Source organism: Pseudomonas migulae, from assembly GCF_024169315.1.
Classification (GTDB): domain Bacteria; phylum Pseudomonadota; class Gammaproteobacteria; order Pseudomonadales; family Pseudomonadaceae; genus Aquipseudomonas; species Aquipseudomonas migulae_B.
The window spans coordinates 6333029-6388536 of record NZ_JALJWR010000001.1 but is presented as its reverse complement, the minus strand read 5'-3'; the positions used below and the strand labels follow the sequence as shown (position 1 = coordinate 6388536).

Here is a 55508-nt window from a genome sequence, read left to right as displayed (position 1 = left end):
CGTCGGCGTGATAAAGCGATAACCGTCCGCCTGCAAACGGCGTCCTAATTGCAGCAAGGCCAGGTCCGCAGCACCCAGTTGTTCTTCCTGATTCATGCCGTGCTCCCTAGCGAAGGCTGGATTTGAGTTCGATGAATCGCCGCGTGGCCATCAGGCCGGCAGGATGGGCATGTCGATGGGCAGACAGCCAGGGAATCAACACCGACATCTGTTCGGCGGCGGGCAATCCTTCCAGCGCGGTTTGCAGGCTCTGGATATCCGGGTCGGCGGCCAACGTCGGTTCGACCGCGCCACTGCTTTCGCGGCGAACCGCGGGAGTTGAACGCTCCGCTGTCCAGTCACCCGAAATCCAGTCGTGCAACAGTTGCTTTTCATAAGGGCTGAACACACCGAACATGGCCGCGCCGTCACCCTCGATCAATTGCCAGAAGCGGCTTTCCTGCGGATTCTGATGACGCTTGATCCAGCCTTTGTTTTCCATGGCAGCGAGAAAACCTGGCAGCTGCTCCGGAGATGACAGCCATTGATTGACCGTTTTGCCCTCGAACCGGCAGTAGTCGGAATGCATGTGCTGGCCGAACGGGCGCTTGCGTTCCAGCATGTTCAACACTTCAGCGTACAGGTCGAAAGACTCGATGATCGCGCGACTGCCCTGCCCCAGGTCATTGAGCCGATAGCCCAGCGCGACCCTGCGCAAAAAGTCCTCGCGATCGCCTTCGATCGGCAGCAGTTGCAACACCGATTGCACGGCTTTTTGCGCGTGCCCGGTGCTGGCGTTGTCGATGGTGACGTGCAGGGTGAAGTAATACGGATCGATGCCCAGTTCGCTTAGCTCGTAGGCGCTGATCAGCAAGTGCAGCGGCAGTTGTTCGTAGCCGAGGTTGTAGCCGATCACCTCTGGCAAAAAGTCGTCGGCGCATTCGCCCAGCGCCAACTGAATCGCGCCTTGCAGGTAATGCTCGTCGGCGATGACCCCGGTGTCCTGCAAACCGAGTTCGCCCAGGAGTTTGCGGTAGATCACCACATGATTCTGCGCCGGGTTGCCGTCGCCCAGCTCTTCCAGATAGGTGCAGATCAACCCTTCGAAACGCGGGTCACGCCAGTGCTGCAACAGGCCGTACAGCCAGGCGCCGTCAACCAGTTTGGTCGGGCTGACGGCTTGCAGGAAAAACAGCGCATGCGCCTTGTTGCTGAAGAACTGGCGCGGCCCGCCTTCCTTGCGGGCGCTCAGGTAGTCAGCGTATTGGCGCGCGACATCGGTGCTGTGTTGCTCGACGAAAGATTGCAGCGCCGACACCTCCTCCGGCATCTCTTCCGGCAGGTCCGTTGCCCGTTGCAATTGCGCTTGCAGGAACGCTTTGCCGAGGGCGCGGCGTTGCCCGGCATCGTCGCCCAGCAGCAGTTGTTCATAGCACTGCTTCAGGCTGCCGGCAGTCGGGATGGCGTGCTCGTGGGCAGGCTTGTCTTCAAGTCGTGTCAAGGCAGTCATGGGCGCATCTCTCGGTCTGTGGCCAGTGGCAGGACGCTGAATCAACACGTCTCTACATCAGCAGAGCGATTTGCCCGGAGAAAAATTCAATCAGGGTTGAAATTGCGCTGACAGACGGCCTTGCGCCGCCGCACCCGACGCGGGCTCGAGTGAATATACTCAACCGGGTGTGGACTCATCCCCAGGAGAGCAATCATGCGAACGGTTCACGTCATCGGGTCTGGAGAAACCCCCAGACCGGTCAATGTCGTGGGTGAGGCGATCACGATTCTCGCGGGCGGTGATCTGAGCAAACCCTTTGAGGTGCACCTTCAGGAAGGCGTGCAGGGAGGCGGCCCGCCACCGCACTTTCATCCCTGGGATGAGGCGTTCTACGTGATTGACGGGCAGGTGCAAGTCACGGTCGAGGGCACCTCCACCACCGTCTCGGCGGGCGGTTACGTACACATACCCGCCGGGTCCATCCATGCCTACAAGAACATCAGCGCCACGGCGAAGATGATCGGTGTGGTGTCTGACCCACGGGGCGGCCAGTTCTTTGCGGCAATGGACCGGCTCAGGGTGCCGGAGGATTTGCCGCAAATACTGGAGGTTGCCGAAGCGCATGGGGTGACGTTTTTGCTGCCGAAATGACCGCCCCACCTGTAGGAGCCAGGCTTGCCGGCGAAGGCGTGCTGACATGCGCTTTCGCCGGCAAGCCTGGCTCCTACGAAAAGCAGGTCAGGCCGTGCCGCCCTTGGCCTGCTGTTCCAGGTGGACCTGCAAATCCGGATCAATCTGCAACGCCGCCGCCAGTTCATCGAGGTAGCTGCGTTCGGCGTCTTGCTGATCGTCCACCAGCATCACGCTGGCCAGGTACATTTCCGCGGCTATCGCAGGATCCGTCGCCGACTGCGCCACATCGGCGGCATCGAGCGGGCGGGCGACTTCATCGTCCAGCCATTGCTGGAGTTCCGGGTCATCGGTGTGGCGGCCGATTTCGGTGCTGATCATGTGTTTTTCGGCGTCATCGATTCGGCCGTCGGCCTTTGCCGCTGCTATTAATGCTCGAAGGACGGCGTGGCTGTGATCTTCGACTTCCGGGCCGGATAGCAGGTCCACGGTGCGCGGTGCCTGTTGCGGCGCGGCTGCCTGGCTGCGTTGCCAGGCCTGATACGCTTGAAAAGCCATCATGCCGAGGGAGGCCAGCGCCGCGTAGTTGGTGCCGCCACCCGGGCGTCGCTGGGTCGAGCCGCCCATGGCTGAGCCACCGCCGAGCAATCCTCCCAGCAAACCGCCCAAGCCGCTGTTGGCACCGGCACCGCCGCCCAGCAGGCCGCCGAGCAATCCGCCAAGACCGCCACCCATGCCGCCCTGGCTGGGTACGCCGGCACCTTGCTGTGTCATTGAGCCCTGGCCGGCTCGCAGGAGTTGTTCGAGCAAATCGCTGGTGTTCATGACGACGTCCTCATGGGTTGAGTCTGGCAACGATAGTCCTCGCAGGGTATTGCGCCAGCACCGTTTGGCTGACTTCGCGGTTGCCTTTTTTTAATACGGGAGGTGTTTGGGTGTTCGGGTGTTCGGGTGTATATCCATTTTTTCGGTAACGGCGGCTATTGGTTCCGCTCTTACAGCGGGTTACTTGGAAAAGCGCCAAGTAACCAAGCGCTTTTGCCCCTTTCGTTCGGTGGCTCGCTAAGGCTCGCCATGCCCTCCTTCCGGTCCTGCTCCGTGGGCCCGCCGCCATCGGCCATCCATGGCCGGGGGCGGCTAACCCGGCATCCATGCCGGGTTGCCCACTGCGCAGAACCTCCACTCGGCCTCACGAGGGGGCGACCACCGCAACAGCACCGCGAGGCGGCCTTCGGGCCGACCTGGCTCTTAAGTGTGCGCATTCCCCTGTGGGAGCTGGCTTGCCAGCGATGGTCGTTAACGATGACGCCTGACTGTCTGAATGACCACAGTGTCTGGGCGTCAATCGCTGGCAAGCCAGCTCCCACAGGGTTTTGCTGGGGGACGTTACATCGGTGTTCACCCCCGATGATCCTGACGAACTTCAGGCCGGCTATCAGGCCGCCTCGCTTTGTTTTTGATCTTGATCTGCCCCGTCGGAAGGCTGAGCGCAGGTTCTGCGCAGTGGGCAACCCGGCATGGATGCCGGGTTAGCCGCCCCCGGCCATGGATGGCCGATGGCGGCGGGCCCACGGAGCAGGACCGGAGTGAGGGAATGGCGAGCCCAGGCGAGCCACCGTACGTCAGGGGCCAAAGCGTTTTGGTTACTTTGGCGCTTTTCCAAAGTGACCCGCCGTCAGGGCGGAACCAATATCAGCCGCGACCGCAGGAATGGATATGTACACCCTCAAAACCCCACCACCTGACACACCGCTATCGCTGGCAAGCCAGCTCCCACAGGGATTCGGGTACATCCGCCAGAACAGGTCGTCTGTCAGGCCGTCTTCGCGGGCAAGCCCGCTCCCACAGGGTTTCGGGTACATCCACCAGAACAGGTCGTCTGTCAGGCCGTCTTCGCTGGCAAGCCAGCTCCCACAGGGTTTCGGGTACATCCGCGAGAACAGGTCGTCTGTCAGGCCGTCTTCGCGGGCAAGCCCGCTCCCACAGGGGTTCCGGGTACATCCGCAAGACCAGGTCAACCACACCCGAGATGGCTGGCAGCGCAGTCCGACGGGGACGTTCCCCCTTAGTCAAGGACTTCAACCCCACTCAAGAACTTCAAGTGAACAACATCAGGATTAATCCGCAGTATTTTTTGGCGACCCAGCTAAGATTTACAGACGGTGAACCTTATTCCCGGATTTCCGGTCGATACCTGCAACCCGACCAGGTTTGCCGCCGCCCTCGATCAACGAGGGTGATGACTGGCTTGCTTCACTTTCTGGAGAACGCCCCCGTGATTTCGACTCTACACATCGCCAGGCTCAAAGCATGGGGTGCCCATGGTTTTACCGCTACAGGCGTGGTCACTGCCTTCCTCGCGACCCTCGCCCTGCTGGAAAACCAGCCCACCAACTGCCTGCTGTGGCTGGGCGTCGCCCTGATCGTCGACGGGCTGGATGGTGCCTTGGCGCGCAAGGTCAATGTCCAGTCGGTACTGCCGAGTTTCGACGGCTCGATCCTCGATCTGGTCATCGATTACCTGACGTATGTGTTCATCCCGGCACTGTTCATCTATCGCTACATTCCATTGCCGGACTACACGCTGCTGCTGACCGTGTCGCTGATCCTGGTCTCGTCGCTGTTTTGCTTCTGCAACGTCAACATGAAAAGCAAGGACAACTACTTCCAGGGCTTCCCCGCCGCATGGAACGTCGTTGCGCTGTGCCTGTACATCATCGCCCCGTCGCCATGGATCACCCTGCTCACCGTCATCGGCCTGGCATTGCTGACCGTGACGCGGATGAAGTTCCTGCACCCGTTCCGCGTGCGCAAGTTCATGCCGATCAACATTGCCGTGACCGCCATCTGGTTGCTGTGCAGCCTGTCGCTGGTGATCAACCACCCGGTGATCAACCCGATGGTCATGGGGCTTTGGCTGCTGATGTCGGCTTACTTCCTGGGGATCTGCATCTGGCGTACGGCGATGGAATGGTTTGACGGGTCGCGGCACCGGTAAGTCGCCATGCCCATTCATATTGTACGACTCGGTTCACCCCGCCTGTCCGATGAAGGCCTGCGGGTAGGCACGGTGCGCCGGCCGCCTCGCGGCGTGTCGAAAGCCGAGTTTGCCAGCCGGGATTTTTATGATGTGTGGCAGCCGCTGCTATCGCCCAGCGCAGAGCTGGTTGCAGAAGCAAAAGCCGCGGAGGACGAAAAAGCCTGGGAGGTTTTTCGGCGCAAGTTCAAGGCCGAGATGAATCATCCTGCCGCCAGCCAGCTGCTCGATTTGTTGGCGGCCCTCTCCCATCAGACCTCGATGGCCGTCGGGTGCTATTGCGAGGTTGAAGCGCACTGCCATCGCTCCGTATTACGCGAACTGCTGACGGCACGCGGCGCCAAAGTGGTATAGGCCGCGCGAACACCCAAAATCCCATTGTGGGAGCGGGCTTGCTCGCGAAAGCGGTGTGTCAGTCATGCAGATTGCGACTGACACTCCGCTTTCGCGAGCAAGCCCGCTCCCACATTTGATCGAGTAATCGCCATTGCGTCCACCTGACGGACGGGACGTTGATCATGGTCAATACTTTAAGGATTGAATGCCTGTCGAATGACCGCGCACCGGGCGGCAATGTCCAGGCTGTTGCAACGGGACCGTCACCTGCTCGTTAACCCACGGGAGGTTTGTCATGTCTGAGCAATCACGTTTCATGCTGGTCGCCTCGCCCCTGATGGAACACAGCCCCGCCTTCGACCGGGCCGCGGCGCTAGCCAAGGCCGAAGACGCGGCGCTGCACATTGTGGCGTTCGATTATCTGGAAGGCCTGGCGACCGCCAGCCTGGTCAACGAAAAAGCGATGGAGCAAATGCGCCTGGGCTATGTCGATCGACACCGGCAATGGCTTGAGGAACAGGCCCGGCCGTTGCGCAAGATCGGCGTGCAGGTCACCACCGAGGTGACGTGGGTCGAACGTCCGCTGGAAGAAATCCTGATCCACCTCAAAGAACAGCCGATGGACGTGCTGATCAAGGCGCTGGAGCCGCATTCGATGCTCTCACGGCTGATGTTCACGCCGCTCGATGTGCATCTGCTGCGTGAATGCCCGGTGCCGCTGCATTTCGTCAACCATGCCGTGCATGCCCTGCCCCGCAGGATTGTCGCGGCGGTCGATCCGTTTCATCGGGATGACCAGTACAAGTCCTTTAACGACCGGATCCTTCACGAAGCGTCGAAACTGGCGAGCGCCTGCAATGCCGAGCTGGACATGGTCTACGCCTACGACTTGTCATCCATCAGCGCCGACGAATTCGGCTTCGACAATGGTTCTGCGTTTTTCTCTTCGGCCAAGGCCAGGACCCTGTTCGACTATCAGGAGGATGCCTTCCACGAACTGGCCGAACGCAACGGCATCGCGCCAGAGCAACGGCACATGATCATGGGCAACCCGGCCAAGGTGCTGACTCGCTATGCCGATGCCTTTGACGTCGACGTGCTCGTCATGGGCCGGATCGGCCATCGCGGCCTGGGGCGGCTGATCGGCAGCACGGTGGAGCACCTGCTGTACAAGATGCCGTGCAGTGTCTGGGTGGTGTACACCGAGCGGCTGGATGAGTAACTGATCGAGCAAACACCGCATATCCCTTGTGGGAGCGGGCTTGCTCGCGAAGGCGTTGTCTCAGTCACCAAAAATGTCGACTGTCACGCCGCCTTCGCGAGCAAGCCCGCTCCCACATTAGTATCGCGTTGCCGGTTCAACGCCTTGTAATTACCACTTCAAGGTATTCACTCGGCACCACCAGCGACTTGTCTCCCGCCCGGTTCATGCGGTTTATCAGCTCGGTCAAGTCATCCTCCAGCCCCTTGGCGCCTTCCGGTGGCAGCGCTGCGAACGCCTTGTGCACCGGGCCGTACCAGGTGCGGAACGTGTCGATGAAATGCGCCGCCGAGCGGTAACGAAAGTTGAAGAACCGCCGGGTCACCTGGAGCAGGAAATCCCGCTCATCGAAGTGCGAATGCAACCAGGCCTCGGTACCCCAGTTCGACGGCGGTTGAGCCCCCGGTGGTGGCGGCAGATGGCGGCCCAGGGTTTTGAACATCTGGCCGACAAAGCCTTCGGGTGTCCAGTTGGCCAGGCCGATCCGTCCGCCAGGGCGACAAACCCGCGCCAGCTCCGCAGCCGCTTTTGCCTGGTCCGGGGTAAACATCACGCCGAAGGTCGACACTACGGCGTCGAAACTGGCGTCCTCGAAAGGCAGCGCCTCGGCGTCGGCCACTTGAAAAGTGACCTCCAGGCGCTCCGCCCGGGCCCGGTCTTCGCCACGCTCCAGCAGTGCAGCGACATAGTCGGTTGAGGTGACGTGAGTGCCGCGACGTGCCGCCGCCAGCGTCGCATTGCCGTTACCGGCGGCGACGTCCAGCACGCGTTCATCGCAAAGCAGGTCGCAGGCTTCGGCGAGCTGCTCGCCGACAATCTGCAAGGTGGTGCCGATCACGGCATAGTCGCCGCTGGCCCAGGAGGCCATCTGGCGGTTTTTCAGGGCAGTGAGATCAATGGGTGTACTCATTAAATCCGCTCCGTTACAGGGTGGAACATCCCCGGCTTATTCTGCCGTGGTGGGATCGATGATGGATGTGACCCGGGAAATGCTGTTGGCCGGGAAACCGCTCAGCCTGGCGTGTTCCCTGATCAACTCTTCGCTGGGCGAGATGTACACGCAGTAGAGCTTGTCGCCGGTGACATAACTCTGCTGCCACTGCACCTCCGGCAAATCGCGCAACGCCCTGCAGGACTTTTGCGAAGCCGCTTTCAAATCCCTTTCTGACAGTGTTCCAGCACCCGGAATCTCGCGTTCAATGACGAACTTCGGCATGGCAACCTCTCATTCTTGTTATTGATGACAGGGTCGGCAGACCCTGTGTGACAACTATCGCGCTGCTGGCCGGGGGCGTCCTGCCCGATCGTCGGCCAACCCTGTCCGATCGTCCGGAGGTTTCGCATTGCGCCGCGACAGGCTCACAATCAAAAGCTGTCCGCCCACAGGGGAAAACCACCATGGACGCCCTGTCCCAGACCCTGCGCGTCGTCCGCCTGGTCGGCGCGATTTTCATCAACGCCAGGTTCACCGCGCCCTGGTGCTACCAGTCGCCGAGCGCCGACACCGCCGCACCGTTCCTGGAGCCCGGCGCCGAACGCGTGGTGATCTTTCACCTGATCACCGAAGGCGAGTGTTATGTCGAACTCGGCGATGACCCGCCCCTTCTTCTAACGGCCGGCGATGTGGTGGTGTTCCCTCAGGGCGACGCGCACCGCATGGGCTCGGCGCCCGGCCTCAAACCGGCAACCGGTGCGCGGCTGGACGTGGTGCTGTCACGGCGTCCGCGGCAGTTGAGCTACGGCGGTGGCGGCGCGGTGACGCGACTGGTGTGCGGCTATCTGGCGTGCGACACGCGGTTGGCGGGCATGTTGCTGACCGGCTTGCCGGCCGTGGTGCGGGTCAACGTGCGCGGCTCGAATGCGGGTATGTGGCTGGAATCGTCGGTTCGTTATGCGCTGGCCGAAGCGCGCTCGCCAAGGCCCGGTGGCGAAGGAGTCCTGGCCAAACTGGCCGAGGTGCTGTTCATCGAGGTGCTGCGCCTGTACATGCACGAACAGGGCGAAGGACGCACCGGATGGCTGGCAGGCGTAGGCGACCGGATCGTCGGCGCCGCGCTCAACGCGCTGCACAAAAAACCCTGTCATGCCTGGACACTGGATGAGCTGGCGCGTACCGCTGGCACCTCACGATCGGTGTTGGCCGAACGCTTTCAACAACTGGTGGGGATTTCGCCGATGCAGTACCTGACGCAATGGCGAATGCTGCTGGCGGCGAACCTGTTACGCAGCAGTAACAGCTCGTTGTTGCGGATCGCCGAAGAGGTCGGCTATCAAACCGACACGGCGTTCAGTCGGGCGTTTCGCCGTGAATTCGGCGCGCCGCCTGCGGCATGGCGACGAGGTCAGGAGAAAAAGACAATGGCCCACGGCGCGGAGCCTGTGAGCCATTGATCTTTCGGTTTACGCCGCTGGCGTGGCGGCCTTGGCGTCTGCCTTGGCCTCTTCCAGCAGCTGCTGGATCATCTTCTCTTGCGTTTCGTAGCGACCTTCACCGAAGTGGGTGAAACGCACCTGACCCTTGGCATCGATCAGGTAGTGAGCGGGCCAGTACTGGTTGTCGAAGTTGCGCCAGATCGCGTAGTTGTTGTCTATGGCCACCGGGTAGGTGATGCCGAGCTTCTTCACCTGATCCTTGACGTTGGCAATGATGCGTTCGAAGCCGTATTCCGGGGTGTGGACGCCGATCACCACCAGGCCATCCTTCTCGTATTTCTTCGCCCAGTCCTTCACGTAAGGCAGGGTGTGCTGGCAGTTGATGCAGTCGTAGGTCCAGAAGTCCACCAGCACCACTTTGCCTTTGAGCGAGTCATTGGTCAGGGCTGGCGAGTTGATCCATTCGACGGCACCGGACAGCGACGGCATGGCGCCTTGGGCGTTGTCCATGGTCGTGTCGGCCTTGACCTTGCTGACCAGGTAATCCACCACTTTCGGTACGCTTTCCAGCACGCCTTTCTCGAGGGTACTGACGCCTTCGGACGAGGTGCCGGCCAGCAGGGTCTTGTCCGCACCGGTGGAAATCACTACTGCGGCGGCCAGTACCGCGAACCCGGCGCCCTTGCGCAGCCAACCGGTGACCGGAATCGACGCTTTCAAGCGATTGACCAGGCCGCGGCCGGCGAAAATCAAGGTGCCCAGGGACAACGCGCTGCCCAGGCCGTACGCCACCAGCAACAGACTGGTTTGTGGATTGGCGCCTTGCAGCATCGCACCGGTGAGGATCACCCCGAGGATCGGCCCGGCGCACGGTGCCCAGAGCAGACCGGTGGCGACGCCGATCATGACCGAACCCAATGGGCCGGACATTTTCCGGGTTTCCGGGTCGAGGCGGTTGCCCAGCAGTACGAATGGGCGAGCGAGCCAGCCACCGATCCGTGCGGAAATCAGCGACAAGGCGAACAACCCCATCACGACCAGGGCCACGTGGCGACCGGTGTTGTTGGCTTGAACCACCCATTCGCTGCTGACCACGGCCAGGCTGGAGATCAGGGCGAAGGTCAGGACCATGCCGCCGAGGGTCAGCAGGATCGACGAACGAGTGCGGTCAACGCCGGCGAACAAAAACGGCACGACCGGGAGGATGCAGGGGCTGAGGACGGTCAATATGCCGCCCAGGAAAGCGATGAGAAACATGAGGATCACCTATAAATACGAGGGTGGCGGTTAACACACGTCCCCTGTGGGAGCGGGCTTGCTCGCGAAGGGGCCAGTACATTCAACATTGATGGCGACTGACACTCCGCCTTCGCGAGCAAGCCCGCTCCCACACTGGAATGTGGTGGATTCAGCAACACTGTCCGGCCTCAGGCCGTCTGCTCATCCAGCAACTGGCCTTGTGGCGTACGGCTGGAGCCGTCCTGTGCCAGGAAGGCGTTGGCGCCCTGCTCGTTCACCGGGGTCAGCTGGAAGCAGGTGCTGCTGCCGCAGGTGTTTTTTTCAACGGCGGCGTTGGCATGAGCGGCGGCGCCGGCAAGGGCGAAGGCGGCGGCGGTCAAGTAGCGGGTTACGTTTTTCATGATGTTCTTCCTGTATCAAAGGGGATTGGCAATCGGTCAGCGAAGGACTCAGTTGTCCGAGTTGCAGTCAGCAAATTTGCGGTAGTCCAGGACCTGGGTTTTGTTTTGCGAATCCAGGTAAGTCAGCTGGGCGTCCACAATCCCGCAGGAATCCGAGGCGTCCTGTTTCAGCGACACCACTTTCTTGATGTCCAGGTGCGTGCCGTAGGAGTAGGTTTTGGCGCTGACGTCTGCTTCGGCGCGGGCCGACAGGGTGCAGATGTTCAGGGCGGCAAACAGGCAAGCGGCGTAGATGGCTTTGGTGTTCATGGCGGTTTCCTCAAGGCTTCAATAAGTAGGTCGTTCAATTGAGCCGAGGCGGTTGGGTTTGCCTCGATGGAACCTATTAGAAGCCTGCGAGGTATCTCGTCTGTGTCGAAAACCGGCGACTGTAAATCGGTACGTATCAAAGGGGCCTGCGGATACACAGCGATACAAAACCCCGGAAATCCGGCGTTTTTGCGTCCGTGTGTATCCGCCGATACACCAGATACACTGCAATACAAAGGGTGGCGGGCGAACGTGCAAAGGCTCGATAGACTGTGCGTCATCCCCCATCTTCAGAGGCTTGGCCCCATGGAACACGTCGATCACATTCTCATCGTGGACGATGACCGCGAGATTCGAGAGCTGGTAGGCAACTACCTGAAGAAGAATGGCCTGCGCACCACCGTCGTCGCTGACGGACGCCAGATGCGCGCCTTCCTCGAGTCCACGCCAGTGGACCTGATCGTGCTCGACATCATGATGCCGGGCGACGATGGCCTGATGCTGTGCCGCGAGATCCGCGCCGGCAAACACAAGGCCACGCCGGTATTGATGCTCACCGCCCGCAACGATGAAACCGACCGCATCATCGGCCTGGAAATGGGCGCCGACGATTACCTGGTCAAGCCGTTCGCCGCCCGTGAACTGCTGGCGCGGATCAACGCGGTGTTGCGCCGCACACGCATGCTGCCGCCGAACCTGGTGGTCACCGAAAGCGGACGCCTGCTGGCCTTCGGTCGCTGGCGCCTCGACACCTCGGCCCGCCACTTGCTCGATGACGACGGCACCATGGTCGCCCTCAGCGGCGCGGAATATCGGTTGCTGCGGGTGTTCCTCGACCATCCGCAGCGCGTGCTTAACCGCGACCAGCTGCTGAACCTGACCCAGGGACGCGACGCCGACCTGTTCGACCGGTCCATCGACCTGCTGGTCAGCCGCTTGCGCCAGCGCTTGCTCGACGATGCGCGGGAACCGGCCTACATCAAGACCGTGCGCAGTGAGGGCTATGTGTTTTCCCTTCCGGTGGAAGTCCTCGGTGCTCCGTCATGAAACGCTCATTGCACTGGCCTCGTACCCTCGCCTCGCGGTTGTCGCTGATCTTCCTGATCGGTTTGATTCTGGCGCAGGCGTTGTCTTTCGGCGCGCAGTATTACGAGCGTTACGAAAGCGCGAAAAACACCATGCTGGGCAATCTGGAAACCGACGTTTCGACCTCCATTGCCATCCTCGACCGCTTGCCGGCCGAAGAGCGCATGAGTTGGTTGAAACAGCTGGATCGCCGCAACTACCGCTACTTGCTGAATGAAGGCTCGCCGGGCACGGCCATGAGCGATACGCCGATTGCGATGACCTCGATCAAGGACGCCATCGGCAAGGACTACCCGATGACCATGACCGACATTCCCGGTCCGGTAAAACACTTCCAGGTCCATCTGAAACTGGCCGATGGCAGCCCGGTGACCATCGACGTGCGCCCCTCGATGGTGCCGCTGTCGCCCTGGTTGCCCACCGTTCTGCTGGGCCAACTATTGCTGATGATCCTCTGCACCTGGCTGGCCGTGCGAATCGCCATCCGTCCCCTCACCCGCCTCGCGCAGGCGGTGGAAACCCTGGACCCCAACACCCACGCCGTGCTCCTGGATGAAAAAGGCCCGACCGAAGTCGCCCATGCCGCCATGGCATTCAACGCCATGCAGGCGCGCATCGCGGCCTATCTGAAAGAACGCATGCAACTGCTGGCGGCGATTTCCCACGATCTGCAAACGCCGATCACGCGCATGAAACTGCGCGCCGAACTGATGGACGATTGCAGCGAAAAAGACAAACTGTGGAACGACCTCGGCGAAATGGAGCACCTGGTCCGTGAAGGCGTGGCCTACGCCCGCAGCGTCCATGGTGCCACCGAAGAGAACCGCCGCACCGATCTGGATTCGTTCCTCGACAGCCTGGTGTTCGACTATCAGGACGTGGGTAAAGACGTACAGCTCAGCGGGAAAAGTGAAGCCGTCATCGATATCCGGCCGCACGCCTTGCGACGTGTGCTGGTGAACCTGACGGACAACGCGCTCAAATTCGCCGGCGCGGCGGAGTTGCAGGTGCAATCGAAGCCCGGCGGCAGTTTGTCGTTGAAGGTGATGGACCGCGGCCCCGGGATTGCCGAAGAAGAACTGGCCCACGTGATGGAGCCGTTCTACCGCGTGGAAAATTCACGTAACCGCAGCACCGGCGGAACCGGCCTGGGCCTGGCGATTGCCCAGCAACTGGCGCTGGCCATCGGCGGCTCCCTGACGTTGAGCAACCGTGAGGGCGGCGGTTTGTGTGCAGAGTTGAAGTTACCGACCCGACCTCTGTAGGAGCGAGCGGTGCGGCGATCCGACAGAAAGTAAACTGGCAGGCATTAGGCCAAGGAAAGCCTTATATTGCTGAAGGAGCAATCGACGCTCCACAGCAGTACCTCATCATTGATATGGACATTGGCTAATGGATGAAAACAGAAGACCCATCAAGACGCGTTCTGCGGGATGGGCCAAACGCATCACCGACCAGTTGGTGAAAAGCGACCTCTCCCCCAATCAGATCTCCGTGGCCAGCATCGCCTTCGCACTCGTTGGCATCGTGGCGCTCAACATCGATAACGGCATTGCCGGGTCAATCCTCTGCGCGATCGGCATTCAGTTGCGCCTGCTGTGCAACCTCTTCGACGGCATGGTCGCGATCGAAGGCGGCAAGAAATCCGACATCGGCAGTCTCTACAACGAATTCCCCGACCGGATTGCCGACAGCCTGCTGATTGTCGGGCTGGGGTATGCCATCGGTTATCCGGACCTTGGCTGGTTTGCCGCGCTGGCCGCGGCACTGACCGCGTATGTCAGGGTGTTTGGCGGTTCGATCGGTCTCAAGCAGAGCTTCATCGGCCCGATGGCCAAGCAGCACCGGATGGCGGTGATGACGGTCGGTCTTGTGCTGAACGCTGTCGAAGCGAGCGTTTATGGCAGTCATTACGTGCTGTTGATCGCGCTGGCCATCATCGCCATCGGCTCCGTCGCCACTTGCGTCACGCGAACGCTGGACATTTCCAAGCAGCTCAAAGGTGCCGCCCATGTGGATCAGTAATGCGTTGATTTCGGTTCTGCGCTTCCTCATTGGCGTCACGGCGAGGTGGGAAAGCCCACCGGATCTTTCGCGCCAGCGCATCTATTTCGCCAATCACACCAGCCACATGGACACCCTGGCAATCATCGCCGCCCTGCCACCGGAAGCCCGAGTGAACGTGAAACCGGTTGCGGCCGCTGACTACTGGGGAAAGAACAAATTCCTGTCATACATCTCGCAGAAAGGCCTGAATGCGGTACTTATCGATCGTAACCCCGCGCCCGGCGTAAACGTACTAGAGCCGATTTTCGATGTGGTGCGCGCCGGCCATTCGATCATCATCTTTCCGGAAGGCACGCGCGGCAGCGAGGCGTTGCCCGGTCCTTTCAAATCAGGTCTTTACCGCTTGGCCGAAACATTCCCCGAGGTTGACTTGGTGCCTATCTACCTGGAAAACCTGCATCGCTCCATGCCAAAAGGCAAACACGTCCCGCTGCCCATCATCTGCACTATCCGTATCGGCGACCCGCTGCAACGGATCAGTGGCGAGGAAAAACAGGTGTTTCTGGATCGGGCGCGTGACGCGATTGTGAGGTTGTCGGAATGAATCTTGATGAAAAGTTTTTGTGGTTCTTCGGCGCCATTGCCGCCCTGTTGGCGATCGCTTCGATCATCGGTCGGATACTGGCCAAGCGGGCTACGACAGAGGGCTCGATCTCAACCATCGAAAACCTCAATCAGCGCGTGAATGCCTGGTGGGGGATGGTGATCATTTTCTTCGTGTCCTACCTGCTGGGCGGGAACGCGACGGTCATTCTGTTCGGCTTCATTTCCCTGTTCGCACTCCGGGAATTCATCACCCTGACACCGACCCGGCTTGGCGACCATAACGCGCTGTTTTCGGCGTTTTTCATTCTGATCCCCCTGCAATACATACTGATCGGCACCCACTGGTATTCGCTGTTCACGCTGTTGATTCCGGTGTACGCCTTCCTGCTGTTGCCGGCGATTGCAGTGCTGAGCCAGGACACCGACGCCTTCCTGGAACGGGCGGCCAAAATTCAGTGGGGCGTGATGATTTGCATCTACTGCATCAGCCACGCACCTGCGTTATTGCTGCTGGACCTGGAAGGCTTCCAGGGTCAGAACGCGCTACTGCTGTTCTATCTGGTGTTCGTCGTTCAGTTGAGTGATGTCTTGCAGTACGTGTTCGGCAAGCTCTTCGGCAAGCACAAGGTTGCGCCGCTGGTGAGTCCGTCGAAAACCGTGGAAGGCCTGGTGGGTGGCGGTCTGTCTGCCACGCTGATTGGCGGTTGCATGTTCTGGATGACGCCGTTCAGTTTCTGGCAGTCGCTGATGATGTCGTTCGTCATCGTGGTGATGGGTTTCCTCGGCGGGCTGGTGATGTCGGCGATCAAGCGCAGCCTCAGCGCCAAGGACTGGGGCACCATGATCAAGGGCCACGGCGGCATGCTCGACCGGATGGACTCGATCTGTTTTGCGGCGCCGATCTTCTTTCACCTGACGCGGTATTTCTTCTCCGCGCAGTAAAGAACGGGCACCCCCATTCCCTGTGGGAGCGGGCTTGCCCGCGAAAGCGATTTAACATTCAGCATTGATGTTGGCTGACACTCCGCTTTCGCGAGCAAGCCCGCTCCCACAGGGTTATTGGGTGTTTGGGAGATTGTGTTTGGTCAGGCAATAACACCAACCACCCCTTCCCCGTGCATCTGCCGCAACAACGCCGTCCCGCTGTCGATGAAATCCTGCGACCCGGCTGTTCCTGCCTCGACCGCCAATCCCTCCAACTGCTCGCGCCCGTTCAGCTCGGGGAACTCGCCGATTCGCTGCAACAAGCGCCACGCCAACGGGCTCAATTCGGAAAACTTCACACTCCAGTCCTCGACCCGTCGTACCAGCAGCAAAGTCGGCTGGGCCGGCACAACGTCCGGCTGATAATCCGGGCCGACCAGGTGCATCGGCCACGCGTACGCCAACGGCCAGGCCAGCGGCGCAATCTGCAACGGCTGATCCAGCAACAACCCGGCATCACTCACCGGCAACGGCTCGGCCTCGGACTGCTGCAACGCCATCTCGACCCACTCGTAATGCGCCAGCTCCACCATGAAGGGCGGCCATGGTCCGTCATTCAACGCCGGTGGCTGTGCGGCGAGAAACTCGACGAACTCCTGGGCGATCTCACCGAATTTCGGCGTGTGCGCGCGGTAGTCCCGCAGGAAGATCCGTACCAGCGAACGCCAGTGCTCATCCCCCAGAATCTTGATCAGCACCGGAAAAGTGCCGCTGAGCAACATCGACAGGTTGTTGAAAATCAGCTCGCGGTAAACCTGTGCCCTCTTCACATCCATCCCGGCCGGCGGTGCGCAATGATCGGGGTCGCGCAGGTAAAGGCCGAGGGTGTTCTGTTGTTGAAACAGGGTGGATTTATCCACGGTTCACCCCCTTGGCCTGCAAGCGGCGGATGGTCTGCAGTTCGGCGACCAATTCAGAGAACGCAGGGAAATTGAAATCCCGCTCCAGCAACGTCGGTTGCGCACCGAACCGGGCATAGGCCTCGGCCAGCAACGACCAGACCACCGGTTTCACCGAGGCGCCGTGGGTGTCGATTTTCAAGGTGTCGGACTCATCGAAATGCCCGGCTACGTGCATCGCCACCACCCGCCCCGAATCGATGCCGGCCAGAAAGGACTGAGGATCAAAACCGTGGTTGATCGAGTTGACGTACACATTGTTGACGTCCAGCAACAGGTCGCAATCGGCTTCGCGCAGCACCGCATTAGTGAACGTCAACTCGTCCATGTCTTGCTGAGGCGCGGCGTAGTAAGAGACGTTTTCCACCGCCAGGCGCCGACCGAGGATGTCCTGGGACTGACGAATACGTGCGGCGACGTGATGCACCGCTTCTTCGGTAAAGGGCAGCGGCAACAGGTCGTAAAGGTGACCGTCATCGCTGCAGTAGCTCAGGTGCTCGCTGTACAGCGGCACGTTGTATTGATCGAGAAAACCCCGGACCTCCTGTAAAAACCCGACGTCCAGCGGCGCCGGCCCGCCCAGTGACAGCGACAGACCGTGACACGACAGCGGATACCGCTCGGCCAGGGCCCGCAGCGCCGCGCCATGGGCGCCGCCGATGCCGATCCAGTTCTCCGGCGCGACTTCCAGGAAGTCGAAATCGCCCAGCGGGGCAGCCTGGAGGTCCTTCATTAAACCGCGACGCAGGCCCAGTCCGACGGTGGCCTTCGTTGATGTGAGGGAAGTCTGCATGATGTCGATCTCAAGGGTTGCCAGAACAGAATCACAGTTAACCGAAGCGGTGTATCGAGCCTGTGTTCCGTTCCGGCAGAAAATCGCAGCGGTTGTATCACCGGCGGGTCTGTACACACTTCGGTACAGACCCGCCGGTAGGCGTTACGCCAGGTCGTATTTCTCGCGAACCAGATGGCCGATGCCGATGCGATCCAGAACTGGCATCGGGCACAGGAACGTCACGCGCACGGTGCCCGGCAAGCGGCTGATGTCGATGGAACCGGTGATGGTTGCGCGGTTGAGCACTTCGTCATATGGCAGGCCGGTGACCGCGGCGGCGCGTTTCAGGCCGTTTTCCACCGCCACGTTGAGGTTTTCGCCACTGCCGATGAAGGTGATCGGGCCGCTCTCCTCGATTTCATGCTGACCCCAGCGCTCGCCCAGTTCACGGACTTTCTGCCGCTGCAGGGCATTCATTGGCCGGGCCATTGGCGGCAGATCGTCGAGGTTCTGCAGGAGGATCGGCCCTTCCAGCGTCAGGTTTTTGATCACTTCGACCTGCACTTCGGTTTCCCCGGAGCAGTCGGTCGCATGCCCGGCGATTTCGCCGTTGCCCTGCTGGGCATGCATGTCGCCCATGTACACACCGGCCCCCGGCACTTTCACCGGGCAGATCAGCACGCAGCCTTCGCGGATCGAGTTGGTGTCCATGTGGCCGTCGGTCTTGGCCGCGTGCAGCTCTTCGCGGGTCATGCCGAAACGGTGCGGTGCGCCGATCAGGTATTGGCCGAAATCGGCGCAGTTGTGCGAGTCCGGCAAGTCACGGGACGGCGTGGTGCCGATGTTGCCGAGGAACGGCCGCATGTGTGCAGCGACGCCGGGGATGTCGGCGCGGGCCAGGGACAGGATCGAGTGCTGGGTGGCGAATTCCGGCAGCGCCGACATCTCGGAGGCATTCCCGGCCAGTTGATTGGCCACGTCCTGATTGACGGTCAGGCTGACCTGGTTCTGCGCATCGAACACGATCACGTAACCATGGCTGAATCGGAACGCGCTGACCTCGGCGCCACAGTTGTTGCAGCGAATCGAATCCTCGCCGATGCCTTCGACGTGACTGGCCGGGTGTTCGGTGCCGCATTTACTGCAGAATTTCGAAACGAACGGGTCGCCGTTGTAGCGGCCTTCGACAAAACTCATCACGCCAGACGAAGTGGCCAGAGAGGTGACGCGCATGCTTTTGATCTTGATCGCCACGGCATCGCCGATTTCGGCACCGGCGATGGCCACCGGTTGAGTGACTTCATGGCCGCCTTCGAAGGCCGGCGTAATCATCGGCCCCCAACAGCCCGGCGGCGTGCCGGTGATCAGGGTGCCGCCGTCGGCCAATGGGCCGAGCATCGGCTGGCTCGGGCCGATGAGGCCGTTGGTGTACTGGTCGACGCGCAGACGATCGACGGGTGTGGAGTTCAGGTCGGATTCAGGCAGAAGCGTGGTCATTGTTGTCCCCTTCACGGTGTATAGGGTGCCAAACGGCCTGTGCAGTTCATCGCAGGTTTGTATCTGGGCTGTGTTCGACGGTGGCGGGGAATGAACTGGAATGTGTCGGGGTGGTGTTTAGATACAGTGAGATACACACGATTCTTGCAGCCACTGCGCAACCCTGTGGGAGCGGGCTTGCACGCGATGAGGCCGGCACATCCCACATATTTGTCGCCTGACACACCGCCATCACGGGCAAGCCCGCTCCCACAGGGTTTGGTGTAAAATCAGAAACTTCAGCCACACGCGCTTTCGTCGCTACAGGCAGCGGCCCACAGCCACCGGACTAAACTTAGTGCACCCAGGACGCGGTTATTGTCCTGTTCATTCCAACGACCACCGCCCAGAGCTGAAAGCCTCGAAAAACAACGCTTCTGGACCGTGATCCTGCTGAAGGAGCACACATGATGGACGAGGCCAGACTCAACGATTTCATGGGCAAACTGGTGAACGACATGGGCGGCGCGGCCATGCTCGCCAACGTCATCCTCGGCGAAGAGCTCGGCCTGTACCGGGCCATGGCCGACAGCCAACCCATCACCCCTGAAGCACTCGCCGACAAGACCGGCTGCAACCCCCGCCTGCTGCGCGAATGGCTCAGCGCCCACGCCGCTTCCGGCTACATGGAACACACCGACGGCCAGTTCCGCCTGCCCGAAGAACAAGCTCTGGCCCTGGCCATCGAGGACTCACCGGTCTACATCGCCGGCGGTATCGGGGTGGTCGCGTCGTTTTTCCATGACAAGGACAAACTGGTCAACGCCATGCGCGGCAACGGCGCCCTGGCCTGGGGCGATCACCATCCGTGCATGTTCAGCGGCACAGAGCGATTCTTCCGCCCCGGCTACAAAGCGCACCTGATCGCCGAGTGGCTACCGGCCCTCGACGGCGTCGTCGCCAAACTGGAAGCCGGTGCCAAAGTCGCCGACATCGGCTGCGGCCATGGCGCCTCGACGGTGATCATGGCCCAGGCGTTTCCGGATTCGCGGTTCGTCGGCTTCGACTACCACGCCCCGTCCGTCACCGTCGCCACCCAGCGCGCGGAAGAAGGTGGCGTGGGCGGCCGGGCCCGGTTCTTCCAGGGCACGGCAAAAAGCTATCCCGGCGATGACTACGATCTGGTCTGCTATTTCGACTGCCTGCATGACATGGGCGATCCGGTGGGCGCGGCGAAGCACGCGTATGACTCGTTGAAACCGGACGGTACGGTGCTGCTGGTGGAACCGTTCGCCAATGACAAGCTCGACGACAACGTCACCCCGGTCGGCCGGCTGTTCTACGCGGCCTCGACCTTTATCTGCACGCCGAACTCCCTGTCCCAGGAAGTCGGTCTCGGGCTCGGCGCCCAGGCGGGTGAGGCGCGGTTGCGCAAAGTGTTTACCGAGGCCGGTTTCAAGACATTCCGTCGAGCCACGGAAACGCCGTTCAACCTGATTCTGGAAGCCCGCAAGTAAACCCCGCACTGGCAGGAGCGTGGCTTGCCCGCGAAGGCGGTGTGTCAGTCGACAAAGAGCTGCCTGACAGACCGCCTTCGCGGGCAAGTCGGATCGCCGCACCGCTCGCTCCTACAGGGGAGTCGGCAAATGCTACCCTGCAAACACCCCAGGCCCACCGGAGTGTTGAACATGCTCGACAGCCGCACCCGCGAACAACTCGACCGGCTCCAGCAGCTCATGGCCGACCAACCGTTTGTGGTCCTGACCGGTGCCGGCATCAGCACCCCGTCGGGCATTCCGGATTACCGCGACAATCAAGGCGTGCGGCGTGGCCGACAGCCGATGATGTATCAGGAATTTCTCTCCGCCCCGGAATCCCGGCGCCGCTATTGGGCGCGGGCGATGCTCGGCTGGCCGCGGGTGCGCCTGGCCCAACCGAATGTGGCGCATGAAGCGCTGGCCAGCCTGCAAAGCACCCGGCGGATCGGCGGATTGATTACCCAGAACGTCGACACCTTGCACGACCAGGCCGGCAGTCACGATGTGATCGAACTGCACGGCAGCCTGCACCGGGTGTTGTGCCTGGACTGCGGGCAACGCAGCGAGCGCGATTCGATCCAGCAGTTGATGGAAGCGCAGAACCCTTACCTGGCCGGTGTCGACGCGGTGCAGGCACCGGATGGCGATACTCTGCTCGATTCGGCGTTCGAGGCGCGGTTCCAGGTGCCGCAATGCCCGCATTGCGCGGGTGAACGGATGAAACCGGATGTGGTGTTTTTTGGCGAGAACGTGGCGCAGGTGACAGCGGCCAAAGCAATGGCGGCGGTCGAAAAAGCCGCGGGGCTGCTGGTGGTCGGGTCGTCGTTGATGGCGTATTCGGCGTTCCGCTTGTGTCGGGCCGTGGCGGATCAGGGCAAACCGTTGCTGGCGATCAATCTGGGGAAGACGCGGGCGGATGATCTTCTCGACCTGAAGATCGAAGCCTCCTGCGAGCAGCTGTTGCCCTTACTGGCTCAGCGCCTCTCTACCTGACGCCACTACCCCCCTGTGGGAGCGGGCTTGCCCGCGATAGCGGTGTGTCAGTCGATAAATATTCTGGATGTGCCGGCCTCATCGCGGGCAAGCCCGCTCCCACAGGGGGTAGTGGCGTCAGGAAGACAGGCGCTGGCCCAGGTTTTCCTCCTTCAAAATATCGAACAACGCCTGCGCCGCCGCCGACAATTCAACCCCCGGTTTGGTCAACACGCCAATCGCTCTTTCCACGACCGGGTCACGCAACGTGATGCACCGCGCGCCCAACTCGCGCATCTGCCCGGCGCACAACGCCGGCACCGCACTCACCCCAAGCCCGCTGGCAACCATCCTTCCGACGGTCGCCAACTGATGGCTTTCGAACTCCACCGGCAACTTCATCCCTCGCGCCTGCAAGTGCTCTTCCAGCATCACCCGCACCGTCGACGGTCGCTGCAAGGTAATGAACGGTTCTTCAAGCAACGTCTGCCAGTCGATATCGTCCCGTTCAGCGAACGCGGAATCAAACGGCACCACCGCCACGAAACGGTCGATGTACAGCGGAGTGAACGCCAGCGACGAACTCTGCGTCGGCTCGAACGCCACCCCCAGTTCGACCTGCCGATCACGTACCATTTCCAGCACCTGTTCGTTGATCACGTCGTTCACCGTGACGTTGACCTTCGGGTAGCGCGCCCGAAAGGTTTTCAGGATGGGCGGCAACAGGTTGCCGGCAAACGACGGCATCGCCGCCAGCGTCACCCGCCCGCGTTGCAGGGTAAAACGCTGGCGCAGTTCGTCTTCGGCATTGTCCCAGTCGGCGATCAGTCGACGGGCCAATGGCACCAGCGACTCACCTTCAGCGGTCAGCGCCACATTGCGCGTGTTGCGCGTAAACAGTCGCCCGCCCAGGCCCTCTTCCAGCGCCTTGATGGTCAGGCTCAGCGCCGATTGCGACAGGTGCAAGCGCTCGCAGGCGACGGCAAAGCTCAGGCTCTGGGCAACGGCCAGAAAGGCGCGGATCTGCTTGACTGTCATGGGCGTATTGCTCCAGTAATGGGTGCAGGTACTTTCTGCAGGAGCAAGGCTTGCCCGCGATAGCGTCCTGAAGATCGCCATCGCGGGCAAGCCACGCTCCCACAGGGTTTATTGGTGAGTTTTATCTATCAATCAACCTTAAAAATCAACTTAACAAATGAATTCTTCGGCGAGACACTCCATCCCATACGGCTAGCCAGCCGCCCACAAAGAATAAAAGAGGTGCATATGGCAGGTTTCGACAAGCGCGTGAGTTCCTACGAGGAAGCTCTGGCAGGTCTTGAAGACGGCATGACCGTGATCGCGGGTGGCTTTGGCCTCTGCGGCATCCCGGAAAACCTGATCGCCGAGATCAAGCGTAAAGGCACCCGTGACCTCACCGTGGTGTCCAACAACTGCGGCGTCGACGGTTTCGGTCTCGGTGTGCTGCTGGTAGACCGGCAGATCAGCAAAGTAGTGGCCTCCTACGTCGGTGAGAACAAACTGTTCGAAGACCAACTGCTCAAAGGCGAAATCGAAGTCGTCCTGACCCCTCAAGGCACCCTCGCCGAAAAAATGCGCGCGGGTGGCGCCGGCATCCCGGCCTTCTTCACCGCCACCGGCGTCGGCACCCCGGTCGCCGAAGGCAAGGAAGTGCGCGAATTCCACGGTCGCAAGTACCTGATGGAAGAATCCATCACCGGTGACTTCGCCATCGTCAAAGGCTGGAAAGCCGACCATTTCGGCAACGTCATCTATCGCCACACCGCCCAGAACTTCAACCCGCTGGCCGCCACCGCCGGCAAGATCACCGTGGTCGAAGTCGAAGAAATCGTCGAACCCGGCGAGCTGGACCCGGCGCAGATCCACACCCCTGGCATCTACGTCGACCGGGTCATTTGCGGCACGTTCGAGAAGCGCATCGAACAGCGCACCGTGCGTAAGTGATCCCCTGCCCCCGGACCGAATGAAGGAATAACAACAATGGCACTTTCCCGCGAACAAATGGCTCAACGCGTCGCCCGCGAAATGCAGGACGGCTTCTACGTGAACCTGGGCATCGGCATTCCGACCCTGGTCGCCAACTACATTCCTGAAGGCATGGAAGTCATGCTGCAGTCGGAAAACGGCCTGCTCGGCATGGGTCCGTTTCCTACTGAAGAAACCATCGATGCCGACATGATCAACGCCGGCAAACAGACCGTGACCGCACGTATCGGCGCGTCGATCTTTTCCTCGGCCGAGTCCTTCGCGATGATTCGCGGTGGCCATGTCGACCTGACCGTGCTGGGTGCCTTTGAAGTCGACGTGCAAGGCAACATCGCCTCGTGGATGATCCCCGGCAAGCTGGTCAAGGGCATGGGCGGTGCGATGGACCTGGTGGCCGGCGCCGACAACATCATAGTCATCATGACCCATGCGTCCAAGGACGGTGAGTCCAAGCTCTTGTCCCAATGCAGCCTGCCGCTGACCGGCGCCGGTTGCATCAAGCGCGTCCTGACCGACCTGGCGTATCTTGAAATCGAAAACGGCGCGTTCATTCTCAAGGAACGTGCACCGGGCGTCAGCGTTGAAGAGATTGTCGCCAAGACCGCCGGTAAACTGATCGTGCCGGACCACGTTCCGGAAATGCAGTTCGCTGCCCAGTGAGGAATCATTCCATGCAAGAAGTCGTCATTGTCGCCGCCACCCGTACTGCCATCGGCAGCTTCCAGGGCTCGCTGGCCAATGTGTCCGCCGTTGACCTCGGCGCCGCGGTGATCCGTCAGTTGCTGGCGCAGACCGGACTGGACGTTGCTGAAGTCGATGAAGTGATCATGGGCCAGGTGCTGACCGCCGGCGCCGGGCAAAACCCTGCGCGCCAGGCATCAATCAAGGCAGGCCTGCCTTTCGCAGTACCGGCGATGACCCTGAACAAGGTCTGCGGCTCGGGCCTCAAGGCCCTGCACCTCGGCGCCCAGGCGATTCGCTGCGGCGACGCCGACGTGATCATCGCGGGCGGTCAGGAAAACATGAGCCTGTCCAACTACGTCATGCCCGGTGCGCGCACCGGCCTGCGCATGGGTCACGCGCAAATCATCGACACCATGATCAGCGACGGCCTGTGGGATGCATTCAACGATTACCACATGGGCATCACCGCCGAGAACCTGGCTGAAAAGTACAACCTGACTCGCGAGCAGCAGGACGCCTTCGCGGCAGCCTCGCAGCAGAAAGCCGTGGCCGCCATCGAAGCCGGGCGTTTTGTCGATGAGATCACGCCGATCCTGATTCCGCAGCGCAAGGGCGATCCGCTGTCCTTCGCCTCCGACGAACAGCCACGCGCCGGCACCACCGCCGAATCCCTGGGCAAATTGAAAGCCGCCTTCAAGAAGGACGGTTCGGTGACCGCCGGTAACGCTTCGTCCCTGAACGATGGCGCCGCCGCTGTGATCCTGATGAGCGCGGAAAAAGCCAAGGCCCTGGGTTTGCCAGTGCTGGCAAAAATCGCCGCTTACGCCAACGCGGGCGTGGACCCGGCGATCATGGGCATTGGTCCGGTGTCGGCCACTCGTCGTTGCCTGGACAAGGCCGGCTGGACCATCGACCAGCTTGAGCTGGTTGAAGCCAACGAAGCCTTCGCCGCGCAATCCCTTGCGGTAGCCAAGGACCTGGAATGGGACTTGAACAAGGTCAACGTCAACGGCGGAGCCATCGCGCTGGGCCACCCGATCGGTGCGTCGGGTTGCCGGGTGCTGGTGACCCTGCTGCACGAAATGATCAAGCGTGACGCCAAGAAAGGTCTCGCCACCCTGTGCATCGGTGGCGGCCAGGGCGTTGCACTCGCGCTCGAACGAGCGTAACGCGTTCAACAGACGGCGCGGGGACCCACGAAGATCCGCTGCTGTCTGGCAACACCCCGGTGCGCCTGAGTTGATCAGATGCTTGTGTGGCGAGGGGATTTATCCCCGTTGGGTTGCGTAGCAGCCCTAAAAATCTCGGCAATAGTCGAAGATTCTTTGGGAGCGCTTCGCACTCCAACGGGGATAAATCCCCTCACCACAAAAAGCTCTCTCGTCACAGGTGTACCGGTTTTTTATCCGAGCCTTCAGGCAAATTTCACCAGGTTCAACGCCGGCAGCGGCCCACCTGGAAACTGCACCAGCCGCGCCCCGACACTCAGTTCACCGAGATCAATCCCGAAAAAGCCCAATCGCTCGATCAACGCGCCCACTTGAGCTTTCGCCTCGGCATCATCGCCCGAGAAGAACAACACCCGGCGTCCTCCCTCCGCTGCCGGATCGCCATCAACAAGATGCGCCTGAAGGTGATTGAACGCCTTCACCACCCGCGCCCCCGGCACCCATTCGGCAAACACTTCGCTGGACGGACGGCCCTGCAAATCCACAGCCTTGAACGACGGTGCCTCGATCGAGTTGTTGGCGTCGATCACAATCCGCCCGCCGAAGTCCGGCAAACCGGCCAATGCTGTCGGCAATTTCGACCAATTGACTGCGACCAGAACAATCGGCTGGGCCGCCGCTTCTTCACGGGTTCCGGCGCGCGCCGTCGGGCCGAGTTCTGCCACCAGCGAGGCCAGGGTTTCAGGCCCGCGGCTGTTGGCGATGACCACTTCAATGCCTTTGCGCGACAGTGCCCGGGCAAACGCTGCGCCGATGGCGCCGGCGCCGATGATTCCGATAGTGCTCATGATGGTTCACTCCGAGGTGTTGTCGTTGGAGTGAATACTGCACTTGCCAATGCGGCTTTATTAGACGGTAATGCTTTGAATGATTTTCAAGCATCGTTTGAAGGTGTCAGCCATGGAAACCCTCGCCAACCTCGAATCCTTTGTGCGCAGCGCCGAAACCGGCAGCTTTTCTGCCGCCGCACGTTTGCTTGCGCTAACGCCTGCTGCAGTCAGTCGCAACGTGGCGATGCTTGAGCGCAACATCGGTGTGCGGCTGTTTCAGCGTTCGACCCGCAAGTTGTCGCTGACCGAAGCCGGTGAAAGTTTTCTGGCCAGCATCGGTGGCAACCTGGAGGCGTTGCAGGTGGCGATCAGCGCCGTGAGCAGCGATCGCGGGGAGCCGGCAGGTGTGCTCAAGGTCAGCCTCGCGCCGACGTTTGGCATCGGTCATGTGTTGCCGTTATTGCCGGCATTCCTGGCGCAGTATCCGTTGATCCGACCGGAATGGCATTTCGAAAATCGTCAGGTGAACCTGATTGCCGAAGGCTACGACGCGGCAATTGGTGGCGGGTTCGAGTTGACGCCGGGCGTGGTGTCCCGGACGTTGGCGGCAGCGGATATCGTCGCCGTTGCCTCACCGGCCTACTTGAAGGGACGCACCCCGCCACGCACCCCTGCGGACCTGCTTGGACACACCGGCATTGTGATGCGCGGCATTCGGACCGGGCGGATCAGGCAGTGGGTGATGCACGATCGGGCGGGCCATGAAGAAAGCGCCACCCTGAACGAAAACATTGTGCTGAATGATCCGGCGGCCATGCGTGAGGCGGCACTGCTGGGCCTCGGTGTGACGCTGCTGGTATTGCCTGATGTGGTCACGCACATCCAGCACGGTGAGTTGGTGCGCTTGCTGCCGGACTGGTATGCGGACGCGGGACCGATCTCGTTGTATTACCCGAGCCGAACGTTGATGCCGGCCAAGACGCGGGTGTTTATCGATTTCGTGGTTGAGGCGTTTCAGCGGTAGACCGCGTCATCGTTCATCGCGGGCAAGCCCGCTCCCACAGGGATTCTGTAAACACAGGATCTACTGTGGGAGCGGCCTTGCCCGCGATGAGGCCCGAACAGTCACCCCAAAAACTGCAGAATCAACCAGCTATTCGCCCCACTGATCACCACAAACAACCCCCACGCCAACACCCGCGTCGGTAGCCGGTTCACAAACGGCCCCATCAGTTTCTGGTCGTTGGTCATCCGAATTAGCGGATACAACGCAAACGGCAACTGCAGACTCAACACCACCTGACTCAACACCAGCAGCTTGCCGATCGCGTTGTCCCCCATCAGCCACACGCCGATAAACGCCGGGATCAGCGCCAGCCCTCGCGTGATCAACCGCCGCTGCCAGCAGGGAATCCGCAGGTTCAGGTAACCCTCCATGATCACCTGCCCCGCGATGGTGCCGGTAAACGTCGAACTCTGACCGGACGCCAGCAGCGCAACGCCAAACAACACGCTGGCCAATGCCCCGCCCACCAATGGATCAAGCAAGTGATAGGCGTCCTGGATGTCCACCACGTCGGTGTGCCCGGTCTTGTGAAAGGCCGCCGCCGCGAGGATCAGGATCGCGGCGTTGACCAGCAACGCCAGCGCCAGGGAACCAATGGTGTCGATGCGCGCCAGCTTCACCGCATCCTGCTTGCTGGCCAGGTCCTTGCCGATCATCCGCGTCTGTACGATCGAGGTGTGCAGGTACAGGTTGTGCGGCATCACCGTGGCCCCGAGAATCCCGATGGCCAGGTACAGCGGCGCGGCATCGCCAAGGGCGGACAACGACGGCGTGAAACCCCGTGCGACGTCCGGCCAGTAAGGCTTGATCAACAACAATTCAACGAAGAAACACACACCGATGGTGCTCACCAGCACCAGCATGATCGCTTCCAGTCGGCGGAAGCCACGGTTCTGCAGGGCCAGCACCAACAGCGTGTCGAACGCCGTGAGGGCGATGCCGACAGTCAGCGAGCAACCCAACAGCAGGTGGAACGCCAGCGCACAGCCGAGCACTTCGGCAAGATCGGTGGCGATGATCGAGATTTCCGCCAGTACCCATTGGGTGCGCGCGGTCCGCGTGCTGTAGCGTTCGCGGGACAACTGCGCCAGATCGCGCCCGGTGGCGATGCCCAGGCGCGAGCACAAGCACTGCACCACCATGCCCGCCAGACTGGCCAGCAGCACCACGAACAACAGACTGTAGCCAAACCGCGAACCGGCCTCGATGGCGGTGGCCCAGTTACCCGGGTCCATGTAGCCGATGGACACCAGCAACCCCGGGCCGGCGAAACGCAGGACACGCTTGAAGAATGACGCGCGAGGGTCAACGGCGACACTGCCCGCCACTTCCGGAGGGCAAAACGGCGCAGTGGCAACTTTGGGCAAACTGAATTTCACGCACTCATTCCAAAAAACAGGCGGGAGAGGCAGCTTAGACGTTTCGCCCCCCGGGCCCAAGGGGCAAATGCCAAGATCCAGCCGCTGGCGACTTGTATACAAAAAATGGCTTTTCCTAGAGCAATCTGCCACCCGCAATGCTAACGTTGCCCGTTCACACAGGTCGGAGGCGCAGGCGTGCTGCTGCTCAAACTGCTGGTTATTCCCGGATTTCTCTTGCTGATCTCCCTGGCCGGCAAACGCTGGGGTCCTAGTGTTGCCGGTTGGCTGTCGGGGTTGCCGGTGGTGGTCGGGCCGATTCTGTTTTTCCTCGCTATCGAGCAGGGCGAAGTGTTTGCCGCGCAATCGGCGACCGCGGCGTTATCGGCGATGTTTGCGATGATTGCCTTTTGCGTCACCTACGCCCAGGTCGCACAACGGACCGGATGGCCATGGGCACTGACGGTTTCGTTGCTGGTCTGGGCGACGGCAGCCGTTGTGCTGTCGGTGATCCCGCCGTCACTGGTGTTCTCCGTTATCGCCGCCGCGACGGCGCTGCTGGCGGCGCCGTATCTGTTCCCGGCCGTGCAGCCCATCGTTTCCGGCCCGGCACCGAAGTCCGATAAATTGTTGCTACGCATGATCGCGGGCGCCCTGCTCACCCTCGCCGTGACCTTGTTGGCGAGCACCGTCGGCGAACGCTGGAGCGGCCTGCTCGCGGTGTTCCCGGTATTGGGCAGCGTGATGGCAGTGTTTTCCCAGCAAACCCGTGGGCCGGCGTTCACCGCAGCCTTGTTGCGAGCCACAGCGACGGGCATGTATTCATTCGCAGCGTTCTGCCTCGTCCTCGCACTGACATTACCCGTCATGGGCTTGAGCGGGTTCGGCGTCGGTGTCGCAGTGTCCATAGCCATGCTCGGCGTCACCAAACGCCTGTTAGCCAAACCGGCGGTCAGCCCGCCAACACCTTCGACTATTTCGAACGAGTAGAACAACAACCTCGTACGTCAATCGAACGGGTTTCGCCCACCATCAGCCTCAGTTACTTACCCACTGACTGAGGCCTACACCATGAAGTTCTTTTTCCACCCTTCGCCCAACCCGATGAAAGTTGCCCTGCTGCTCGAAGAGCTGCAAACGCCCTACGAACTGATCGGCGTCGACACCTTCAAGGGCGAGCAACACCAGCCAGCCTTTCTGGCGATCAACCCGAACGCCAAGGTGCCAGCCTTGATCGATGGCGACGCCACTGTCTTCGACTCCCAGGCCATCCTGTTGCACCTGGCGCAAAAACATCAGCGCTTCCTGCCGACCTCGGTCACCGGGCAAGCCGAACTGCTGTCGTGGCTGATGTTCATCGCCACCGGCCTGTCGCCATTCTCCGGCCAGGCCGTGCATTTCCTGCACCACGCACCGGAAGACCTCGCCTACGCAAAAAACCGCTACCTCAAGGAAGTCGAACGCCATTACCGCGTGCTCGACCAGCGTCTGGCCGCACATCAATACCTGGCGGGGGACACCTACAGCATCGCCGACATGGCGCTCTGGGGCTGGGCCAATTACGCGCCGTACATCCTTGGCGAAAACGGCCTGGCGGAGTACCCGAACGTCAAGCGTCTGTTCGATGAAATCAGCGCCCGCCCGGCCGCCCAGCGCGTTCAGGGTCTGAAAGAGAAACTGGTGTTGAAAGCCGAGTTCGACGAAGAAACCCGTCGCAATCTGTTTCCACAGAACCAGGCGCAGTAAGCCATTTCCGACATTCGAAGGTGATGAAATGAGCGATCAAGTCGCGTTTATCGTTTACCTGCCGGCCAAACCGGAACGTTTTGCTGAAACCAAAGAACGGCTGCTGGACGTGGTGCACCAGATGTCAGCCGAGCCGGACTTCGTCAACACCTGGGTCCACCAGTTGCAGGATGATCCGAACACCCTGGTGCTCTACGAAACCTGGAGTTGCAGCAAGGAAGACTTCATCACGCGCCACCTGAGCAAGCCGTATCGCCAGGAATATGAACAGCACCTGCCGGCGTTGTTGGCCAGCGAACGCCGGATCGAATTCATGGATGTGATCAAGAGCTACCCGGTGCGCCGCGAGGTGTAATCACGTCAGATCCCGTGGTGAGGGGAATTTGCCGTCACCACGGGGTCCCACAAGCGATGACGAAAATCAAAAAAACGAGGATTTGTCCCACACGTTTTTCGGGTTGGCCGTCGGACGCTTGAGGGGTAGCGTGGTAGCTCCAAATCAGGCAAGTGAGATGGGTCCAACTTGCTTCCACTCACTCAGTACATGGAGAGCGGCCTTGTTCAGTGCCTCACGGAAAAATTCTTTAGAACGCTCCAGTGCTTAGCGAAGGAGATCAAAACGGTGCGGCTAAACCATCAGCAAAGGATAGCTGCCTCCCAGTATGGGCAGGTTCTGAAGCCAGCAATCTTAGTGTTTGGTAGTCAGAGTTGGCTGAAGACTGGCTAAAGACACCGTGTAAATACCTGCACGGCAATATCCCATTGGAGCTGATCGGCAACGCGCTTGGCTATCAAGTCGTAGAGGATTATATGACCCGCATTGAACAAGGGGTCTATCAATGAATCCCTTGCCGGAGATGCTGAGTAACCCGACCGTCCGTTAGCCCACGCTGGAATGCGTCACGACCTCCATGGGATGATCGCCCCCCCACCGCGAGACCACCCTGGAGATTTTGAATGTCACTGTTGAGTAAAAAAGCCGTTGTCCTGCTGCTAGCGGTTGCCAGCCTGGGGGCTTTGAACGCGCAGGCTGCCAAGGTCGTGGCCAAAGAGGCGGCGGCGACGCAGAAAGTCTCGATGCTGGGCAACAAATTTACCTTCACCCTGCCCAAGGGCTTCATCGCCAACCCTCTACCACCGAGTTCGACCGGCGCGAGTGGCACCATGTACACCAACGAAACCACGAAAACCGTGGTGATCGCTGCTGAAAACACTATCCCCGGCAGCGTCAATGCCAAGGACAATGACGGCGAGTTCCTCGACGCCACGGCGTCTGACTTCGCCACCGAGCAAGCCAAGGCGCTGCCGGATTTCACCAAGCTCAGTGAGAAAAGCCTGACTCAGAAAGGCACCGGCCTGGGGCTGCGGCAGATCGACAGCATCGCCACCCAGGGCGGCGGCAAAACCCTCGACACCACGCTGATGGCCGCTTCGGGCACGCGCATGGCGCTGGTTCAGGTGATTTCCCGCCTCAGCGACAATGCCGGCCACGAAGCGCTGGTCAAACAGATCGTCAGCGGCAAGTAAGGCTCAAGGGTTGAGCCGTTGCAGCCAGGCGCTCAAATCCTGCATCTCGGTGGCACTGATGCTGTGACCGACGCCCGGGTAGGCATGAAACTCAGGCTTGAGTGACAGACTCTGCAACAGGCTGTCCGCCTCGGTGCCGTCGTTGAAGGGAAGGCGTTTGTCCGCCGTGCCATGCCCGATGAAAATCGCCAGTTTCTGGCGTTTTTCATCCGGTTTGAGTTCGGATTTGAGCACCGGCAGGATTCGCCCGCTCAACGCGGCAATCCCGCCCACCGCCTCGGGGTGACGCAACGCAACTTCGTAGGACATGATCGCGCCTTGGCTGAAGCCCACCAGGAAAACCTTGTTCGGTACTGTGTGATATTTCTTCGCAGCCTGTGCGACAAAATCCAGCAACACCTGGCCGCTGGCCTTCAGATCATCCGTCTCGCCGTTGTAGGCACCTTTGCCTTTCTGGCGAAACCATTGATAACTGCCCTCTTCCATCACTATCGGTGCCCGCACCGACAGGAAGTTGTACTGGGCAGGTAATTCATCCTTGATGCCGAACAGGTCCTGTTCGTTACTGCCGTAGCCGTGGAGAAAAATCACCAGGGGCTGATTGACGGATTCGGGGTTGGCCTGCTCCAGGTACTTGAGCGGCAGATCGGTGTGCAACGGGGTTTGAGCGTGGACGGCGGTGGACGCCAGCAGTGTCAGCAGAGCAAGAACCTTCAACATAAACCTTCCTTCACGGAGCGCAGGATTCGGGGAAGAGCCTAACATCTCTTTCCGTCGATGCACTCTCGGTGCTGGCGAAGAGGCCCGACAAGGCACCGACGACTTCCCGGTTAATCGTTAATCAGCTTCCCCACCCGAATCGGCTCTCGCCCCGCCACCTTCGCTTGCCACGTCCCCGGTTGCGTATAGCGCCCACGATCAATCGCAAACAAGACCCCGCTGGTCCCGGCGCGCACGGTAGTCACTCGGTCGTTCAACGGATCGACCACTTCAAACAACGCATCGCCCTTCTCGACCCATTCACCCGCCTCGCGCAGGAAACTGACCACGCCATGATGCGGCGCAAACAGATACTCCGTGCCTTCGAACGGCATGCCTTCACAGCATTCACTCGGTGCCGCTGGCCAGGTGCCTTTGATGAAACCCTGCTCGGCGAGGAACCCGAGAATGGCCTCGCAATTGGCCTGGGCCTGATCGACGCGGGTATCGCCCATACTGCCCAATTCCAGGGTTGTCGCCAGGTTGGCCGGTGGAATCGTCGCCTCGGGAAACGCCCTGGCCAGTCGCAGCCACGGCGAAGAACAGGATTCGTCGAATGAACTGCCGCCAGAATCTTCACACAGCAACGCCACGCCAGCTTTCAAGCGAGCCGCCAGGGACTGCCACTGCGGCCAGTGTTGCGGCAAGGCATAAATATGAATGGCCGCCTCGAAATCGCAATGCAGGTCGAGGGTGATGTCAGCGTCGCAGGCGTGGCGCAGCAGCAAGCGGTGCATGGCTTCCAGTTGCGACGTGGGTGCAGGCAGATCGTCGAGCACCTGGCCCATGGTCTGACGAATCAGTGCGATGTTGGCGTGTGCATCGGTACCCAACCGGCCGCCGATCAATTCGCCCACTGGCGCGCTCAGCTCGACAAAAGAGCGGTTGAAATTCTTGCCGCTGCCGAGTTCGAAACGGCCCATGTGGCTGCCTTGCAGGTGCTGATCCAGACCGATGGGATTGGCCACCGGCACCAGTTCGATCACGCCTTGCAACTGGCCTTGGGTTTCCAATTCCGTCAGGCGTTTCTTCAGTTCCCAGGCCGTGCGCATCCCTGGCAGTTCATCCGCGTGCAGGCAGGCCTGGATGTAAACCTTGCGGGTGCCCGCGCCATAACGAAACACGCTGAGGGTGCGTTCGGTGCCCAGGTGGCTCCAGGGCAGTGGATGGTCGATGCGTTGCATGGGAACTCCAATGTAGAGGGCAGTGAAATTCCCTGTGGGAGCGGGCTTGCTCGCGAAGGCGGCAGTGCATTCGAAATCGATGTCGTCTGACACACCGCTTTCGCGAGCAAGCCCGCTCCCACAGGGGATCGCGGTCTGACTAGAGAGAACATAAAAAAAGTGGCAACCGCATCACCGGTTGCCACTTTTTTGTACGGCTCGATTACTCGCCGTAAACGTCGAAAGCGAAGTATTTGTCCTGCACTTGCTTGTACTTGCCGTTGGCGCGGATTTCAGTGATGGCGGTGTTGAATTTGTCCGCCAGCTCTTTATCACCCTTGCGCACCGCAATGCCGGCACCGCCGCCGAAGTACTTGGCGTCTTCGTAGGTCGGGCCGACAAAGGCGAAGCCTTTACCGGCGTCGGTTTTCAGGAAACCGTCGTCGAGGTTGACCGAGTCCGCCAGCATCGCGTCGAGACGACCGGAGACCATGTCCAGGTTGGCTTCCTGCTGCGAACCGTAACGCACCAGGATAATGCCGGCCGGTTGCAACACTTCAGTGGCGAAGCGGTCGTGGGTACTGGCGCGCAGTACACCGACTTTCTTGCCCTTGAGCTCGGTCAGCGGGTCTTTCACGTCGGAGCCTTCCTTCATCACGAAACGCGCCGGGGTATGGTAATACTTGATGGTGAAATCGACGTTCTTCTTGCGGTCGTCGGTGATGGTCATGGACGACAGGATCGCGTCGATTTTCTTGACCTTCAGGGCCGGAATCAGGCCGTCGAACTCTTGCTCGACCCAGGTACATTTCACTTTCATCTGCTCGCACAGCGCATCGCCGATATCGACGTCGAAACCGGTGAGCTTGCCGTCAGGGGTCTTCATCGAGAATGGCGGGTAACCGGCTTCGATACCGATGCGGATCGGCTTGGCGTCATCGGCCACAGCGGTCAGGGACAACATCGACAGTGCCAGGGCACCGAACATCACTAGCTTCTTCATTTATAACTCCTGTGTGCGGAGGCTTTTATTGGCAGCGTTCGATTGGTAGCTTTCGGTCAGAGCTTTTTTATTGGAGAAGACCGAAGTGGCGGGCAGTCTAGAGCGGCTGCAGGCGTGCAAATTGTGCATAAGCGACAAATACTTATAAAAAAGGCGAGCTGAATGAACGATGTAATTCGCGGGTTGAACCTGATCCAGCACCACCCCGCCGAAGGTCCGGGCGCGATTGCCGAGTGGGCCGAGTCGCGGGGATTGCCGTTGCATGTCTATCGCGCCGACCTTGGCCAGTTACCGCCCGTGAGCGCGCAACCGCTGATTGTGTTGGGCGGGCCTTATGAGTCAAACGCCGGACCGATGTGGCTGGAGGCCGAACGGCAGTGGCTGGCGGGCTGCCTGGATCAAGGCGCGGCGGTGTTTGCGATTTGTCTGGGAGCGCAGCTGTTGGCGCTGGGTCTGGGCGGCAATGTGCGGCGGATGGATCGGACCGAAACGGGCTGGACCTCAGTGACATTTGCCGATGGCCAGAAGCTGAAAGTGCTGGAGTGGCACGAAGACGCGATAGACCTGCCTCCCGGCGCGCAGTTGCTGGCCAGCAGCGATCAGTGCGAGCAGCAGATGTATCGCGCCGGTCCTGCGCGGGTGGGTTTGCAGTTTCATCCGGAGTGGAATGCAGAATCGGTGGTGACGCTCAATGCGCACTTTGCCGATGAGTCGCCGTTGCCACGGGACGAACCGGACAGCGCCGCCCATGCAGCCGTTTTTGACTGGTTGCAGGCGACGCTGGATGAGTGGTGGGCGGCCACACGTGTCCGCTGACTCTGTGGCCGATGCCTTTGTGGTAGGTGCTTTTGTGGCGAGGGAGCTTGCTCCCTCGCCACATTTGATCAGCGTTGCCTGACGTTCAGCATTCGCAACCGATGGCGGCTGGCCGTTGCACGTCAGCGCTCAACTCCAACCCTTCATCCAGCCACCCGGTCACCCCGCCGATCATTTCCTTGACCGGGTAACCCAACGCCGCCAGTTTCACCGCGGCCTTGTTGGCACCGTTGCAGTGTGGCCCGGCGCAATACACCACGAACAACGTGGATGTCCCGTAACCCGCCAACCCTTCGGCGCTCAGCAGTCGTCCCGGCAAATTGATTGCGCCCGGCACATGTCCGCGCTCGAACGCCTGCGGGCCGCGCACGTCCACCAGGACAAAATCCACGTCACCTGTTTGTTGGCTGTTGTAGACGTCGGAACAGTCGGTTTCGAATGTCAGACGGTTGCTGAAATGCATCAAGGCAATGGCTGATGGTGCGGCGGGAATAGTGCGGACCAGGCTTGTCATGGGTCGTACTCCAGAGTCTCGGTGGGTGTGAGAAGACTTTATTCGCCAGTCGCCAGCGGCTAAAGTGGCGCACAAGACACTCACCGGGAACTTTCCGCCAAATGCAGTCCACCCCTGGATTGGTCGCGATTCTGGCCTACGATGGCCTCTGCACGTTCGAGTTCGGCATCGCCGTGGAGATTTTCGGCCTCGCACGGCCGGAGTTCGATTTCCCCTGGTACGAGCATCGGATCGCAGCTGTCGATCAGGGGCCGATGCGCGCCATGGGTGGCATTCAGGTGCTGGCCGATGGCGGCATGGAACTGCTCGATGACGCCCGGACGATCATCATTCCCGGCTGGCGAGATCGCAGCGCTCCGGTGCCAGAGGCGTTGATTAAAGCCCTGCGCCAGGCCCACGCGCGAGGTGCGCGGTTGCTGTCGATCTGCTCCGGCGTATTTGTGCTGGCGGCCACCGGTTTGCTCGACGGCCACGGCGCTACCACGCATTGGCGCTACGCCGCGGAACTGGCCGAGCGATTCCCGAACATTCTGGTAGACCCGGACGTGCTTTACGTCGACTCGGGCCAATTGATTACCTCGGCAGGCAGCGCTGCCGGTATCGATGCCTGCCTGCATCTGGTGGCGCGGGATTTCGGCACGCAAGTGGCCAATTCCGTGGCGCGGCGACTGGTGATGTCACCGCAACGCACTGGCGGTCAGGCGCAGTTCATTCCGACACCGGTCAGTCCTACGCCGCGCAGCGATCTTTCACGCGTGATGCAGTGGGCACGTGAGCGTTTGCATGAACCTCTGGAGGTTCGCGAACTGGCCAGCGAAGCAGCCATGAGTGAACGGACCTTTCTACGTCGATTCACAGAAGCGACCGGCATGCCGCCCAAAGCGTGGCTGCAACATGAACGCCTGGCGCGGGCTCGGGAGTTGCTGGAAAGCACGGGCCAGAACACCGACCGGATTGCCGAACAGTGCGGTTATCGCTCGGTGGAAAGTTTCCGGGTGGCGTTTCGCAACGTGGTTGGCGTGCCGCCGTCGGTGTATCGGGAGCGGTTTGGGCGGGAGATCAAAGCAGGGATTTGAGGTGTGGTTGAGGGCCTCTTCGCGAGCAAGCCCGCTCCCACATTTAATCTCTGTCGTATTCGAGATTAAGGTACACAGGAGATCGAATGTGGGAGCGGGCTTGCTCGCGAAGGCGTCAGGACAGACACCTGATCTCTCAAGGCTTACGCAAAAGATAGGTATCCATAATCCACCCATTGGCCAACCGCGCGGCCTTGCGCACCCGCTCGATCTCATCCGCCACGTCCTTGAGCTTGCCGCTGATGAGGATTTCATCCGGCGTCCCCAGGTAAGCCCCCCAGTAAATCTCTGTCTCCTGATCCGCCACCTGATGGTAGGAATCTTCCGCGTCGAGCATCACCACCAGGCTGTCGGCATCACTCACCTGCCCCGCCGCCAACCGCCTGCCGGTGGTGATTTCGATGGATCGACCGATCCGGTTCAGCGGCACCTTGTGCTGCGCCGCCAACGCCTGAACGCTGGTGATGCCGGGAATCACGTCAAACTCGAAGACGCATCGGCCGGATGCCAGGATCGCCTGCAAAATCCGAATGGTGCTGTCATACAACGCTGGATCGCCCCACACCAGGAATCCGCCGCACTGGCCGTCGGACATTTCTTCATTGATCAGCCGCTCGAAGGTCAGCTGCTTGGCAAGGTTGAGATCTTCCACACTGGCCTTGTAGTCCACATCACCGCGCTCACGCTCCGGGCTGTGCGCTTCAACGAAGCGGTAATCGGGGTCGCTGATGTAGCGTTCGCAAATCTCGCGACGCAGGTCGATCAGCTTGTCCTTGCTCTGGCCTTTGTCCATCAGGAAAAACACATCAACCAGGTTCAGCGCCTTCACGGCCTGCATCGTGATGTAGTCGGGGTTGCCGGCACCGATGCCGATGACCATCAGTTTTTTCATGAACAGTTTCCCTCAATGCCGGTGCCGGACAAGCGCAAGCGCCAGCAACCGTTGAACCGCAACTCGATGGCTGACAGCGGTTCGACGTCAACCCGATTGAACGAAGGGCTTTGCAACACCTGGGTCAACGCCGCACGAATGACAAATGGATGGGTGATGGCAACGATGTGCCCCGGCGTTGCTTCCAATGTCGTGAGCCATGCGGCCACTCGTTCACCGAGTTGCGCTACCGACTCGCCACCGTGAGGCGCCGAATGCGGATCATCGAACCAGTCCTGTAGCGTCTGCGGTTCGGATTTCTGCAGGTCATCGATCTGCGCGCCGTTCCAGCGTCCGAAATCGCAATCCCTCAACGCCTCGACAATCTCCACCGTGCTGCCGAACAACCCGGCGGTTTGCCGTGCGCGAAGTTCCGGACCGCTGACCAGGCGAGGCTGCCCCTTGAACCTGGAACGGAGGGAACCCTGTGCCGATTGCCAATCCATCTCAACAGGCTCATCCGTAGGAAAGCGTGCCAATTTCTGTGCGACGGTTCGAGCGTGGCATACCAGGGTCAAACGAGTTGCCTGCACGAAAGATCACTCCGTTGTAGGGAAAGAAAACGCTATCAAGCCAGCATTCAGGCGCAATTGTGCCGGAAGAAATGCGATGGGGGGCTTTTCATTGCGCCGGTCCTCCTTAAAAAACAGCTATCTCTGACATCACTGTCAGCGAGGGCCTACAGCGCTGATCGACATCCGTGTAGCCCCCGACCTACGGGCATTTCGCCCCATGTTGGGGCTGGACAGGACGGCACAAAAATTCACTAGACATGGGGCGCGGGTTAAATAAATACTGCTGTAACGGATTATTAAATATAAACAGCACACCCCCCATCCAGCAAGAGCCCGGATGCCCTCTCCCAGCGACATGAACCACCGCCTCCATTGCCTAAACCCCGTCCGGTCTCTCACTACATGGGACGCCGAAACGGTGCTGTCCCGAATAACGGCTGGCTAGAAAAAGAGCGGCGCTGGCAAGCCATCAAGCGACCGCCGATCAAACGCGTGGAAACCGACAGTGATAGTCAGGTTCGTGCCAATCGCCGAACCCTTTGATACAGGAGTGCATCCATGCTGGTCTTACGCCCAGTGGAGTTAACCGACCTGCCCCAGTTACAGCGACTGGCGCGCGAAAGCCTGGTCGGCGTCACGTCCTTGCCGGACGATACCGAACGCTTGCGCGAGCGGATTCTCGACTCCTGCGCCTCATTCGATAAAGACGTCCAGGTTCATGGTCCGGAAAACTACTTCTTCGTACTGGAGGACCTGACGAGTCAACGCCTGGCAGGCTGCTCGGAGATCCTCGCCACGGCCGGTTTCGACGAACCGTTCTACAGCCTGCGCAACCGCCATTTCACCAGCGCCTCGCGGGAACTGAACATCGAGCACGGGGTGCCGGCGCTGTCGTTGTGTCACGACCTCAGCGGCCATACCTTGCTGCGCGGTTTTCACATCGATGCGGCGCTGGTGCGCACGCCCTCCTCCGAGCTGTTGTCACGGGCGCGATTGATGTTCATTGCCGCTCATGCCCGGCGCTTTGCGGAAGCGGTCATCACCGAGATCGTCGGCTACAGCGACGACGAAGGAGGGTCGCCCTTCTGGGATGCGCTGGGCAAGCACTTCTTCGACCTGCCCTACGCCGAGGCCGAGCGCCTTTGCGGGCTGGAGAGCCGGACGTTCCTCGCCGAGCTGATGCCGCAATACCCGATCTACGTGCCGATGCTGCCCCAGGCGGCGCAGGACTGTATCGGCCGCATCCATCCCGATGGCCAGGAGGCCTTCGATATCCTTGAACGCGAGGGGTTCGAGACCAACAGCTACATCGACCTGTTCGACGGTGGCCCGACCTTGTATGCGCGCCTCGCCAGCATCCGTTCCATCGCGCAAAGCCAGACCGGCACGGCGACAACGAGCGACGTCATCGATGCCCGCGGTCGCTACCTGGTGAGCAACGATTCGTTGAAGGACTATCGCGCCATCGTCGCCGATCTGGACTTCAACGCCGGACATCCAGTGCCCCTGAGCACCGAGATGTGCACGGCCCTGAACGTGAGCGAAGGCAGCCCGATACGGATGATCGCCCTGTGAGCATCATCCGGTCCCATGCCCAACGATCGCGCCGGCCCGTAGAAGGAGCTGCCTCATGATTTTCCGTCCGGTTAACGTTACCGACCTGCCCGCCTTGCTGGCACTGGTACGGCACGCCGGCCCGGGGTTTACCACCCTGCCCGCCAATGAGGATCGTCTGGCTCACCGGCTGCGCTGGGCACAACGGACCTTCGCCGAACAGGTCGAGCGGGCCGACGCCGACTACCTGTTCGTGCTCGAAGACGACGACCAGCAAGTGGTGGGAGTCAGTGCCTTGACGGGGGCCATCGGGCTGCGCGAGCCCTGGTACAACTATCGAGTCGGGCTGACGGTCAGTTCGTCACCGGACCTGGGCATCCAGCGCCAGATTCCAACGCTGTTCCTGAACAATGAAATGACCGGGCAATCGGAGATCTGCTCCTTGTTCCTGCGACCCGATCAACGCCAGGGCAGCAATGGCCGATTGCTGTCGTTGGGACGCTTGCTATTTGCGGCAGAATTTGCACACCTGTTCGGCGAGAAGCTCATCGCCGAACTGCGTGGCAGCGCCGATGAGCAAGGCTGCTCACCGTTCTGGGACAGCCTGGGCCGGCACTTTTTCAAGATGGACTTCAGCCATGCGGATCACTTGTCGGGGCTGGGCAGCAAAGCGTTCATCGCCGAACTGATGCCGCGCCAACCGCTGTACACCTGCCTGCTCACCGAACAGGCCCAGGCCGTGATCGGCAAGGCTCACCCCAACACCGAGCCGGCGTTGAAAATCCTCACGGCCGAAGGTTTCACCCACAATGGCTACATCGACATCTTCGACGCCGGCCCGGTGATCGAGGCACCGCTGTCGAAAATCCGCACCGTGCGCGATAGCCAGGCGCTGGTACTGACCATCGGCACCCCGGACGATCAGGCTCCGGTCTGGCTGATCCACAACCGCCGACTGGAAAACTGCCGCATCACCGCCGCCCCGGCCCGACGGGTGGGCAACAGCCTGATCGTCGACCGGATCACTGCCAAACGCCTGCAACTGCAACCCGGCAACTCCGTACGCGCAGTGCCACTGCTCAATCAACAGCAACAGGCTGTGGCCGCCTGAAAAACCTGCCCCGGCCCTGCAGGTTCGGGTTTCGATCAGGCCCCTCCTGCAAAATCGTCATCATTCTCCCCCCTGTTGCGTGATAGCCTTTTGTATCTTCGGCGTTGACACTCTTGCTCAAGCCCTTCCATTCCTTTGTATTGGTGGAACTCATATGTCCAGGCTTTCTCATCAGGATTTGCGCCGCAACTTCCGTGAACTGTTCGCTTCCAACAAGTGTTATCACACGGCATCGGTCTTCGACCCGATGTCGGCACGCATCGCGGCGGACCTGGGTTTTGAAGTGGGGATTCTCGGTGGTTCGGTTGCCTCGCTGCAGGTACTGGGCGCCCCCGACTTTGCCCTGATCACGCTCAGCGAGTTCGCCGAGCAAGCCACCCGTATCGGTCGCGTAGCCCAATTGCCGGTCATCGCCGACGCCGATCACGGCTACGGCAATGCATTGAACGTCATGCGCACCATCGTCGAACTCGAACGCGCCGGCGTGGCGGCCCTGACCATCGAAGACACGCTGTTGCCCGCGCAATTCGGTCGCAAGTCCACCGACCTGATCGGCGTCGCCGAAGGCGTCGGCAAGATTCGCGCCGCCCTGGAAGCCCGGGTTGATACGGAAATGGCAATCGTGGCTCGCACCAATGCCGGGATTTTGCCGGTGCAGGAAGTGATCAGCCGTACCCAGCAGTACCAGAAAGCCGGTGCGGACGGGATTTGCATGGTGGGTGTGCGCGACTTCGACCACCTCGAACAGATCGCCGAACACCTGAGCGTGCCGCTGATGCTGGTCACCTACGGCAACCCGCTGCTGCGCGACGACAATCGTCTGGCGGAGCTGGGCGTGCGCGTCACCATCGACGGTCATGGCGCGTATTTCGCGGCGATCAAAGCCACTTACGACAGTCTGCGCGAACAGCGGCAGTTCTTCACTCAGGCGTCGGATCTGAGCGCGACCGAACTGACGCACACGTACACGCAGCCTGAGGAATACATTCGTTGGGCGGAAGAGTTCATGAGCGTCAAGGAGTGATGGCGCGTCAGGTTTAGCGCTGTTGACTCACAGGCCCCTTCGCGGGCAAGCCGCTCCCACAGGGTCAGCGTCGATCACATACAGTGCGAGCTACCTGGTTCATTGTGGGAGCGGCTTGCCCGCGAAGAGGCCTGATGCAACACCGCAAGCGTACCTGGAACCCTTTGACCGCTCCGACACAAGTATGGAAACGGTCAGTAGGTTCTGCCTCTTACCGCTTGGCCAGCTCCATGATCATCCGCGACAACAGATAAATCCGCGGCGCCACGCTCTCAACTTCCGCGTATTCCTCCGGCGTATGAATATTGCCGCCCACAATCCCGAATCCGTCCAGCGTCGGCGTACCCACCCCGGCCGACAGGCTCGCATCCGCCGCGCCGCCACTGCCCTCTTCCGTCAACTTGCGCCCGATTTCGCCGTAGATTCCCTGCGCCATCGCCATCAGTCGATCCGACTCCGCCGTTTGCGGCATCGGCGGCAAACCGCGCTGCAGTGTGGTGGTGACTTCGGTATCGGGTATCAGCTTGTCTTGGGAAACCCGCGCCAGATCCTTCTCGATCCGGTCGAACTCTTCCGGCACCGCCGCCCGCACATCGGCTTTGGCCGTGGCTTGGTCGGGAATCACGTTGGTGCGGTCGCCGGCCTTGAGCACGGTGAAGTTGATGGTGGTTTTCTTGGCTTCATCGCCCAGTTTGCCGAGTTGCAAAATCTGGTGCGCGGCTTCCATGGCGGCATTGCGACCCAGCTCAGGGGCGACACCCGCATGAGCTGCCTTGCCTTTGACTTCGACGACGGCGGTCGCGCTGCCCTTGCGCCAGACCACCAGGCCATCCGCCGGGCGGCCGGGTTCGAGGTTCAGAGTGACGTCATGGGCCTTGGCGGTTTTCTTGATCAGCTCGGTGGCGATGTTCGACCCGGTTTCCTCGCTGGCGTCGAGCAGAAAGGTGATTTGCGCGTAGTCCTTGAAGTCGAGGTTCTTCAGGACTTTCAGCGCGTAGATACCAGCGACGATGCCGCCCTTGTCATCCATCACGCCCGGCCCGTAGGCGCGACCGTCCTTGATATGAAACGGGCGCTCGGCGGCGGAACCTTCCTTGAACACGGTGTCCATGTGCGCCATCAACAGGATTTTCGCCTTGCCGGTGCCTTTCAGCGTCGCGATCACGTGGTTGCTTTTGTCCGGCGTGTTCGGCACGAGCTCGATGGTGGCGCCGAGCTTTTTCAGTTCATCGATGGCGATGTCGCTGACTTGAGTCAGGCCGGGTTCATAGCCGGAGCCGGAATCGATGTTCACCAGCCGCTCCAGCAGTTTCAGGGCTTCACCCTTGTACTGTTCGGAATCGGCGAGAACTTGCTTGTGGGGTTCGGCGAATGCCGTGGGGGCGAAGGCGCCGAGGGCGAGCGTGAGGCCGAGGCTGGTGGCCAGCAGGGAACGAGAGAGATTGAGCGTCATGAATCGGTCCTTGTTTCGTGTCGGGAGTCGAAAACACCCTACCTGACTATCGCGCGAGGCTCTAGGCTGGATGCGACACCTACGATACTGATTCACCGAAGAGCCAATGGGGGAGCGGGCTTGCTCGCGAAGATGGCGTGTCAGCCGAAGTAAAGGTCGAATGACACGGCCCCTTCGCGAGCAAGCCCACACATTGGGATTTGTGCAGGCCTTCAGACCGAGTCGAGCAACTCATGACGGGGCCTGCCGTCCCCGCAACAGATCACACGATTACGGCCAGTGGTCTTGGCTTCATAGAGCGCCTGGTCAGCGTCGTTGAGCCACAGCATCGCGTCATTGTGGGCCGGGTTGAAGGCGGCGAGACCAATGCTGAGGCTGACTTTCAGCGCCGGGCTCTGTTCGTAACCGAGGGTGGCGAAGCGATCACGAAGCGCATCCATGGCGGCCGCGGCGTGATCGAGCGCAAGGCCCGGGAGGATGACGCAGAATTCGTCGCCGCCGTAGCGCCCCGCCACATCGGACACCCGCAGGTTCTGTTTGAGCATCTTGCTCAGCTGACGCAACACGATGTCCCCGGCGACATGTCCATAGGTGTCGTTAATGGTTTTGAAATGGTCGATGTCGATCAGTGCAATCGCCCCGCCCTGGGGCTGGCGTTTGCAGCGCTGGAATTCGATTTCCAGTTGATCTTTCCAGGCTCCATGATTGAGCAGGCCGGTGAGGCTGTCGGTGCGGCTCAGGGCCAGTAATTCACGTTTTTGCCGGCCCAGCGTGGTGGCCTGTCGGAAGCAGATCCAGCCCAGCGCCAGCGGATAAAGGGTCAACAGCGGCAGGCAGGCATACATCTGCAACGGACTGGTTTGCGGAACGAAGGCCGGCGCAAACACCAGGTATCCGACACCGATCCCCAACACCTGCGCAACGGTTCCCACCAGCAGGAAACGCAGGCCACCAATGGCCACGTTGTTCATTGCCATCATGGCGATGGTGGTTGCGCTGGGCAACGGATTGAATTGCATGGCGGCGACCCAGACGCCACCGAGAAAGGCATCGACCAGCAGATTACGATGTTCGGCGTGGTAGGGAACCTTCGCCCGACGCGCCCATTGGTAAGCCACGTGCGGCCAGAAAACGCCGTTGAAGAGCATCAGCGCCCAGACCCACGGCGCCGGGTCGAGCGGGTACATCGCGGCGGCCACACACACCAGCCCCGCGGCCAGGCCCAGGGTTCGCGTTGCGTAGAGCCTCCTGGCCAATGAAAGTCCTTTTCCGCCCGTTTTTTCCATTGGAGCCTCTGCGCCACTGCACGGAACCTGCTGACACCGAGGTTTCAGGTGTGCTGGAAGTCTAACAGGGCAACGTCAAATAGCCATCACCGGCTGGCGGCCTGAATACCGCGGTATTGCCGTGAAGCAGGCGTCGAATGTTTGGCTATACATGAAGAGAGGGTTCAACAGACAACGATAAGAAAGGAGACCCATGCAGACTTTTCAAGTGTTGATCATCGGCAGCGGTTTTGGCGGACAGTGCGCGGCGATCAATTTGCTCAAGGCCGGTATCGATGATTTTCGACTGCTGGAACGGCGGGACTTCTTCGGTGGCACCTGGTGCCAGAACACGTACCCCGGCGCGGCCGTTGATGTGCCCTCGCCGCTTTATTCGCTGTCCTTCGCCCCCTACCGCTGGACACAAATGTTCGCCGAACAGGCCGAACTGCACCGCTACACGCAGTACGTGGTGGATCAATTCGGCCTGCGCGACCGTGTGGAACTGGAAGCCAACGTCGAACGCGTCGAATGGGACGATGACTCCAAACGCTGGGCAGTGCACACCGCGAACAAAGGCACGTTCTACGCCCGCTTCCTGATCAATGCCACGGGGCCGCTGAGCCAGCCCGTCATCCCGCATTTCCAGGGCCAGGAGCGCTTTCAAGGCAAGACGTTTCATACCAACAACTGGGATCACGCCTACGACTATCGGCAAAAACGCGTCGCCATCGTCGGCAGCGGCGCCAGCGCGGCCCAGGTGATTCCGGCCATTGCCCCGGACGTCGAGCATTTGCATGTGTTCCAGCGCACGCCGCACTGGGTGCTGCCACGGGCCGATCGCGCCTTCGGCCCCTTCCAGCGTTGGCTGCTGGGCCTCAAACCGGCCTACAAACTGCTGCGCTGGATGATTTACTGGCAATTCGAAACCCGGGTGATTGCCTTCAAATACTCGAAACCGGCGATCCGCATGGTCCAGCAACACGCCCTGCGCTTCATCAAACGCCAGGTCCCCGACCCCGAACTCAGACGCAAACTGACACCGGACTACGCCATCGGCTGCAAACGGGTCATCGTCTCGAGCACCCTGTACCCGGCACTCGGTCGCAGCAATGTGACGTTGCACAGCCGCGAACAGGGCATCGCGTCCATAGACGAAACCGGCATCGTCACCCAGGACGGGCAACACATCGACCTGGACCTGATCGTCTGGTCCACCGGCTACGACGCCACCGACGGGGTGATTTCCTACCCGGTAACAGGAAAAAACGGCAAGCAACTCAGGGATTTCTGGGCGACCTACCCTCGCGCCTACCTCGGCACCAGCCTGCCGGACTTCCCCAACCTGTTTATCGTCACCGGACCCAACACCGGCATCGGCCACACTTCGGCCCTGTTTATCATCGAATCCCAGATGAATTACATACTCGGTTGCATTCGCACGCTGAAAGAACAGGGTTTGCGCAGCATCGAAGTTCGCCCCGAGGCAGAACGTACCTACACTGAAATGATCCACCGGGAAATGGAACGCACGGTGTGGAAGTCCGGAGGCTGCCACAGTTGGTATCAAAGCAAGAGTGGTCATGTGATCGCCATGTTTCCCGGGTTCAGTTTCAGCTATCACCGATTGACCCGGACGCTGAAACCCGCCGATCACATCTTGTCCTGATCAGAGAGAAGGGAGACGCCTGATGCTTTTGTTGGTTGTCGCAATTGCGGTTTTCGTGGCCTGGAGCTGGTTGAGCTACCCGGCCATCGGTCACTGGCTCTATGACTTGAACATGGCGGCCGAAGCCAGGCTGTACCGGCTGCACAAAATCGTCGTGCCGATTGCCGAAATGACCGTTTCGACCTGGCAAGGCGGGCCTTATGAAGCGTCAAGCAGTGTACTGATGCTTCACGGCTACAGCGCCGACAAGAACATCTGGCTGCGCTTCGCCCGGCATTTTGTCGGCACTTACCGGGTGATCATCCCCGACATCGCCGGGCATGGCGAAACCGGCTTCAAGGCCGGCGGCGGTTACGACATTCCTCTGCAAGCGAAGCGGATGATCCAGTTGCTCGATGTCTGCGGCGTCGAGAAGGTGCATGTGATCGGTAACTCGATGGGCGGCTACATGGCGGCGTGGCTCGCGGCGACGTATCCGGACCGCATCGCGTCGGTTGCGCTGATCGACCCGGCCGGTGTCACCGCACCCGAAGTCAGTGACCTGGAGCGCCACTTGGCCAAGGGCCACAACCCGTTCCTGATTAACTCCCGTGAAGAATTCCAGCGCTTCTACGCCATGACCATGGCTGAGCCGCCATGGGTGCCCGGCGTGGTGCTGGATGCCATCGCCCAGCGTTATGAACAGGCCCGGGACGAGCTGGAAGAAATCTTCAGGGATTTCCGTGCCAGCCCGCCAATGGAGCCGAAACTGCCCGACATCAAGTGCCCGGCGCTGTTGCTGTGGGGACGCAAGGACCGCCTGATCGACGTCAGCAGCGTGGCGATCTGGAGCAAGGGCATCGAAGACCTGCGGGTGGAGATCTGGGAAGGTGTCGGCCATATGCCGATGGTCGAGGCACCGGCGGGCACGGCGCGGCTGTATCGCGAGTTTTTGGCATCCCAGCGCACTCAACTACACGTGTAGCACCTGCCGAGCTGGCTATAGCAGTCCTTTGCAGAATGAAGTCCGTAAGATTCTTCGTTTGTCGGCGCCGCTGAAGGCTGCGATCTTTTCTCCCATCCTTCACGTCACCGCGCCTGGAATTTTTTCATGAGCCACCCAAGCTTTGTCAGCCCCGACCTGATCCGCCAACGCTTCTCCAAAGCGATGTCCGACATGTACCGCGAAGAAGTGCCGCTGTACGGCGCGCTGATGGAACTGGTGCAACAGACCAACCGCCATGTGCTGGACAGCGAACTGCAGATCGCCCGGCAGTTGAACAGCACGGGCGAAATCCAGCGTCTGGATCTGGAACGCCACGGCGCCATTCGCGTCGGCACTGCCGCTGAACTGGCGACCCTCGCCCGGCTGTTCGCGGTGATGGGCATGCAACCCGTTGGCTATTACGACTTGACCCCGGCCGGCGTACCGGTGCATTCCACGGCGTTCCGCGCGGTGCACGAGGCGGCGTTGCAGGTCAGCCCGTTTCGCGTATTCACCTCGCTGCTGCGTCTGGAACTGATCGAAGACCCGGAACTGCGTGCCTTTGCCCAGTCGGTATTGGATAAGCGCTCGATCTTCACGCCAAAAGCATTAAGCCTCATTGAACGTGCTGAAACCGAAGGTGGCCTCACCGAACAAGAAGCGCAGGAGTTCGTTCTGCAGGCGCTGGAAACTTTCCGCTGGCACCACAGCGCCACCGTTACCGCCGAGCAATACCAGAAACTCAGCGCCCAGCATCGTCTGATCGCCGATGTCGTGGCGTTCAAGGGCCCGCACATCAACCACCTGACACCACGCACGTTGGACATCGACATGGTGCAGGCGCAAATGCCGGCCCACGGCATCACCCCCAAAGCGGTGATCGAAGGTCCGCCCCGCCGTCAGTGTCCGATCCTGTTGCGCCAGACCAGTTTCAAGGCGCTGGACGAACCCGTTGCCTTCACCGATCAGGCTGAAAGTCGTGGTAGCCACAGCGCCCGGTTCGGCGAGATCGAACAGCGCGGTGCCGCGCTCACACCCAAAGGCCGGGCGCTTTACGACCGCTTGCTGAATGCCGCTCGCGACGAACTCAAAGACTTCCCCAATGAAGCCAATGCCGCACGCTACAACGCGCTGATGACGCAGCACTTCAGCGAATTCCCTGACACCCTTGAGGGAATGCGTCAGCAGGAATTGGCGTATTTTCGCTATTTCCTGACGGATAAGGAGTTGGGGGCCGAAGCGCTTCAAACCTTGTCGCTGGAGGATTTGCTCAGCAACGGCTACATGCGGGCGGAGCCGCTGGTGTACGAAGATTTCCTGCCGGTCAGCGCAGCGGGGATTTTTCAGTCGAACCTGGGGGATGCGGCGCAAACCCACTATGGCGAGCATTCTAATCAGCAGGCGTTCGAGAAGGCGCTTGGGCGCTCGACCATCGATGAGTTGGGGTTGTATGCCGAGACGCAGCGGCGTTCGATCGAGGCGTGTTTTGTCACGCTGAATTCAAAGTGAACCCCCCCCTTTCAACGCACACCGACCAGTAGGAGCCAGGCTTGCCGGCGAAGGCGATTTCAAACGCGCCTTCGCCGGCAAGCCTGGTTCCTACAGGTTTTAGTTATTTCAACTTCGCCAGCAGCGCTTCAGCCGTGGCCTCGGACGACGCCGGATTCTGACCGGTCAGCAGCAGACCATCGGTCACCACATAACTCGCCCAGTCATCACCCTTGGAATAAATTCCGCCCTTCTCCTTGAGCATGTCCTCCACCAGAAACGGCACAACGTTGGTCAGCTGCACCGCTTCCTCCTCGGAGTTGGTGAAACCCGTCACCCGCTTGCCCTTGACCAGCGGCTGACCGTCCGCCCCCTTGACGTGGCGAAACACGCCCGGCGCGTGACAGACCGCCGCCACCGGTTTGCCTGCCTTGTACAGCGCCTCGATCAGCGCGATCGAGTTCTTGTCTTCGGCCAGATCCCACAGCGGGCCATGGCCACCCGGATAGAAAACCGCGTCGTAATCGTCAGCCCTTACACTGCTCAGCAACGCAGTCGACGCCAGTGCCGACTGGGCCGCAGAATCCTTGCGGAAGCGATCGGTGGCCGCGGTTTGTGCATCCGGCTCGTCGCTCTTCGGGTCCAGCGGGGGTTGCCCACCCTTGGGCGAAACCAGCGTCAGTTGAGCGCCAGCATCCTTGAAAGCGAAATACGGTGCGGCGAATTCTTCCAGCCAGAAGCCGGTTTTCTTACCCGTGTCACCCAATTGATCGTGAGACGTCAGAACCATCAGGATTTTCATGTCGCGCTCCTTGAATTCGGGAAATGTTCAATCACTTCGGCGCTGGGTTTGACCACCAGGCTGCGCCGTTCGTTGCACTTTTCACATCGACTCCGGGCGTGATGGCCAACCGCCTTGATGCGCAAGAAGTTGCGCAATCGATACGCCGAATCACCCGGCTTCAACGCTGAACGCCCCACTTGTCAGGCCTTCCAGCCCAGTGCGCAAGAAGTTGCGCAGTGCTGCGCAAGTTCTTGCGCACATTCCGCGGTGAACGTTGCCGGCCATCATCCCAGTAATCAAAAACTCACTGCAAAGCCCCGGTTTATATGGCTTTCAGCGTTTCTGGCACGGACCTTGATAACAGTCATGCACCCACCGGGCGATATCGCCTCCCGGGCACCCTCATATTCAGCAAGGAGAGCATCCATGGCAACACCAGCGTACATGTCCGTCACTGGCGAAAAACAAGGTCTGATCACTGCCGGCGCATTCACCGCCGACTCGGTTGGCAACACCTACCAGGAAGGTCACGAAGACCAGGTCATGGTTCAGGCTTTCAGCCACGACGTGATCATCCCGCGTGACCCGCAATCCGGCCAGCCAACCGGTCAGCGCGTACACAAGCCAGTCGTGATCACCAAGGTATACGACAAGTCTTCGCCACTGCTGCAAGCCGCTTTGACCTCCGGCGAGCGCATGAGCGAAATCGTTATCCAGTGGTATCGCACCTCGGCTCAAGGTACCCAAGAGCACTACTACACCACCAAACTGGAAGACGCGATCATCGTCGCCATCAACAACAAAATGCACAACTGCCAGGATCCGTCGAACTCGCACTTCACGCACCTGGAAGAAGTGCAATTCACCTACCGCAAAATCACCTGGACCCACGAAGTATCCGGTACTTCGGGTTCCGATGACTGGCGTCAGCCGGTGGCCTGATCCAGGTCGACCGTCTAAAGCATCGGCCAGCTCTGCTGGTCGATGTTGTTTACGCCCTTCCAGAATTTTCGCGTCCGCAAGCTCCCTGCACGGGTGCCGGCGAACGCCGCAGCACTGCACGAGGAACAAGGGATGTTCGCGCCGGCCAATCAGACTCACTTTGCCCTGACCATCGAAGGTCTTTCCAACGACTTCCAGGTCCTGTCCCTGCAAGGTCGGGAAGCCATCAGCCAGCCGTTTGTGTTTGAGGTGGAACTGGTCAGCGAAAAGCCGTCCCTGGACCTCGAAAGCCTGCTGCACAAACCAGCCTTTTTGCAGCTCTCGCCCGACGGCAGCGGCATCCATGGCCAGATCTATCGCGCCGCCCAGGGTGATTCCGGCAAACGCCTGACCCGCTACGCGGTGACCCTGCGCCCGCAATTGTCCTACCTGGCGCATCGCATCAACCAGCGCATCTTCCAGAACCTCACGGTGCCGAAAATCATCGGCCTGGTCCTCGAAGAACATGGCATCCAGAGCAATGCCTACGAATTCAAGGTCGGGGCGATTTATCCGGAGCGCATCTACTGCGTTCAGTACGATGAATCGGACCTGCAATTCGTCCAGCGCCTGTGCGAGGAAGAAGGTATTCACTACCACTTCCAGCACAGCGCCACGGCCCACAAACTGGTGTTCGGCGATGACCAGACGGTGTTCCCGAAACTCGCGCCAGTGGCCTATCAGCAAGATTCCGGCATGGTCGCCAACGACCCGGTGATCAAGCGCTTCGACCTGCGCCTGGAAACCCGCACCAGCCGCATCACCCGCCGCGACTACGACTTCGAAAAACCGCGCCTCACCCTCGAAAGTGAAAACCGCGGCGACGCCCTGCCCGACCTCGAAGACTATGACTATCCCGGTCGCTTCATCGACCGCGAACGCGGCAAGCACCTGGCCAAACGCGCCCTCGAACGTCACCGCAGCGACTTCCAGCTGGCCGAAGGCAAAAGCGATCAACCGTTGCTGGTCAGCGGCCATTTCCTGGCCCTGACCCAACACCCGAAAGCAAAATGGAACGACCTGTGGCTGCTGACCGAAGTCCTGCACGAAGGCAAACAGCCGCAAGTGCTGGAAGAGTCCGTCACCAGCAGCACCACTAACCTGAAAGACGATTTTCACCAGGGCTATCGCAACCGCTTCCAGGCCACGCCGTGGGACGTGCCGAATCGCCCGCCGCTGACGCAGAAAAAACCGCGCATCCTCGGCAGCCAGAGCGCCGTGGTCACCGGCCCCAAAGGTGAAGAAATCCACTGCGACCAGTACGGCCGCGTCAAAGTGCAATTCCACTGGGACCGCGAAGGCCAGGCCGACGACAAGACCAGCTGCTGGCTGCGCGTCTCCTCCGCCTGGGCCGGCGCGCACTACGGCGGCATCGCCATCCCGCGAATCGGCATGGAAGTACTCGTCACTTTCCTCGAAGGCGACCCCGACCAACCGCTCATCAGCGGCTGCCTGTACCACAAGGAAAACGTCGTCCCGTACGCCCTGCCGGCGAACAAGACCCGCACCACCTTCAAAACCCTCAGCTCCCCGGGTGGCGCAGGCTTCAACGAACTGCGCATCGAAGACAAGAAAGGCCAGGAGCAGATCTTCCTGCACGCCCAGCGCGACTGGGACGAAAACGTCGAACACGACCAGAAAATCCGCGTCGGCAACGAACGCCATGACACCGTCGAGAAGAACAGCTACAGCGAATTCAAGGCCGAAGAACACCACACCGTTTATGAAGACCGCAAAGTCGAAGCCCGCGCCAACGACCACCTGACCGTGGGCGTGAACCAGCACATCAAGATCGGCACCGGGCAATTCATCGATGCAGGCCAGGAAATTCACCTGAGCAGCGGCATGAAAGTGGTGCTTGAGGCCGGGAGCGAATTGACACTCATTGGTGGCGGCAGCTTCATCAAGATCGATGCGGGCGGCGTGACCCTGAGCGGGCCGGTGATCAACATGAACTCCGGTGGCGGGCCGGGCAGCGGGACGGGGGCGGCGCCGTTGTTGCCGGGGCCGTTGAAGCAGGCGGATGCGGACAAGGCAGGACAATTGTTGGTGCCGGCACAGCGACAAGCGTTGATGCAGAAAAAGCCGATCTGCGCGATCTGCGAGAAGGCCAAACTGGAGGCGCAAAATGCTTAAGTCCGATTGGCCACTGGAAAACGGATTGCCTCAAGGATTGCCGTGGAATGGCTCCGTCGCATTGCTGCTGGATGGCGTCAGCGTCGAAAAACTGCCCCAGCACCTTTATCAATGGTCGGACAATCCGGTGTTCGAGCCACTCTACCTCGGCACCCAGTGGGCCGAATTGGGCGACGTCTCACCGTGCCTTGTCCAGATAAACACCCAGAACAATCCCATCCTCGCGAAGTTTCTGGCTGAGCCCCGCCAAGAGTGGGGCTACCTGGTGTTCAGCGATCAACCCTGGGCGCAAATGGTCGAGCACTTCCGCTGGCTGACCAGCGTCATGCACCCTCAGGGTGAAGAAGTCCTGCTGCGCGTCGCCGACCCTGCCGTCGCCCACGCATTGCTCAGCCACGCCGAGAGTATCAAGGACCCTACCCTGTTCGGACCTTGCTCACAGGTCGTCGCCGCCGACGCGGCGCTGGGCTGCTGGCACATCAACCAGCGACCGGGCAAAGCCCCCGAGCCCAACCACAGCAAACGCTACCGCTTGAGCGACGAGCAACTCAGCCAACTGGACGAAGTGAATTTCCGCAGCATCGTCGTGCGCCTCGACCAACACATGCACGAATACTTTCCGTCCTATCAGGCACAATTGACGCCGTTGCAGCGCTGGGAACACCTGCACGCATTGGCATCGACCTCGTACGATCGCGGCTTCAACACCGAACTCGACATCACTCTTTACGCCAACATTCACGGGTTCCTCGGCGAGCGAGCGCTGGAGGAGCATCCGGACCTGGATGCAATACTCAAGACCCCGTCGGAACAAACGCCCGCTCAGCGACTCGAACGGGTCGCTGATATTGCCCAGGAACGGGCAGCAAAACCGGATTGAAAGTGAACGCTCAAGTGAGCATCACTCTTTGCCTAACAGGCAACTTTTTGTGAGACTGCGCCGCGCATTGGTAAAAGCCGCCGGTAACGACACTCACGTCATCACCAAGAACTGAGCAAACGGGCGAATCGATCCGCCCTTGCTACCCGATGCTGGAAAGGAATTCCGTATGAGCCAGACAGGCAAAAACCCCAACGCAGTCGACTTGCCCCGCAGCGATGCCAAGTGCTCCACTGGTGGCTGTTCGCAGATGAAGCAAAAACTTCAACTGATTCCCCTGCGTTATGGTCTTGTCGAACGGCTCGACCCTTCTTCCGAATTGTCGCTTCCTTACAAAACCGCGTCACGCCCGATGGGCATTCGCCTGCTGCGCGATGGCTGGCTTTACGTCATCGACAACACCACGGGTTATTTGCACGAGTACGAAGTCAAAAAAGGCGTGGTCACCAAGTGCATCTGGAAAGGCAAAGAAGCCACTCAGGACAAGCGCACAGGCTCCGCGGGCGAAAACGCTTTGATCTTCACCCGTGGTAGTTCCCTGCACATAGCCTATGCCGAAGTGCAATGGACGGCTGCCAAGTGCTCGCAAATGCTCAAGTCGAGTAAAGAGCGCGATCTGTTCATGCAAAAAGTAAACCTCGCTAAAGGTGACGTTGAAAAAGGTGGTCCAAACCTGTTGACCGACAAACAGGCTGAAAAATGGATCGCAGAGGTCGCGGAGAAACCCGCCACACAAACACCACCGGCGGGCGCACACCCCGAGGAAAGTAAGGACTACATCTGGGAAGACCAGAAGGATTTGTTCAAGGCGACGCAACTCGGCACGATAAAGAAGTCGTTGCTGGCCGCCTATGAAAAAGACCACTTCTTTTTGGTGTTCAAAGACAGCATTGGGGTAATGCGTGATCTTGCAGAGCAACAGGATAAAGTGGTTGGCTGGATCGATGAATGGGTGCTCAAGGAGAAAAACGACCTTAAGTACTCCATCGGTAACTACATCGAAACGCTCATGGTGGTCAGTGAAAAATCTGCCCGCCAAGCAGGTACAAGCGATGCGTTGTTCGAAAAAACTACGCCAGAGCAACGACAAAAAATCTATGACTACGTTAATTCACGAAATGAATATGACGGAGCTAGAACCAGCACCACTGATCTGCCGCAGAGAGTAAGCCGGGTTCGCGTACCCAACCCCAAGGTCGGCGCCGCTTACAAGGTCATGAACACAAAAAAGCAGGAGATGATCGACTCCCTTGGCAAAAGTCTCTACAGCGATCTGGAAGATGACATCGAGGTACTGGAAGACAAAAGCCATGCTGCTGTGCAAGGTAAAGGCCTGGGTGCTCGTGGTATTCACGACCTCGTCCGCTACGAGGAAATGAACAAATACCTGGAAACCGAACGCTCGCACATGAAGCGCTGGACCTCTAGGCTGAACCGTATTACTGATGACCGGGTGGGGTTGTTTACAAAAAGCGAATACCACATGAGTGCGTGGTATTTCGATGCGGATGTTCCTGATCAGTTGATGGCGGCTTTAGCCACTGAACAGAACTGTGTTCGGGATCTGTGTCGCACAGAGGAAAGTTTAAAGACAGTAGGTGAGTATTTCCACGGCGCGCCTTATTACATCATGCC

Annotated in this window: 56 protein-coding genes (2 of these 56 running past the window's edge); 33 read left to right on the top strand and 23 right to left on the bottom strand. The window is 60.3% G+C overall.

From position 1 onward, the window contains the following. A protein-coding gene (locus J2Y86_RS29475) for a methyltransferase (RefSeq protein ID WP_253439699.1) crosses the window boundary here: on the bottom strand, positions 1-96 show its start. 897 nt of this gene lie to the left of the window's left edge; the window shows 96 of its 993 coding nt (coding positions 1-96); the start codon lies at positions 94-96; its stop codon lies beyond the left edge, outside the window. Between the two features lie 10 nt (positions 97-106). Further along, positions 107-1489 (bottom strand): iron-containing redox enzyme family protein, encoded by a 1383-nt coding sequence (locus J2Y86_RS29470; protein WP_253439697.1) that lies wholly within the window; start codon positions 1487-1489, stop codon positions 107-109. 195 nt (positions 1490-1684) lie between these two features. Between J2Y86_RS29470 and J2Y86_RS29465 the strand changes: the two genes are divergently transcribed. Next, on the top strand, positions 1685-2122 hold the full coding sequence (locus tag J2Y86_RS29465) for a cupin domain-containing protein (RefSeq protein ID WP_253439695.1): 438 nt from the start codon (positions 1685-1687) through the stop codon (positions 2120-2122). A gap of 87 nt (positions 2123-2209) precedes the next feature. Here the strand turns inward: J2Y86_RS29465 and J2Y86_RS29460 are convergent, their stop codons facing one another. Further along, positions 2210-2926 carry a tellurite resistance TerB family protein gene (locus J2Y86_RS29460; RefSeq protein WP_253439693.1) on the bottom strand — a complete coding sequence of 239 codons (717 nt, stop codon included), beginning with the start codon at positions 2924-2926 and terminating at the stop codon, positions 2210-2212. A 1450-nt stretch (positions 2927-4376) separates the two neighbouring features. Here J2Y86_RS29460 and pcsA point away from each other — a divergent pair. The 3 genes from pcsA to J2Y86_RS29445 all read left to right on the top strand — a co-directional run bounded on the left by pcsA (position 4377) and on the right by J2Y86_RS29445 (position 6696). Next, entirely contained in the window at positions 4377-5099 is a 723-nt protein-coding gene (gene pcsA / locus J2Y86_RS29455) for a phosphatidylcholine synthase (protein ID WP_150709381.1), read from the top strand. 6 nt (positions 5100-5105) lie between these two features. Then, complete coding sequence (locus J2Y86_RS29450) at positions 5106-5492, top strand: DUF488 domain-containing protein (RefSeq protein ID WP_253439691.1); 387 nt, start codon at positions 5106-5108, stop codon at positions 5490-5492. Between the two features lie 277 nt (positions 5493-5769). Next, the gene (locus J2Y86_RS29445; RefSeq protein ID WP_253439689.1) at positions 5770-6696 is read left to right on the top strand and encodes a universal stress protein; all 927 of its coding nucleotides are present in this window, start codon (positions 5770-5772) and stop codon (positions 6694-6696) included. Between the two features lie 136 nt (positions 6697-6832). Here J2Y86_RS29445 and J2Y86_RS29440 read toward each other — a convergent pair whose 3' ends face one another. Then, entirely contained in the window at positions 6833-7645 is an 813-nt protein-coding gene (locus J2Y86_RS29440; protein ID WP_253439687.1) for a class I SAM-dependent methyltransferase, read from the bottom strand. Between the two features lie 36 nt (positions 7646-7681). Then, positions 7682-7951 carry a DUF4242 domain-containing protein gene (locus J2Y86_RS29435; RefSeq protein ID WP_253439685.1) on the bottom strand — a complete coding sequence of 90 codons (270 nt, stop codon included), beginning with the start codon at positions 7949-7951 and terminating at the stop codon, positions 7682-7684. 182 nt (positions 7952-8133) lie between these two features. Here J2Y86_RS29435 and J2Y86_RS29430 point away from each other — a divergent pair, with 182 nt between their 5' ends. Continuing rightward, complete coding sequence (locus tag J2Y86_RS29430) at positions 8134-9126, top strand: AraC family transcriptional regulator (RefSeq protein WP_253439683.1); 993 nt, start codon at positions 8134-8136, stop codon at positions 9124-9126. Positions 9127-9135: 9 nt separating this feature from the next. Here the strand turns inward: J2Y86_RS29430 and J2Y86_RS29425 are convergent, their stop codons facing one another. The 3 genes from J2Y86_RS29425 to J2Y86_RS29415 form a co-directional block, all read right to left on the bottom strand. Beyond that, complete coding sequence (locus J2Y86_RS29425) at positions 9136-10365, bottom strand: cytochrome c biogenesis protein DipZ (RefSeq protein ID WP_253439681.1); 1230 nt, start codon at positions 10363-10365, stop codon at positions 9136-9138. Between the two features lie 170 nt (positions 10366-10535). After that, positions 10536-10748 (bottom strand): hypothetical protein, encoded by a 213-nt coding sequence (locus J2Y86_RS29420; RefSeq protein ID WP_253439679.1) that lies wholly within the window; start codon positions 10746-10748, stop codon positions 10536-10538. 48 nt (positions 10749-10796) lie between these two features. Continuing rightward, the gene (locus J2Y86_RS29415; protein WP_253439677.1) at positions 10797-11057 is read right to left on the bottom strand and encodes a DUF2790 domain-containing protein; all 261 of its coding nucleotides are present in this window, start codon (positions 11055-11057) and stop codon (positions 10797-10799) included. 306 nt (positions 11058-11363) lie between these two features. On the opposite strand from J2Y86_RS29415, the gene J2Y86_RS29410 reads away from it, so the two are divergent. The 5 genes from J2Y86_RS29410 to J2Y86_RS29390 all read left to right on the top strand — a co-directional run bounded on the left by J2Y86_RS29410 (position 11364) and on the right by J2Y86_RS29390 (position 15698). After that, positions 11364-12104 (top strand): response regulator, encoded by a 741-nt coding sequence (locus tag J2Y86_RS29410; RefSeq protein WP_017338028.1) that lies wholly within the window; start codon positions 11364-11366, stop codon positions 12102-12104. After that, positions 12101-13408 carry a sensor histidine kinase gene (locus J2Y86_RS29405; RefSeq protein ID WP_253439675.1) on the top strand — a complete coding sequence of 436 codons (1308 nt, stop codon included), beginning with the start codon at positions 12101-12103 and terminating at the stop codon, positions 13406-13408. The genes J2Y86_RS29410 and J2Y86_RS29405 overlap by 4 nt, the downstream gene beginning before the upstream one ends. A 127-nt stretch (positions 13409-13535) precedes the next feature. Next, positions 13536-14168 carry a CDP-alcohol phosphatidyltransferase family protein gene (locus J2Y86_RS29400; RefSeq protein WP_253439673.1) on the top strand — a complete coding sequence of 211 codons (633 nt, stop codon included), beginning with the start codon at positions 13536-13538 and terminating at the stop codon, positions 14166-14168. Beyond that, entirely contained in the window at positions 14155-14754 is a 600-nt protein-coding gene (locus tag J2Y86_RS29395) for a lysophospholipid acyltransferase family protein (protein ID WP_253439671.1), read from the top strand. Before J2Y86_RS29400 ends, J2Y86_RS29395 begins: the two co-directional genes overlap by 14 nt. Beyond that, complete coding sequence (locus tag J2Y86_RS29390) at positions 14751-15698, top strand: phosphatidate cytidylyltransferase (protein WP_253439669.1); 948 nt, start codon at positions 14751-14753, stop codon at positions 15696-15698. Before J2Y86_RS29395 ends, J2Y86_RS29390 begins: the two co-directional genes overlap by 4 nt. A 143-nt stretch (positions 15699-15841) precedes the next feature. On the opposite strand, the gene J2Y86_RS29385 is transcribed toward J2Y86_RS29390, so the two are convergent. From J2Y86_RS29385 to J2Y86_RS29375, 3 genes are all read right to left on the bottom strand, one after another. Next, positions 15842-16600, bottom strand: coding sequence for an HvfC family RiPP maturation protein (locus J2Y86_RS29385; protein WP_253439667.1), 759 nt, complete (start codon positions 16598-16600; stop codon positions 15842-15844). Further along, the gene (locus J2Y86_RS29380; protein WP_253439665.1) at positions 16593-17432 is read right to left on the bottom strand and encodes an HvfB family MNIO-type RiPP peptide maturase; all 840 of its coding nucleotides are present in this window, start codon (positions 17430-17432) and stop codon (positions 16593-16595) included. Before J2Y86_RS29380 ends, J2Y86_RS29385 begins: the two co-directional genes overlap by 8 nt. A 144-nt stretch (positions 17433-17576) precedes the next feature. Continuing rightward, positions 17577-18911: an acetamidase/formamidase family protein gene (locus J2Y86_RS29375; protein ID WP_253439663.1), complete on the bottom strand. Its 1335-nt coding sequence runs from the start codon at positions 18909-18911 to the stop codon at positions 17577-17579. 449 nt (positions 18912-19360) lie between these two features. On the opposite strand from J2Y86_RS29375, the gene J2Y86_RS29370 reads away from it, so the two are divergent. Both J2Y86_RS29370 and J2Y86_RS29365 read left to right on the top strand, forming a co-directional pair. Next, on the top strand, positions 19361-20407 hold the full coding sequence (locus J2Y86_RS29370; RefSeq protein WP_253440496.1) for a class I SAM-dependent methyltransferase: 1047 nt from the start codon (positions 19361-19363) through the stop codon (positions 20405-20407). A gap of 171 nt (positions 20408-20578) precedes the next feature. Continuing rightward, on the top strand, positions 20579-21421 hold the full coding sequence (locus J2Y86_RS29365) for an NAD-dependent protein deacetylase (protein WP_253439661.1): 843 nt from the start codon (positions 20579-20581) through the stop codon (positions 21419-21421). Between the two features lie 117 nt (positions 21422-21538). On the opposite strand, the gene J2Y86_RS29360 is transcribed toward J2Y86_RS29365, so the two are convergent. Next, entirely contained in the window at positions 21539-22438 is a 900-nt protein-coding gene (locus J2Y86_RS29360; RefSeq protein ID WP_253439659.1) for a LysR family transcriptional regulator, read from the bottom strand. A 228-nt stretch (positions 22439-22666) separates the two neighbouring features. Between J2Y86_RS29360 and J2Y86_RS29355 the strand changes: the two genes are divergently transcribed. From J2Y86_RS29355 to J2Y86_RS29345, 3 genes are read left to right on the top strand one after another with little or no spacing between them, the layout of a single operon-like run. After that, positions 22667-23365, top strand: coding sequence for a CoA transferase subunit A (locus J2Y86_RS29355; RefSeq protein ID WP_214382428.1), 699 nt, complete (start codon positions 22667-22669; stop codon positions 23363-23365). 36 nt (positions 23366-23401) lie between these two features. Then, positions 23402-24067: a CoA transferase subunit B gene (locus tag J2Y86_RS29350; protein ID WP_057399619.1), complete on the top strand. Its 666-nt coding sequence runs from the start codon at positions 23402-23404 to the stop codon at positions 24065-24067. A gap of 11 nt (positions 24068-24078) precedes the next feature. Continuing rightward, complete coding sequence (locus J2Y86_RS29345; protein ID WP_253439657.1) at positions 24079-25260, top strand: acetyl-CoA C-acetyltransferase; 1182 nt, start codon at positions 24079-24081, stop codon at positions 25258-25260. Positions 25261-25505: 245 nt separating this feature from the next. Here J2Y86_RS29345 and J2Y86_RS29340 read toward each other — a convergent pair whose 3' ends face one another. Beyond that, the gene (locus J2Y86_RS29340) at positions 25506-26108 is read right to left on the bottom strand and encodes an NADPH-dependent F420 reductase (RefSeq protein WP_253439655.1); all 603 of its coding nucleotides are present in this window, start codon (positions 26106-26108) and stop codon (positions 25506-25508) included. A 112-nt stretch (positions 26109-26220) separates the two neighbouring features. Here J2Y86_RS29340 and J2Y86_RS29335 point away from each other — a divergent pair, with 112 nt between their 5' ends. Then, positions 26221-27114, top strand: a complete 894-nt coding sequence (locus tag J2Y86_RS29335; RefSeq protein WP_253439653.1) for a LysR family transcriptional regulator — start codon at positions 26221-26223, stop codon at positions 27112-27114. Positions 27115-27215: 101 nt separating this feature from the next. Here the strand turns inward: J2Y86_RS29335 and J2Y86_RS29330 are convergent, their stop codons facing one another. Continuing rightward, positions 27216-28535: an Nramp family divalent metal transporter gene (locus J2Y86_RS29330; protein ID WP_253439651.1), complete on the bottom strand. Its 1320-nt coding sequence runs from the start codon at positions 28533-28535 to the stop codon at positions 27216-27218. Positions 28536-28712: 177 nt separating this feature from the next. Between J2Y86_RS29330 and J2Y86_RS29325 the strand changes: the two genes are divergently transcribed. From J2Y86_RS29325 to J2Y86_RS29310, 5 genes are all read left to right on the top strand, one after another. Beyond that, on the top strand, positions 28713-29504 hold the full coding sequence (locus J2Y86_RS29325) for a hypothetical protein (protein ID WP_253439648.1): 792 nt from the start codon (positions 28713-28715) through the stop codon (positions 29502-29504). Positions 29505-29585: 81 nt separating this feature from the next. Then, a complete protein-coding gene (locus tag J2Y86_RS29320; RefSeq protein WP_253439646.1) occupies positions 29586-30260 on the top strand; it encodes a glutathione S-transferase family protein in 675 nt (224 codons plus the stop codon). Positions 30261-30288: 28 nt separating this feature from the next. After that, positions 30289-30615, top strand: coding sequence for a putative quinol monooxygenase (locus J2Y86_RS29315; protein ID WP_253439645.1), 327 nt, complete (start codon positions 30289-30291; stop codon positions 30613-30615). A gap of 353 nt (positions 30616-30968) precedes the next feature. Further along, a complete protein-coding gene (locus tag J2Y86_RS30305) occupies positions 30969-31103 on the top strand; it encodes an antitoxin Xre/MbcA/ParS toxin-binding domain-containing protein (protein ID WP_367399723.1) in 135 nt (44 codons plus the stop codon). Between the two features lie 114 nt (positions 31104-31217). After that, entirely contained in the window at positions 31218-31787 is a 570-nt protein-coding gene (locus tag J2Y86_RS29310; protein ID WP_253439643.1) for a hypothetical protein, read from the top strand. Between the two features lie 3 nt (positions 31788-31790). Here J2Y86_RS29310 and J2Y86_RS29305 read toward each other — a convergent pair whose 3' ends face one another. The 3 genes from J2Y86_RS29305 to J2Y86_RS29295 all read right to left on the bottom strand — a co-directional run bounded on the left by J2Y86_RS29305 (position 31791) and on the right by J2Y86_RS29295 (position 34712). Further along, entirely contained in the window at positions 31791-32507 is a 717-nt protein-coding gene (locus J2Y86_RS29305) for an alpha/beta hydrolase (protein ID WP_253439640.1), read from the bottom strand. Between the two features lie 110 nt (positions 32508-32617). Further along, positions 32618-33730, bottom strand: coding sequence for a M14 family metallopeptidase (locus J2Y86_RS29300; RefSeq protein WP_253439638.1), 1113 nt, complete (start codon positions 33728-33730; stop codon positions 32618-32620). Positions 33731-33932: 202 nt separating this feature from the next. Then, complete coding sequence (locus J2Y86_RS29295) at positions 33933-34712, bottom strand: ABC transporter substrate-binding protein (RefSeq protein ID WP_253439636.1); 780 nt, start codon at positions 34710-34712, stop codon at positions 33933-33935. A 162-nt stretch (positions 34713-34874) separates the two neighbouring features. Between J2Y86_RS29295 and J2Y86_RS29290 the strand changes: the two genes are divergently transcribed. After that, positions 34875-35528: a type 1 glutamine amidotransferase gene (locus J2Y86_RS29290; RefSeq protein WP_301308810.1), complete on the top strand. Its 654-nt coding sequence runs from the start codon at positions 34875-34877 to the stop codon at positions 35526-35528. Positions 35529-35613: 85 nt separating this feature from the next. Here the strand turns inward: J2Y86_RS29290 and J2Y86_RS29285 are convergent, their stop codons facing one another. After that, entirely contained in the window at positions 35614-36042 is a 429-nt protein-coding gene (locus J2Y86_RS29285; RefSeq protein WP_253439634.1) for a rhodanese-like domain-containing protein, read from the bottom strand. A 101-nt stretch (positions 36043-36143) separates the two neighbouring features. On the opposite strand from J2Y86_RS29285, the gene ftrA reads away from it, so the two are divergent. After that, positions 36144-37118: a transcriptional regulator FtrA gene (gene ftrA, locus J2Y86_RS29280; protein WP_253439632.1), complete on the top strand. Its 975-nt coding sequence runs from the start codon at positions 36144-36146 to the stop codon at positions 37116-37118. A 136-nt stretch (positions 37119-37254) separates the two neighbouring features. Here the strand turns inward: ftrA and cobF are convergent, their stop codons facing one another. Continuing rightward, on the bottom strand, positions 37255-38010 hold the full coding sequence (cobF, locus tag J2Y86_RS29275) for a precorrin-6A synthase (deacetylating) (protein ID WP_253439630.1): 756 nt from the start codon (positions 38008-38010) through the stop codon (positions 37255-37257). Next, positions 38007-38582: a histidine phosphatase family protein gene (locus J2Y86_RS29270; protein WP_253439628.1), complete on the bottom strand. Its 576-nt coding sequence runs from the start codon at positions 38580-38582 to the stop codon at positions 38007-38009. The genes cobF and J2Y86_RS29270 overlap by 4 nt, the downstream gene beginning before the upstream one ends. A 540-nt stretch (positions 38583-39122) precedes the next feature. Between J2Y86_RS29270 and J2Y86_RS29265 the strand changes: the two genes are divergently transcribed. From J2Y86_RS29265 to J2Y86_RS29255, 3 genes are all read left to right on the top strand, one after another. Then, positions 39123-40139, top strand: coding sequence for an arginine N-succinyltransferase (locus tag J2Y86_RS29265; RefSeq protein ID WP_253439626.1), 1017 nt, complete (start codon positions 39123-39125; stop codon positions 40137-40139). 55 nt (positions 40140-40194) lie between these two features. After that, positions 40195-41229: an arginine N-succinyltransferase gene (astA, locus tag J2Y86_RS29260; RefSeq protein ID WP_253439624.1), complete on the top strand. Its 1035-nt coding sequence runs from the start codon at positions 40195-40197 to the stop codon at positions 41227-41229. A gap of 154 nt (positions 41230-41383) precedes the next feature. Continuing rightward, complete coding sequence (locus J2Y86_RS29255; protein ID WP_253439622.1) at positions 41384-42253, top strand: isocitrate lyase/PEP mutase family protein; 870 nt, start codon at positions 41384-41386, stop codon at positions 42251-42253. Positions 42254-42464: 211 nt separating this feature from the next. On the opposite strand, the gene J2Y86_RS29250 is transcribed toward J2Y86_RS29255, so the two are convergent. Together J2Y86_RS29250 and J2Y86_RS29245 are read right to left on the bottom strand one after the other, a co-directional pair. Continuing rightward, entirely contained in the window at positions 42465-43706 is a 1242-nt protein-coding gene (locus J2Y86_RS29250; protein WP_253439619.1) for a M20/M25/M40 family metallo-hydrolase, read from the bottom strand. A 212-nt stretch (positions 43707-43918) separates the two neighbouring features. After that, positions 43919-44992 carry a diguanylate cyclase gene (locus J2Y86_RS29245; protein WP_253439616.1) on the bottom strand — a complete coding sequence of 358 codons (1074 nt, stop codon included), beginning with the start codon at positions 44990-44992 and terminating at the stop codon, positions 43919-43921. Between the two features lie 193 nt (positions 44993-45185). Here J2Y86_RS29245 and J2Y86_RS29240 point away from each other — a divergent pair, with 193 nt between their 5' ends. From J2Y86_RS29240 to hglS, 3 genes are all read left to right on the top strand, one after another. Then, positions 45186-46640 carry a flavin-containing monooxygenase gene (locus J2Y86_RS29240; protein WP_253439614.1) on the top strand — a complete coding sequence of 485 codons (1455 nt, stop codon included), beginning with the start codon at positions 45186-45188 and terminating at the stop codon, positions 46638-46640. Between the two features lie 22 nt (positions 46641-46662). Continuing rightward, a complete protein-coding gene (locus tag J2Y86_RS29235; protein WP_253439612.1) occupies positions 46663-47604 on the top strand; it encodes an alpha/beta fold hydrolase in 942 nt (313 codons plus the stop codon). A gap of 126 nt (positions 47605-47730) precedes the next feature. Continuing rightward, positions 47731-49113 carry a 2-oxoadipate dioxygenase/decarboxylase HglS gene (gene hglS / locus J2Y86_RS29230; protein WP_253439610.1) on the top strand — a complete coding sequence of 461 codons (1383 nt, stop codon included), beginning with the start codon at positions 47731-47733 and terminating at the stop codon, positions 49111-49113. 103 nt (positions 49114-49216) lie between these two features. Here the strand turns inward: hglS and J2Y86_RS29225 are convergent, their stop codons facing one another. Next, on the bottom strand, positions 49217-49894 hold the full coding sequence (locus J2Y86_RS29225; protein WP_253439608.1) for a type 1 glutamine amidotransferase domain-containing protein: 678 nt from the start codon (positions 49892-49894) through the stop codon (positions 49217-49219). Positions 49895-50302: 408 nt separating this feature from the next. On the opposite strand from J2Y86_RS29225, the gene J2Y86_RS29220 reads away from it, so the two are divergent. The 4 genes from J2Y86_RS29220 to J2Y86_RS29205 form a co-directional block, all read left to right on the top strand. Continuing rightward, positions 50303-50818 (top strand): Hcp family type VI secretion system effector, encoded by a 516-nt coding sequence (locus tag J2Y86_RS29220; RefSeq protein ID WP_123434591.1) that lies wholly within the window; start codon positions 50303-50305, stop codon positions 50816-50818. Between the two features lie 132 nt (positions 50819-50950). After that, complete coding sequence (gene tssI / locus J2Y86_RS29215; RefSeq protein ID WP_253439605.1) at positions 50951-52993, top strand: type VI secretion system Vgr family protein; 2043 nt, start codon at positions 50951-50953, stop codon at positions 52991-52993. After that, positions 52986-53873, top strand: coding sequence for a DUF4123 domain-containing protein (locus J2Y86_RS29210; RefSeq protein WP_253439603.1), 888 nt, complete (start codon positions 52986-52988; stop codon positions 53871-53873). Before tssI ends, J2Y86_RS29210 begins: the two co-directional genes overlap by 8 nt. Before the next feature lie 169 nt (positions 53874-54042). After that, positions 54043-55508 carry the 5' portion of a toxin VasX gene (locus J2Y86_RS29205; protein ID WP_253439601.1) on the top strand. 1975 nt of this gene lie beyond the right edge of the window, so the window shows 1466 of its 3441 coding nt (coding positions 1-1466); its start codon is at positions 54043-54045; the stop codon falls past the right edge of the window.

Bases quoted from the DNA above. Each gene is read 5' to 3' on its own strand.
- J2Y86_RS29470 (WP_253439697.1), bottom strand. From the start codon at position 1,489: ATGACTGCCTTGACACGACTTGAAGACAAGCCTGCCCACGAGCACGCC.
- J2Y86_RS29465 (WP_253439695.1), top strand. From the start codon at position 1,685: ATGCGAACGGTTCACGTCATCGGGTCTGGAGAAACCCCCAGACCGGTC.
- J2Y86_RS29460 (WP_253439693.1), bottom strand. From the start codon at position 2,926: ATGAACACCAGCGATTTGCTCGAACAACTCCTGCGAGCCGGCCAGGGC.
- J2Y86_RS29450 (WP_253439691.1), top strand. From the start codon at position 5,106: ATGCCCATTCATATTGTACGACTCGGTTCACCCCGCCTGTCCGATGAA.
- J2Y86_RS29445 (WP_253439689.1), top strand. From the start codon at position 5,770: ATGTCTGAGCAATCACGTTTCATGCTGGTCGCCTCGCCCCTGATGGAA.
- J2Y86_RS29440 (WP_253439687.1), bottom strand. From the start codon at position 7,645: ATGAGTACACCCATTGATCTCACTGCCCTGAAAAACCGCCAGATGGCC.
- J2Y86_RS29435 (WP_253439685.1), bottom strand. From the start codon at position 7,951: ATGCCGAAGTTCGTCATTGAACGCGAGATTCCGGGTGCTGGAACACTG.
- J2Y86_RS29430 (WP_253439683.1), top strand. From the start codon at position 8,134: ATGGACGCCCTGTCCCAGACCCTGCGCGTCGTCCGCCTGGTCGGCGCG.
- J2Y86_RS29425 (WP_253439681.1), bottom strand. From the start codon at position 10,365: ATGTTTCTCATCGCTTTCCTGGGCGGCATATTGACCGTCCTCAGCCCC.
- J2Y86_RS29420 (WP_253439679.1), bottom strand. From the start codon at position 10,748: ATGAAAAACGTAACCCGCTACTTGACCGCCGCCGCCTTCGCCCTTGCC.
- J2Y86_RS29415 (WP_253439677.1), bottom strand. From the start codon at position 11,057: ATGAACACCAAAGCCATCTACGCCGCTTGCCTGTTTGCCGCCCTGAAC.
- J2Y86_RS29410 (WP_017338028.1), top strand. From the start codon at position 11,364: ATGGAACACGTCGATCACATTCTCATCGTGGACGATGACCGCGAGATT.
- J2Y86_RS29405 (WP_253439675.1), top strand. From the start codon at position 12,101: ATGAAACGCTCATTGCACTGGCCTCGTACCCTCGCCTCGCGGTTGTCG.
- J2Y86_RS29400 (WP_253439673.1), top strand. From the start codon at position 13,536: ATGGATGAAAACAGAAGACCCATCAAGACGCGTTCTGCGGGATGGGCC.
- J2Y86_RS29395 (WP_253439671.1), top strand. From the start codon at position 14,155: ATGTGGATCAGTAATGCGTTGATTTCGGTTCTGCGCTTCCTCATTGGC.
- J2Y86_RS29390 (WP_253439669.1), top strand. From the start codon at position 14,751: ATGAATCTTGATGAAAAGTTTTTGTGGTTCTTCGGCGCCATTGCCGCC.
- J2Y86_RS29380 (WP_253439665.1), bottom strand. From the start codon at position 17,432: ATGCAGACTTCCCTCACATCAACGAAGGCCACCGTCGGACTGGGCCTG.
- J2Y86_RS29375 (WP_253439663.1), bottom strand. From the start codon at position 18,911: ATGACCACGCTTCTGCCTGAATCCGACCTGAACTCCACACCCGTCGAT.
- J2Y86_RS29370 (WP_253440496.1), top strand. From the start codon at position 19,361: ATGGACGAGGCCAGACTCAACGATTTCATGGGCAAACTGGTGAACGAC.
- J2Y86_RS29365 (WP_253439661.1), top strand. From the start codon at position 20,579: ATGCTCGACAGCCGCACCCGCGAACAACTCGACCGGCTCCAGCAGCTC.
- J2Y86_RS29360 (WP_253439659.1), bottom strand. From the start codon at position 22,438: ATGACAGTCAAGCAGATCCGCGCCTTTCTGGCCGTTGCCCAGAGCCTG.
- J2Y86_RS29355 (WP_214382428.1), top strand. From the start codon at position 22,667: ATGGCAGGTTTCGACAAGCGCGTGAGTTCCTACGAGGAAGCTCTGGCA.
- J2Y86_RS29350 (WP_057399619.1), top strand. From the start codon at position 23,402: ATGGCACTTTCCCGCGAACAAATGGCTCAACGCGTCGCCCGCGAAATG.
- J2Y86_RS29345 (WP_253439657.1), top strand. From the start codon at position 24,079: ATGCAAGAAGTCGTCATTGTCGCCGCCACCCGTACTGCCATCGGCAGC.
- J2Y86_RS29340 (WP_253439655.1), bottom strand. From the start codon at position 26,108: ATGAGCACTATCGGAATCATCGGCGCCGGCGCCATCGGCGCAGCGTTT.
- J2Y86_RS29335 (WP_253439653.1), top strand. From the start codon at position 26,221: ATGGAAACCCTCGCCAACCTCGAATCCTTTGTGCGCAGCGCCGAAACC.
- J2Y86_RS29320 (WP_253439646.1), top strand. From the start codon at position 29,586: ATGAAGTTCTTTTTCCACCCTTCGCCCAACCCGATGAAAGTTGCCCTG.
- J2Y86_RS29315 (WP_253439645.1), top strand. From the start codon at position 30,289: ATGAGCGATCAAGTCGCGTTTATCGTTTACCTGCCGGCCAAACCGGAA.
- J2Y86_RS29310 (WP_253439643.1), top strand. From the start codon at position 31,218: ATGTCACTGTTGAGTAAAAAAGCCGTTGTCCTGCTGCTAGCGGTTGCC.
- J2Y86_RS29305 (WP_253439640.1), bottom strand. From the start codon at position 32,507: ATGTTGAAGGTTCTTGCTCTGCTGACACTGCTGGCGTCCACCGCCGTC.
- J2Y86_RS29300 (WP_253439638.1), bottom strand. From the start codon at position 33,730: ATGCAACGCATCGACCATCCACTGCCCTGGAGCCACCTGGGCACCGAA.
- J2Y86_RS29295 (WP_253439636.1), bottom strand. From the start codon at position 34,712: ATGAAGAAGCTAGTGATGTTCGGTGCCCTGGCACTGTCGATGTTGTCC.
- J2Y86_RS29290 (WP_301308810.1), top strand. From the start codon at position 34,875: ATGAACGATGTAATTCGCGGGTTGAACCTGATCCAGCACCACCCCGCC.
- J2Y86_RS29285 (WP_253439634.1), bottom strand. From the start codon at position 36,042: ATGACAAGCCTGGTCCGCACTATTCCCGCCGCACCATCAGCCATTGCC.
- ftrA (WP_253439632.1), top strand. From the start codon at position 36,144: ATGCAGTCCACCCCTGGATTGGTCGCGATTCTGGCCTACGATGGCCTC.
- cobF (WP_253439630.1), bottom strand. From the start codon at position 38,010: ATGAAAAAACTGATGGTCATCGGCATCGGTGCCGGCAACCCCGACTAC.
- J2Y86_RS29265 (WP_253439626.1), top strand. From the start codon at position 39,123: ATGCTGGTCTTACGCCCAGTGGAGTTAACCGACCTGCCCCAGTTACAG.
- astA (WP_253439624.1), top strand. From the start codon at position 40,195: ATGATTTTCCGTCCGGTTAACGTTACCGACCTGCCCGCCTTGCTGGCA.
- J2Y86_RS29255 (WP_253439622.1), top strand. From the start codon at position 41,384: ATGTCCAGGCTTTCTCATCAGGATTTGCGCCGCAACTTCCGTGAACTG.
- J2Y86_RS29250 (WP_253439619.1), bottom strand. From the start codon at position 43,706: ATGACGCTCAATCTCTCTCGTTCCCTGCTGGCCACCAGCCTCGGCCTC.
- J2Y86_RS29245 (WP_253439616.1), bottom strand. From the start codon at position 44,992: ATGGAAAAAACGGGCGGAAAAGGACTTTCATTGGCCAGGAGGCTCTAC.
- J2Y86_RS29240 (WP_253439614.1), top strand. From the start codon at position 45,186: ATGCAGACTTTTCAAGTGTTGATCATCGGCAGCGGTTTTGGCGGACAG.
- J2Y86_RS29235 (WP_253439612.1), top strand. From the start codon at position 46,663: ATGCTTTTGTTGGTTGTCGCAATTGCGGTTTTCGTGGCCTGGAGCTGG.
- hglS (WP_253439610.1), top strand. From the start codon at position 47,731: ATGAGCCACCCAAGCTTTGTCAGCCCCGACCTGATCCGCCAACGCTTC.
- J2Y86_RS29225 (WP_253439608.1), bottom strand. From the start codon at position 49,894: ATGAAAATCCTGATGGTTCTGACGTCTCACGATCAATTGGGTGACACG.
- J2Y86_RS29220 (WP_123434591.1), top strand. From the start codon at position 50,303: ATGGCAACACCAGCGTACATGTCCGTCACTGGCGAAAAACAAGGTCTG.
- tssI (WP_253439605.1), top strand. From the start codon at position 50,951: ATGTTCGCGCCGGCCAATCAGACTCACTTTGCCCTGACCATCGAAGGT.
- J2Y86_RS29210 (WP_253439603.1), top strand. From the start codon at position 52,986: ATGCTTAAGTCCGATTGGCCACTGGAAAACGGATTGCCTCAAGGATTG.